This window comes from Corynebacterium sp. ACRQJ, assembly GCF_022346045.1.
GTDB classification, from domain to species: Bacteria; Actinomycetota; Actinomycetes; order Mycobacteriales; family Mycobacteriaceae; genus Corynebacterium; species Corynebacterium evansiae.
The window spans coordinates 1-50,724 of record NZ_JAKRMT010000016.1 but is presented as its reverse complement, the minus strand read 5'-3'; the positions used below and the strand labels follow the sequence as shown (position 1 = coordinate 50,724).

The following is a 50,724-nucleotide window of genomic DNA, read 5'->3' as shown; positions in this document are numbered from 1 at the left end:
CCCAAAGACGAAGCCGACCAGCACACGCTGGCCGGCTCCTAGGCACGCCTAAGAAACTACTCCCAAGACTGTGCTCGTCAACATCGGTCTGGCACTTGACAAAAACATAGGGACACCCCCCCTAGCTCAGGCCCCTAACTCCTGCAAGGAAACCCCTACAGGTTCGCGATGATGTCCTCGACGGTCTTCTTCGCGTCCCCCAGCAGCATGTCCGTGTTCTCGTTGAAGAACAGCGGGTTCTGCACGCCCGCGTAGCCGGAGCCCATGGAGCGCTTGAAGACGATGACCTTCTCCGCCTCCCAGACCTTCAGCACGGGCATGCCCGCGATCGGGGAACCTGGCTCCTCGGCGATCGGGTTGACGGTATCGTTTGCACCGATGACCAGCACCACGTCGATGCCCTCGAAGTCATCGTTGACCTCGTCGAGTTCGAGGACAATCTCATACGGCACCTTGGCCTCAGCCAGCAGCACGTTCATGTGTCCTGGCAGGCGGCCTGCCACAGGGTGGATGCCGAAGGTGACGTCCACGCCTTGTTCCTTCAGACGCTCGACCAGCGTGGCCACCGGGTACTGCGCCTGCGCCACGGCCATGCCGTAGCCCGGGGTGATCATGACCTTCTTCACGCCCTTGAGCAGCTCCGCAGTCTCAGCCGCGGTGACCTCGGTGTGCTCGCCGTATTCTCGGTCGTCGGAAGCTGCAGCCTCGCCGCCGAAACCGCCGAGGATAACGGAGACGAAGCTACGGTTCATTGCCTGGCACATCACATAGGACAGGTAGGCACCGGAGGAGCCGACCAGCGCGCCCACGATAATGAGCAGCGGGTTGGCCAGCATGAAGCCCGCCGCTGCGGCCGCCCAGCCGGAGTAGGAGTTCAGCATGGACACAACCACCGGCATATCGCCACCGCCGATCGCCGCCACCAAGTGGTAGCCCAGGAACAGCGCCAGCGCAAGCATTACGCCCAGCGCAATCCACGCCAGGGTCAGGTTCTCGTGGCCAGCGGAGATGAACAGCACCATGCCCACGAGAGACACCACAATGACAGCCAGGTTCAGCAGATGGCGGCCCGGCAGCATCAGCGGCTTACCGTCCATCTTTCCGGATAGCTTGAGATACGCCACGATTGAGCCCGTGAGCGTCACCGCACCGATGAACACACCCAGGTAAACCTCGCCCAGGTGGAACGCCTCGATGGACTTCGTGCGCTCGTCCGGCTGGATAAAGGAGTTCACGCCGATAAGCACGGCGGCCAAGCCCACGAAGCTGTGCAGCATCGCAATGAGCTCCGGCATTTCGGTCATTTCGACCTTCTTGGCGCGCGGGATGCCAATCGCGGCACCGAGCAGCATCGCCACGGCGATCAACAGCACGGTCACGAGCGGGCCTGTGGAGGCATCTCCCCCGTTGATGGAGTTGACTACGGCCTTGACGATGGTTGCGATGAGCGCGATGGTCATGCCGGCGATGCCGAAGCGGTTGCCGCGCGATGCGGTCTGCTGCTTCGCCAGACCTGCCAGCGCCAGGATGAACAGAAGTGCGGCGACCAGGTAGGCCAGGTTGGTGATCTTGTCCGTCCACTCGAGGACGGTCGGGTTGACGAGGTTCTGCGCGCCCGTCTCGGCAGCGCTGAGAAGTTGTTGTTTCATGGCTTAGTTACCTCCGTCGAACATGGTCAGCATGCGACGGGTCACGAAGAATCCGCCGAAGATATTGATAGAGGCCACGACGATCGCCACAAAGCTCAGGCCCGCGACCACCAGGTTGGAACTACCCACCTGCAGGATCGCGCCGACCAAGATGATGCCGGAGATCGCGTTCGTCTCACTCATCAGCGGCGTGTGCAGCTTGTGCGTCACCGCAGTAATCACGTAGAAGCCCACGACGATGGCCAGCATAAGCAGCATGTATTCGCCGGCGACCTGCATCGGGCTGGCGAGAATCAGCGCGACGCCGAGCAGCGCAGCAAGAATTTTCCACCCCGCACCCTTGCGCTTTGCCTCGCCTTCTTGGTTTGACGCCGACTGCTCCGCAGCAACCGCATCCGTATCGGCCTTAGAACCCGCACCTTGCGCGGCGGGGGCTGCAGAGACCTTGACCGGTGGGGGTGGCCAGAGGATCTCAGCGACCTCCCCGGCGGGCTGGGACGTGGCGTCATTAGAAGGAGCGCCGGAAGAAGCGACGGCAGACGGCGCCGCGAAGGTGGAGTGCGTGACGGTGATGCCGCGAACGATCTCGTCCTCCAGGTCGAAGGTCAGCTGGCCGTCCTTTCCCGGAGTCATGAGCTTGAGCAGGTTGACCACGTTCTGGCCGTAGAGCTGCGAGGCCTGGGCGGGCAGGCGGCCGGCGAGGTCCGTGTAGCCGATGATGCTCACGCCGTTGTCGGTGACGGTAATTTCGCCGGGGACGGTGAGCTCGCAGTTGCCGCCGTTGGCAGCGGCCATGTCGACGATGACGGAGCCGGGCTTCATCGCAGCCACATCGGCGGCGGTGAGCAGCACCGGGGACTTGCGGCCCGGGATGTTCGCGGTGGTGATGACAATGTCGGCGGCGGCGGACTGCTCAGCGTAGAGCTTCGCGGCGGCCTGCGCCTGGTCGGCGGTCATCTCTTTGGCGTAGCCGTCTTCAGACTTCTCGGTCTCCGCCTGGATGGCGACGAACTCGGCGCCCATGGACTCGACCTGCTCGGCGGTCTCGGGGCGCAGGTCCGTGGCCTTGACGATCGCGCCCATGGAGTTCGCGGTGCCGATCGCGGCCAGGCCAGCCACGCCCGCGCCGATGACGTAGACGATGGCAGGCGGAACCTTGCCGGCGGCGGTGACCTGGCCGGTGAACAGGCGACCGAAGGTATTGGCCGCCTCGATGACCGCGCGATAGCCGGCGATATTGGCCTGGGAGCTAAGCACGTCCATGGACTGTGCGCGGGAAATGCGCGGCACGGTGTCCATGGCCACGGAGGTTACGTTCTGGTTCGCAAGCTCTTGGATGAGCTGTTCGTTACGACCCGGTGCCAGGCGAGCGATAAGGGCAGCGCCGGGCTTGAGCTGCGCGCGCTGCTCGTCAGTTGGCGCGTCGAGGGCGGTGATGATGTCCGCGTGCCAAACATCGTCTCCGACGATGCGCGCACCGGCCTCTTCATACAGGTTGTCAGGGTAATTGGACTGGTCGCCTGCGCCGGACTGGACCGCGACCTCGTAGCCAAGCTTGATGAGCTTGCCCACGGTGTCCGGCGTGGCCGAAACCAGGGCTTCTGGCTCTCTTGGGATACCGATAAGCAAGGGAGGCTCCTCACTGGTGTGTCTCTTGCATGTTTACTTCTGCTCGCGTTTCCTAAAGGCCGTTACGCCTGGTGAAGTCCTGGTTTGGACGGGGTTTGCGAGCCCATTAACTACGTTTGGGTAGTTCTAAAACCATAGGTGATTATTTGGGTCCATATCACGATTTGAGAGAAATACCCCCGTGCCTCTCATAATTTGGGAGTTGACGCCCTCAGCCTCGGCGCTGGGGAGGTGGCGACAATTAAAGCCATTCAGAGTTTCCGAGGCAAAGCCATGCGAAGCCTCCAAAACGTGCGTACTCTCACAGCCATGTTTGGACTATTCGGCAAGAAGAAGAACAACGACACCACCCCACAACAATCAGCAGCGCAGGAAGCTGCTGGTCAGCAGCAAACAGCGCAGCAGCCAGCAGCTCAGCACGGCCACTTGAAGTTTCAGCACAGCAGCGACGGTGACGCGACCTTAACCACTCCGAATGGAGAGCTTGTCTACGGCATCATCTCCCCTGCCCCGAAGGATGCCAGCAACTACTCATACGCAAAGGAGATCCTGCCGGGCGTCTACCGCTTCCTCGCCACCGTAGATTCCGGTTTCAAGCCACTCTCCGACGCTGATCTTCCGCAGGGCTTTGACCTTGACCTGCAAGTTCTGGGCGACGCAACCTTCCCGGGCCTGGACATGCCCGGGAGCAACCACACATTTTGGTCAGCGGCTTCTATGGCCACCACGCGTAAGTCTCTCGAAACGTTGAAGGTTGCAAGCGCTGGCGATGTCTTCTTCCAGGTTAAGTCCGACTTCCCATTCGGGGCGACGCTCGCCATCACGTTCGATCTCTTCCTGCAGATCACCAAGATTCCTGACCATGGCCACGGACACGTGGTCTCCATGCCCGGTGGCAGCACGGTTCTGGTTCACCCAGTGGTTCCGGATCAGCCAGCGGACAACATCATGCAGCAGATGGCCCAGACCCGCCACGAGCTGCGGCAGCACCCGGTGAACATCTCTCCCCTGACGTTCTGGGTGCACGATAACCACTGGGATGTTCTCACCGCCAAGGATGGCGTATCCCTCTTCCTGCCAGAAAGCTTCCCCGTGAAGCGCAATGCTGACGGCGCGCCTCTCATGTCCGACGGCAACGCGGGCACCCGCCCTTAGCGCTCGCGCATCTTCTTCCGGCACATATCCAGCGCGAAAGCGAAAACCTCCGGCCCGCTTCTGAAAAGTGAAGCTGACCGGAGGTCACCGTATTCAGTATTTGTACCCCGTACGGGATTTGAACCCGTGTTACCGGCGTGAGAGGCCGGCGTCCTAGGCCGCTAGACGAACGGGGCGCTGGCCTACCAGGACTCGAACCTAGAATGACGGTACCAGAAACCGTAGTGTTGCCAATTACACCATAGGCCATCGTTCGTCGAACAAAACCCGCAAGTGACACTCCCCAGATATCCAGGTCGTTGAACACTGCGAACCTCGCTCGCAACGAGGATTACTATAACCAGAACAGTGAATTACAAGCAAATCAGCTGGTAAACACGCATTTTCCGGCCATAGTGCGCTCACTGCGCCGCCCTTCACTCGCAGTACGGCACGCGCAAGCGCACCTCCCCCCCGCTGCTTCTACCGCCGCGCCCACCGCTGCCTCTACTGCTGCGCGGGTGCGAAAGGCGTCTGCTCGCGGGCGGCCCGCAGGCGCGCCAGCGTGGACTCCTTGCCCAACAGCTCCATGGACTCAAACAGCGGCGGGGACACAGCCGCACCACTGATGGCCACACGCAGAGCGCCGTAGGCCTTGCGCGGCTTCAGCTCCATCTCCTCGATCAGCTTCGACTGCAGCGCCTTCTCAATGACGTCGGTCTTGAACTCCCCGTCCGCGATGACCTCTAGCTGCGCGATGGCAACCTCGAGAACCTCCACCGCGTCCTCCTTCAGGTTCTTCCTCGCAGCCTTCTCGTCCAGGGACAAATCGGCGTCAGAAGTAATCAGGAAGCGCAGCAGACCGTCAGCATCCGAGAGCGTCTTGATGCGCGTCTGCACCAGCTCCGCAGCGAAAGCGAACTTATCCGCGGGGTAGTCCTCCGGGAAGGCCTTGTGCTCCTCCAGGTAGGCGCGCAGGCGCTCGGTGAAGTCGTCCAGCTCCAGCATGCGGATGTGGTCGGCGTTGATGGCCTCCAGCTTCTTCTGGTCGAAGCGTGCCGGGTTGGGCTTCACGTCCGCCACATCGAAGTTGTCGATGAGCTGCTGCATCGTGAAGATGTCCTCATCGGCGGACAGCGACCAGCCAAGCAGCGACAGATAATTCAGCATGCCCTCGGGGATGATGCCGTTGTCGCGGTGGTTGAACAGGTTCGATTCCGGGTCGCGCTTGGAGAGCTTCTTGTTGCCCTCGCCCATCACGAACGGTAGGTGGCCGAATGTAGGTACCTGTTTAGCGACGCCCACCCGTACCAGCGCCTCGTAGAGTGCGATCTGTCGCGGTGTGGACGGCAGCAGGTCTTCGCCTCGCAGGACGTGCGTGATCTCCATCAGAGCATCGTCCACCGGGTTAACGAGGGTGTACAGCGGCTGGCCGTTCGAGCGAGCGACCACGAAGTCCGGCACGGTCTTACCGTCCACGCTCATGTCGCCGCGGACGAGGTCGTGCCACTCGTAGATTCGATCGTCGGGCATGCGCAGGCGCCAGACCGGCTCGCGGCCTTCGGCCTTGAACTGCGCGATCTGCTCTTCAGTGAGGTCGCGGTCGAAGTTGTCGTATCCCAGCTGCGGGTCGCGGCCTGCAGCCTTGTGGCGGGCCTGCACCTCCTCGTTGGTGGAGTAAGCCGGGTACACGTCACCGGATTCCTTCAGCTTCTCCAGGACGTCTGCGTAGATGTCCATGCGCTGGGACTGGCGGTAAGGCTCGTGCGGGCCGCCAACCTCGATGCCCTCGTCCCAGCCGAGGTTCAGCCACTTCAGGGAATCGATGATGGCCTGGTAGGACTCCTCGGAGTCTCGCTTCGCATCGGTGTCCTCGATACGGAAGACGAGCTTGCCGCCAGTGTGGCGGGCATAAGCCCAGTTGAACAGAGCCGTGCGCACCATGCCGACGTGCGGGGTGCCGGTGGGCGACGGGCAGAATCGAACGCGAACTTCGCTTACTTCACTCATGGTATTTAACTGTACCTTCCCGCGTTCTGGCCTTCGCGCTTGCTCGGCGCGGGCTCTGTGCAGGCTCTGTGCGGGCAAAGCAAACCCCCGCGCGACGGCGGGGGTTTGGGGTGCCGTTAGGTCACCGTTTAGGCATGACGGTGGCGCGACAGGAAGTGCCACGCAGCCTTCGGAGCGTCCGGGGCGAAGGCGTGCCAGTTGTGGCCGCCGAAGTCCGCCCGCCACAGGACGGTGGAAGCGCGGCAACCGTTATAGGTGAATCCGCTGGTAAGGGCGTGGGCGCGAACTCCATGCAGGGTACGCATGTCGCAGGAATTACGGCGTGCTGCGTTGTCGAAAGCAGCGCGGGCGCCGTAGTAACGCATGCCGTGGCGCTCGCCGCCACCGTAGTGCATCAGGGTGTCGTGCACACCGTGGATCAGCATGGTCGGTACGTTGCGCCCACGGCAGTTGTTCATGGTGGCGTCATAGTAAGCACCAGAAACAGACACGACAGCGGCGACCAAGTCCGGAGCCTGGCAGGCCAGGTTCATCGCCATGCCGCCACCGTTCGACAGCCCGGCTGCGTACACGCGGCGGGTGTCGACGTTGTAGCGCTTAGACAGGGAGCGGACCATCTCGCGGACGAAAGCTACGTCCTCGCCGCGGCGGGTCTTGGAATACGGGGCGCCTTCCCAGGAGCGGCCGATGCCCTCCGCGTGGACTACGACGGCATCGCGGCCGGCCACCGCATTGAGGCGGGACGTGTTCTTCATGTCCGCCGCAGATTGGCCACGACCGCCGAACACAAAGAGGATCGGCTTCTTGCGGCTACCGGAGTTCACCGGAACATCGACAATCGCCGTGCGGGTCTTCCCCTTGACGTTGAAGGTCTGGTAGTTGTTCCCCGGGCGCGGGCTCAGAGAGCCAGCGAGGCCGGTCAGACTACCGGAGAGGCTGCCCACCAGGTTGCTTGGGGCGGCGCTGGCCTGCGGAGTCGCGGACTCGTTGCCGGCAGCAGTATCCAGAGCCGGGCCAGCCAGGGTACTTGCGCCGATACCGAGGGCTACAGCCAGGGAGAGCGTGAGCTTGCGGAAGCGGCCGCCGCGGCGAGCCGAGCGGGAAGAGCCGGAGGCTGCAGAGACTACGGAACCTGCGGAATCAGTGTGATCAGCCGCGGAAAGAGAGTGAGTGTTCGCGGCCTTCGTGTGAGTAAAACGTGACGAAAACTTTTGCACCGCTTAAACATACACCGGGTGGTGAAATTTAGGAACTTTTTCTTACAAAATCCTAAAAGCCGCCACAGCGGTGGCTCTAGCTAGCTCTGGCCGGTTTTAGCTAGATCTAGCTAACCCTAGCTGGCCGCGCCTGGCAGCGTCTTGTTCTGACGGGCCAGGAAGTTCCAGGCCTCGTTGGCTACGTCGGGCGCAAAGTGCCAGTTGTGACCCTGGTCGTTGATCCGCCAAAAGACAGCCTCGTCGCGGCAGCCAGGGTAGCCGAACTGGGTGACGTTGTTGGGCTTCTGCTCCACCACAGGCTGTGGCGCGCAGCCGTTGCGCAGCGCACGCGAGTGGATCAGGCGGGGCGCCGGAAGATAAGGCGCGTTGTGCAGCGTGCCGCCGTTGTAGTGGGTGAGCTCGTCCTGCTGGCCGTGGATCACGAACGTCGGCACGGACTCCGGCGCGCAGCCCTCGTTGACCGGGTTGTAGAAGGCGCCGGAGACGCTCACCACGCCAGCGATCAGATCAGGAGCCTGGCACGCAAGGTTCATCACAAAGCCGCCACCGTTGGACATGCCTGTGGCGTAGATGCGGTTGCGGTCGACGTTGAACTTCCTGTCCAGCTCATTGACGATCTGTCGCACGAAGTCGACGTCCTGGCCGCGCTTGCTGGTGGCGTACGGTGCGCCCTCCCAGGCGTTATCAATGCCGCGCGGGTAGACCACGATCGCTTCGCTGGCCGCGCCGGTGTTCGAGAAGCGGGAGTAGCTGCGGTAATTCTCGGGCGTATCGTCGCGCCCGCCGAACCCAAACAGCACGGGCGTGGGCTTGTGCGGGTCGTAGTTGGAGGTCACGCTGACGATTGCGCTGCGGGTGCTGCCGTCGGGTCGGGTGAACTCGATGTTCTCCGGTTGTCCGGGGTGCGCCCTATCTATTGTTGACGCCGGCTTCGGCGCCGGTGCCGGTTTCGGTGCAGGCTTGGGCGCGGGAGCCGGTGCAGGCGCGGGCGCAGGGGCAGGCGCCTCCTGCGCGCTGGCCACGCCAGCTCCGCCGACGAGCACGGTGGCAAGCATTGCCAGCGTCATAGCAACGGATACCGCCATGAGCAGGGCAAAGCTCAGAGCACGGTTGCCAAGGTGGCGCCCGGCACCCGCAGCGTTTCCGGCAATTACAGAACTAACGGCTTTAACATTCTTAACAGCAGTCACATGAGTCACAAACGTAACATTAGACACAAGTTTCGCTGCGCATGTGCTGTAACACGCCGGAATGTGCGCAAATTCTTCAGCTTTTACTCAGCTGACCTCACGCACTAGATGTGCTCGAGGACTACTTCCCCCTCATAGCCAGACGCGCGCAGCTGGTTAATCCACTCCTCCAGCGGCGCTTCTCCAGTCCCCGGCGCCCCGCGGCCTGGAAAGTCCGCGATCTGCACGTGCTCCGGCCACAGCTCATTCCCCGGTCCCCGGTCGGCGAGCCAGGTCCAGTCTTCACCGTTAGCGGCGAGGTGGTAGGCGTCAAGAAGAAGGCGACCACCGGCAGCGACCAGGGGCGCAGCCTCCTTAATGCTGGTCACAGGGTAGTTTTCAATGCCGCTCAGTGGCTCGATCAGGGCCACGCCACCGAAGCGTGCCAGGCGCTTGGCTACTGCGGCGAACGCGCGGACCTGGCGACGCTGCAGCGCGCGGCCACCGCGGCCGACCAGCACGTTGAAGCGACGCACGCCCGTCAGCCGGTGCAGGTATTCAACGGCGTTGAGGTGTTCAATTAGCTCCTCGGTGATCGCGGGATCGCCGTCGACAAATACGTCGTCGACCGCACTCCCGGCATCCTCAGTGTTTCCGCCGCTAGCGTTGCCAGCGTTCTTAGTGCCGCCAGCGCCACCCTCCGGGCCGACCAGGTGCAGCACTCCCCGATCGCCCGCCGCCAGATCGCCGCCCCAGAGGTTCAGCGCGACGAGCTGGCGCGGGTTCTCTGGTCGCCCCTTAGCCAGCGCATCAACCAACTGGCGCATCTGCTGCTCAGAGGGGTGGGGCGTATCCCACGGCCACCACAGCTCCACCTTGTCGTAGGGGGAATTCGCAACCGCTTCGAGGGCATCCGCGCCGGTCTGCGCGCCGAGGGAATGGTTCATCGCGGTGGCGAAACTCACCGGATGTGCACCTGATTCTGTATTCATAAGCATCATCATTCCACGTAGAGGCGCTAATCCAGAATTGAAGTCAGTTTCTTGCCGCGTGCACCCCAGGGCTTCTTGCCGCGCACAACCCGCGCGCAACCCAGGGCGAGGCAGCCCGCGGTCTTGCCGGGAAGTAAAATGGCACCCATGACCCACGAGCAGCGACCGGCCACCGCCCCGGATTTCCTGCTTTCCCGCCCAGATCGCAGCATCCGCACCCAGGGGCGCAAGGCGACCTTCCCGGACCCGTTCGAAGCATCCACTGCGCTTCGAAACAAGGAAGCAGACTTGATTGTCGGCGCTTTCCCCTTCGACACATCCCTCCGCGCGGCTCTCATGGAACCGGAGACCGTTGTCCGCGCCGAAGGCCCGCTGGAGCCACCGGCTTTCTTCCGTGGCAAGGATGCCGCCCGCACCCTGACGGTCGAGTCCGTCGAAGCGCAGACCACCGCCGAGGAGCACACCGCGATGGTTGCCGCTGCCGTCGCCACGATCCAGCAGTCCCGTTTGGAAAAGGTGGTACTGGCGCGTGCCGTGGACATCACCTACGCCGAGACCGTGGATCCGCTACTCATCGCTGCTCGCCTAATCGACCTGTCCGCCTACCGCGACGGGTTCGCCGTGGATCTCTCCGCCACGGGTCGCTCCGAGTACCAGGGCGCGATGTTCGTCGGCAGTTCGCCGGAGATGCTGATTCGCCGCGATGGTCGCCGGATCTCGGCCTTCCCCCTGGCCGGTTCCGCGCCGCGCACCGGAAGCCTCTCTATTGATGACGCCACAGCCCGCGAACTCGGAAGCTCCGACAAGGATCTACGCGAGCACCGCTTTGTGGTGGAGCACTACCGCCGTGTGCTGGAGCCGTTGTGCGAGACGCTGGACATTCCGGCTACCCCGGAGATCCACGAGACCAACGAGATGATCCACCTGGGGACCCAGATCGCGGGCACACTAAAGGACGACGAGTATTCCGCGCTGGATCTGGCCTTGATGCTGCACCCCACCCCGGCCATCGGCGGCACCCCGACGGACGATGCGCTGGGGGTTATTGCGCAGGAGAAGTCTCCGCGCGAGTTTTACTCCGGCGCCGTGGGCTGGTGCGACTCCAGCGGCGACGGGGAGTTTATGCTCTCTATCCGCTGCGCCATCGTGGAGGACAACACCGCCCGCGCCTGGGCCGGCGGCGGCATTGTCGTGGACTCGATTCCCGCCATGGAGGCGGAGGAAACGTCCGCGAAGCTGCAAACAGCGCTGCGGGCACTCAACGTGCCTGCAGCGCTGCGGGAAGTGTAGCGCCCGAAGCCACAGCCGTCCGGCGCTGACCACGCGGCTGGTGAGCTCCGCCTACTTGCCGTAGGCCTGCACCGGGTTGGCCAGCTTGCCCAGACCCGGGATCTCCACCTCAATGCGGTCGCCCGGAACCATCTCTGCGGTGCCGGCGGGCGAGCCGGTGCAGATCACGTCGCCCGGCAACAGCGTGAAAGCGGAGGAAACCCACTCCACGATCTCCGGGATGGACTTGATCATCTGGTTGGAGTTGGAATCCTGCTTGGTTTCCGTCTTGCCCTCGTGGGTGAGGTGCGCCAGGATCGGCTGGTTGTCGATGTCGATGCTGTCCACAGCCGTTTCGATCCACGGACCCAGCGGGCAGAAAGAATCCAGACCCTTCGCACGGGACCACTGGCCGTCCTGGAACTGCAGGTCGCGGGAGGAGACGTCGTTGACGATGGTGAACCCCAGCACCACGTCCTTCCAGTTGTTCCGGTTGACGTCCTTGCACGGGCGGCCGATGACGATTGCCATCTCGCCTTCGAACTCCACGCGCGTGGCCCACTCGGGGATGCGGATGGGAGCCTCGGGGCCAACGACTGCTGTTGGGGGCTTCAGGAAGATCGTCGGCGGCAGGTGCTCGGCGCTCTTGTTGAACACCTCCTTGACGTGGTCAGCGTAGTTGCGCCCGACGGCGATAACCTTCGACGGCAGGATCGGCGCCAGCAGTCGAACGTCTTCGATAGGCCAGGATTTTCCGGTGAATTCGGGCTGTCCGAACGGGTGGCCTGCGATCTCGCGAAGAGTAGCGCCGGTGCCGTCCGGCTGGCCGCCCTCCACGATCGCGAAGGCCATGCCCTCGGGGTGTGCAATTCGAGCAATACGCATGTTTTCATACCCTACTCCATTGCCCCATCTACCTCTTGCTATGCCCCTTCTTTGTGGTCTTGTGCCTGCATTTTTTATGACGCCCCTTTATCCCCGCCTATTAACCATGAATTTGTTTTCACGTAATCCGCGGTTTACGCGCTTGCCACGGCTGCGACAGTTTTAGCCGTTAGCTTGGCCGCTATGACGAATCGCAGCGTTAATCCTCAATTCCCCAACTCCTCGACCCCTTCCCACCCCTCAAATCCTTCCGACTCCCGCAACACCACCCGCAACTCCCACAGCACCACCCGCCGCACGTTCCTGGCCGGCGCCAGCGCCACCGGCGCCGCCCTGCTGGGCACGGGCGTGGCGCACGCTCTCAGCTCGCAGGCCGGCAGCGTGGCTGGCTCCGCCGCCGGATCCTCAGTTGGTTCCAGCGGGGCGATCGGCTCGATTGGTTTGCAGCGCGCCCGGCCGGTGATCACTCATGGCGTCGCTACCGGCGATGTGCGACCCGACGGTGGCCTGGTGTGGGCACGCGTCGATCGACCGGCTCGCATGGTCGTAGAAGCGTCGACGGACCCGGCGTTCCCGCGACACAAGACCAAGACCTTCCGCGGCGCCATCCTCACCCCGGATAGCGACGGCACTGGGCGGCTGCGCCTGGTCGGCATGGAGCCCGGCCAGAAGATCCACTACCGCGTGACCATGGAGGATCAGCACACCGCCGCGCGCTCCGTGCCGGTGATCGGCAGCTTCACCACCGCACCCTCCACCAACCAGGCGCCAAAGAACGTCCGCCTGCACTGGTCCGGTGACGTGGCGGGCCAAGGCTACGGCATCAACCCGGACATCGGCGGCATGTACTGCTGGAAGACGATGGCCGACCGCAACCCGGATTTGTTTATCCACTCCGGCGACACGGTCTACGCCGATGGGCCGATCGAGGAAAACCACAAGATGGACGACGGGCGGGTGTTCAAGAACCTCACCAGCCCGTACAAGAACAAGGTCGCCGAGACTCTGGAGGAGTTCCGCGGACAGCACGCCTACAACCTGCTGGACGAAAACTACAAGCGCTTCAACTCTCAGGTCGCGCAGGTGGTGCAGTGGGACGACCACGAGACGACGAACAACTGGTACCCGGGCGAGATCCTGGAGGACGACAAGTACCAGGTCAAGGACGTGAACCTGCTGGCCCAGCGCGGCTTCCAGGCGTTCCACGAGTGGCAGCCGCTAGACCGGAAGATGGCCGTGGATGGCCGCGTGTACCGCAAGATTTCCTACGGCTCCCTGCTAGATATCTTTGTGCTGGATATGCGCAGCTACAAGGATCGCAACCCGGATAGCGGAGCTTCCGCCACCAAGCCGGGGCACATCCTGGGCGCCAAGCAGGAAAAGTGGCTCATCGAGGCCGTGAAGAACTCCACCGCCACGTGGAAGATCATTGCCAACGACCTGCCGCTGGGCATCGTGGTTCCGGATGGGGACGACCAGGAAGGTGTGTCCAACGGAGCGGGCGGCAAGGCCGTCGGTCGCGAGGCGGAGATCGGGCGCGTGCTCAGCGGAATCAAGGATGTGCGCAACGTGGTGTGGCTGACGGCTGACGTGCACTACACCGCCGCCCACCACTACTCGCCGGATCGTGCGGATTTCCAGGACTTCGCGCCGTTCTGGGAGTTTGTCACCGGCCCGCTGAACGCCGGCGGCTTCGGACCTAACGACATGGACGGCACCTTCGGCCCGGAGGTCGTGTACGTGCACGCCCCGGCGAAGAATAAGCAAAACTCCTCGCCGTTGGATGATTTCCAGCACTTCGGAGAGGTGGACATCGACGGCAGGTCGAAGGACCTCACCGTCCGGCTGTTCACCACCCGGGGCAAGGAGTTGTGGTCGAAGACGCTGCGCGCGCAGTAGTCACAAGCTACAGGCGTGGCAGCAGGGCGCACCGCGAGCGGGCGCGGGCTGCCACCAGCTAGTTGTCGGCCTACTTAAGATTTGCGACCACGTGGTCGCCGACCTCCGCGGTCTTCACCGGGCCGCCGTCGCGCGAGCCGGCCTCGGCCAGCACGGCTGCCTCGATGCGCTCTGCGTTGGCATCGTCGCCCAGGTGGCGCAGCATCAGCGCCACCGACAGGATCGCCGCGCACGGGTCGGCAATACCCTGGCCCGCGATGTCCGGCGCGGAGCCGTGCACCGGCTCGAACATGGAGGGGTTCTTCCGCGAAGGATCAATATTGCCGGAAGCCGCCAGGCCAATACCGCCGGTGACGGCGCCCGCCAGGTCGGTCAGGATGTCGCCGAACAGGTTGTCCGTGACGATCACGTCGTAGTCCTGCGGCTTGGTGACCATGTAGATCGTCGCTGCGTCGATGTGGTTGTAATCCACCTGCACCTCGGGGTACTCCTGCCCCACCGTCTCGATAGCGCGCTGCCACAGGGAGCCTGCGTTCACCAGCACGTTCGTCTTGTGCACCCAGGTCAGCTTCTTACGCCTGCTCTGCGCACGCTCGAACGCATCGCGCACCACGCGCTCCACGCCGTAGTAGGTGTTTTGGGATACTTCGGACGCCACCTCGTGGTCAGTGCCCGCGCGCAGTGTGCCGCCGTTGCCGCAGTAGAGGCCCTCGGTCCCCTCTCGCACGACGACGAAGTCAATGTCGCCCGGGTTGGCCAGCGGGCTGGAGGAGCCCGGGTACAGCTTCGACGGGCGGAGGTTCACCGCGTGGTCCAGCTTGAAGCGCAGCGGCAGCAGCAAGCCGCGCTCCAGCACACCGGCGGGCACGGTTCGGGGGTCGCCGATGGCGCCCAGCAGGATTGCGTCGTGCTCGCGCAGGGAGTCCAGATCCTCGTCGGTCAGGAGTTCACCATTGCGCAGGTAGCGGCGGGCGCCGAGGTCGTAATCGGTGGTCTCCACGTCGTCACGCAGGGCGTGCAGAACCTTCAGGGCTTCGGCGGTTACCTCGGTGCCGATGCCATCGCCGGCAATCACTGCGAGTTTCACTGTATGAACTCCTCTGTCTCACTAGTTGGTCACTTAGAACAATAGCATGCCAACCGGACACCACCCACGAACCGACATAAAAGGCACACGATGAAGCCTCGGTTCACAGAGACCGAGTGGGCGTCAGACCCAAAACAGAGGAAGCCACGCGACACCCATTGATAAAGTGGCGCGCATGACCTATGAGCCATTTCCCTCACACTTATCCCCCAACGCGGAGGTCGGCGACGCAGCGCTGGTCATCCGCAACCTAGTGAAGACATTCGCCGACAAAGTCGCGGTGAACAACCTGAACCTGACCGTCCCGAAGGGCAGCTTCTACGGCATCGTCGGCCCCAACGGAGCGGGCAAGACCACCGCCATCCTCGCAGCAACGGGCATCATTCGCCCCGATAGTGGCAACTCCTGGGTCGCCGGCCACCCCCTGTGGGCAAACCCCGCCGAAGGCACCCGGGTGGAAGAGGAAGTTCTGGCAGCCAAGCGCAGCTACGGACTGCTGGTCGACGGCCTCCCCGTCTTCGAACGCCTCAGCGGCAAGGAGTATCTGGAATACCTGGGCTACCTGCGGGACATCCCCGGCGAGGAACTGCAGCAGCGCATCGCAGACCTGCTGCAGGCACTCGACCTGGCGGATGCTGGCAAGAAGTACATCGCCGACTACTCCGCGGGCATGAAGAAGAAGATTCTGCTGGCCGGTGCCCTGCTGCACAGCCCGGAGGTTCTGATCCTGGACGAGCCCTTCGAGGCCGTGGATCCGGTATCCGGCGAAGTGATCCGTACGATCCTGCGACGCTACGTGGAAGCCGGCGGCACCGTAATCCTCAGCTCCCACGTGATGGAGCTGGTCGAGGGGCTGTGCGACCACGTGGCGATCATTAACCAGGGCACCGTCGTCGCCGCTGGAACCACAGAACAGGTGCGCGCGGGCAAGTCGCTTTCCGAGCGCTTCGTCGAGGCCGTAGGCGGCAAGCAGCTGGATACGGGATCCTTCGGCTGGCTCCGCGGCGGCGAGCAGCCGAGCGCGCGACACGAGAGGCAGGCCGGTGTCGAAGACTAAAACCCTCCTCAAACTCCACTGCAAGCTGTGGGCGCACGCCTTCTTGGGCAACCTGCAGATGATCATCGCTTCGGTGGCAGTAACCATCACTGCAGTGATGGGCTGTATCGGGCTAGGCTTCAGCAGCTACGGGGTGCTTGTCAACGATGGGGACCCATCGATGTTCGTGCTGACGATGGGGCTCGGCAGCGTGCTCTACCTGGCACTATCGGCCATCTTCCCCAGCGAGGAACGGATGCTGGACCCGCGCATGTTCAGCTCCCTGCCGCTGACCGACCGCGATATTCTGCCGGGCATGGTCACGGCGATGTTCATCAACTCGCGGGCGGCGATCTCGCTGGTGAACACCATCATCATGGCCGCCCTCGGATACCTCGCGTTCGCGGAGGTAGCCTCCGCGGGCGCGGGTGCCCTGTGGGTGCTGGCGTGCGTACTGCAGCTGGTGATCACCCTGCTGGCGGGTGAGGCGTTAGCCGCCGCGCTCAGCAGCATCGCCACCAAGTTCAGCGAACTGTGGGGCAACGTCGCCGGGATCATCGTCACCTTCGGCTTCCTGGCGCTGTACCTCTTGCCGCAGTTGCTCACCGACGGAACCGACCCCACCGCGGCCATCAAAACCAGCGCCGACATCCTGTCCTGGACACCCTTTGCCGCCGCGGCCGGAGCAGCTGCTGACATGGCCAATATCGGAGGCGGTGGCGTCAATAATGGTGGCGGCGGCACCGACCTCGGTACCGGCCTCGCCAAGGGCGCGATCTGCCTCGCGGCGATCCTCGCAGTGGCTTACATAATGCGCGTGGCCGTCAAGCACGATCTCAACAACCCACTGCCGACTCAGCACGCCGCCCGCGCCGCGAAGGGCGACAGCCTACTGCTGCCGCGCGTTCCCGGCTCCCCCGTCGGCGCGCTCTACTCCCGCGAGATCCGCTACTGGCGCCGCGACAACCGCTTCATGATGAGCCTGATGGTCGTGGTCGTCCTCTGCGGGCTATACCTGCTGATGGGAATGCTCAACGAAGCCAACCGCTGGATGCTGTGGTTCGCCCTGTTCTTCGTATCCCTTGGTCCCCAGCAGGTCGCGGGCAACTCCCTGGGCATGGACGGCCCCTCCAACTGGGTGCACATGGTCGCCGGAGTGCGCGGCAAGCAGATCGTAGCCAGCCGCAGCCTCTCCACAGCGACAGTACTGGTGCCGATCTGGCTGGTCGTCTGCATCGCCGCCGGAGCCATCGACGGCTTCAGCGCTACCTGGCTGCTGGTTAGCCTTTTGACCCTGGGGTGCATCCTCATCGCCTCCGCCATGGCGAATTTCAGCGCCACCCGCTTCCCCGCCCAAACCACCGCGCCGGGCACCAACTCCTTCAAGCAGCGCAACGGCGGCAGCAACGCCATGATTTCCGCGCTGGTGACGATGCTGATCCTCACCGTCTCTTTCCTGCCGGGCGGGCTGCTGGCGCTGATTTCGCTGGCCATGGCCGACGGAACTAGCAACAGCATTGCCGACATTCCCCTGTTCAGCTGGCTGGGCGTGCTGCTGCACTGGGTGATCGTCGTCGGCGCCGCCTGGATCATGAATCGTCGCGCCTCCCGCAGGCTCGACCTCGAGTGGCCGGACATCGCGCAGAAGGTGCAGCAGTACCTGTAGTCGCGCGGCATGGGGCGTCCATAAAAGATCAATCCATAAAAGAACGCAAGAAAAAGGCCGGGCAACAACTGCCCGGCCTCACACGTACTGGGCGGTGAGCCCAGGATCGCGGTTTAGAGGTTCAGAACGAACGCGTTGGAGGCGTTCAGCTCTGCCTTGACCTCTTCGACCAGCTGCTGATCCAGGTCCTCGCTCACGCGCAGAACCAGCGTTGCCGTCTGCTCATCGTCCGTCGGGGACAGTGCGGCGGCGTCGATGTTGATGCCCTTGTTGCCCAGCAGCGTACCGACCTTGCCCAGCGCACCCGGCTGATCCGGGTAAACCAGGAACAGGTTCGTGCCGGTGGCGCGCAGGTCCAGGCCGCGGTGGTTGATGCGGACGATCTTCTCCACGTGCTCCAGGCCAGTCAGCGCGCCAGCGACAGTGGCGGTGGTGCCATCGGCTGCGACAGCCTGAACCTCCAGGATGGAGCGGTGGCTGACGGACTCGTCCTGAGTCTGCACGTCCAGCTCCACGCCGCGCTCTTCAGCGATCTGCGGGGCGTTGACGAAGGTGACCTGCTCGTCGATCACACCGGAGAACACGCCGCGCAGGCCAGCCAGGCCCAGCGCGTCGACAGACTCGGTGGACAGCTCGCCGCGGGCGGTGACGGTCACGGTGTTCGGGGCACTGTTCAGCAGCTCGGAGGCAACGCGGCCCAGGTTGGTTGCCAGGTTCAGCCACAGGGCAACTTCCTCGGAGACCTTGCCGCCGGAGACGTTCACGGCGTCCGGCACGAAGTCGCCGGCCAGGGCCTTCAGGACGGATGCGGCAACGTCGGTGCCCGCGCGGTCCTGTGCTTCCACGGTGGAAGCGCCCAGGTGCGGGGTAACGACGACCTCTTCCAGCTCGAACAGCGGGGAGTCGGTGCACGGCTCGGAGGCGTACACGTCGAATCCGGCGCCGCGGATGTGGCCGGACTTGATGGCCTCCGCCAGGGCGGCCTCGTCCACCAGGCCACCGCGGGCGGCGTTGATGATGATCTGCCCCTTCTTAGCCTTTGCCAGCAGGTCCGCGTCGAACATGCCCGCGGTTTCCTTGGTCTTCGGCAGGTGGATGGTCACGAAGTCGGAGCGGCTCATCAGCTCTTCCAGCTCCACCAGCTCCACGCCCAGCTGTGCGGCACGGGCAGGGTTGGCGTACGGGTCGTAAGCGATGATGTCCGTCTCGAAAGCGGCCAGGCGCTGTGCGAACAGCTGGCCGATGTGGCCGAAGCCGACGATGCCGACGGTCTTGCCCAGGATCTCCACGCCCTTGAAGGAGGAGCGCTTCCACTCGCCGTCGCGCAGGGTCTTGTCGGCGGCGGGGATCTGGCGGGCGGTGGACAGCAGCAGGCTGATTGCGTGCTCGCAGGCGGAGTGGATGTTGGAGGTCGGAGCGTTGGCGACCATCACACCGCGGGAGGTGGCGGTGTCGATGTCAACGTTGTCCAGGCCCACGCCTGCGCGGCCGACGATCTGCAGCTTCGGTGCTGCCTCGAGCACCTCGGCGTCGACTGTGGTTGCAGAGCGGACCAGCAGCGCGTCTGCGTCTGCGACTGCCTTCAGCAGCTCGGGGCGGTTCGGGCCGTCGACCCAGCGAACCTCGACGGAATCGCCGAGGGCATCGACGGTGGACTGGGACAGTTTGTCGGCGATGAGGACTACCGGACGGGTGTTACTCACGAATGTTTCTCCCTAAAGTGCGACATTGCCTCGCCCACGCCGAAACGACCGCGCCGACGCGGGAAGGGACCACGCCATCCAAATGTGACGTGCGACCCTTACAGCATAACTCTTACCTCTGCGTCACTCAGCATTGCCTTAAGGAATTGTTGTACCGCTCTGTCTGCATCGAAATTGACGCCAATCAGTACCACCTCACTGGAGGGGGTTAGCCCCACCTGGCTCCACCCGCCCGCTGGCTGTATCCGCAGGTCGGGGCCCGCTTGGTGCCAGACGTGGGCAAGCTCTGGACGATCGGCGATCCAGCAGTATCCCTTGGAGCGCACCAGCCCGGTTGTGGAGCGCAAAGCCTTGATCAGGCGCTCCCTGTCGAAGGGGCGGTCCCCACGGAAGACAACGGAGCTGATGCCATACTCTTCCGTCTCTGGGGTGTGCGGGTTTTCCAGCTCGTCGAGGTAGCCCTCGTAGGCGCGGGCCGTCGCTTCGTCGTAGAGGTGTGCGCCGAGAATGTCGTCGACCGCGGACCGCCCCGCAGCTGCGCCAAACTGGCGTACGCCGTCTGCCACACTGTCTACCCCACTGCGCGCCACTCCCCTTTCCGCGCTACCCGCCGGGCTGCCCGGCGATTCAGTGGTGACGATGCGGCCGTGGAGGAGCTTCTCGATGCGCGCCCGCGGGTTCATTCGACGCAGCAGCGCTACCGTCGCGCGGTAGCGCTCTTCACTGACGAGGTCCGACTTGGTTACGTAGATGACGTCCGCGAACTCGACCTGATCGACCAAAAGATCCGCGATGGTGCGTTCATCGTCCGCAGTCGCCTGCAGGTCCGCTTCTGTGAGCAGCTTCTTCTGACCTATTTGCGGCAGGAACTGGGCGGCGTCAACAAGAGTGACCATAGTGTCGATCGGCGCAACGTCCGCGAGGCGAGTGCCATCCTCCCAACGCCATTCGAAAGTTGCGGCGACGGGCATGGGTTCGGAGATGCCGGTGGATTCGATGACGATGTGGTCGAAGCTGCCGCTGCGCGCGAGCGTGCCGACGGATTCCACCAGATCCTCGCGCAATGTGCAGCAGATGCAGCCGTTGGTGAGCTCGACGAAGCGGTCTTCGCCGCGCGTGAGGTGGCCTTCCCCGGCGATGAGGGCGGCGTCGATGTTGATTTCCGAGAAGTCGTTGACGATCACCGCGATGCGGCGGCCTCCTCGGTTGGCGAGCAGGTCGTTCAGCAGTGTGGTTTTGCCCGCGCCGAGGAAGCCGGAGAGCACCGTCACGGGCGCGGCGACGGGCGCGGCGCTGGCGACGGACGCGGGCGCGGATGCGGCGCTGGCGGCGACGGGCGCGGGCGCGGTGGCGGGTGCACTCCCCCGCCGTGGAGCATCGGCAGTGGGCGTGGTTTCAGAGGGCGTGCGGCCGGAAGAATGGCTATGTGCGTGTCTCATAGCCCGCAACCCTACACACTATTGCAACCTGTTTTCATTAGTGACTTGCATCCAGGAGGCCGAGAACTACACCCGCAACCCACGGTCGCTCAAAGCTGGCACTGCTTAGTTCTGGAAATGACGAAAGCCGAAACTACGCAAACTGGAACTACCCAAAGCTGGCGCTGTACGTAACGCCGGAACTGTGTAAAGCCGAAATCAGCAGACGTTCTGCGGACCCTCGTGGTCGGCGTGGCTGGCGCGCTCCACCTGAATGGTGGCGTGCGCGATCCCCCGCTCCTGCAGCGCGGCCTGTGCAGCACACAGCACCGCGGCCGGATCGCGCCCTTCCGGAACCACCAAGTGCACGGAAGCCAACGCGCTCGTGCCATCCAGCGACCACAGGTGGAGATCGTGCACGTCCAGCACGCCGTCGACCTGTCGCAGCAAAGCATCAACCTCAGCGGGCCGGTAGCCCGGAGGCGCCTGCTCGAGCAAAATGCGCAAGGCCTGCATCATCAGCTGCCAGGCGCGCGGCAGCACCAGCGCGGCAATCACCAGCGAGGCGATAACGTCCGCATACTGCCAGCCGGTCAGAATGATCACGCCGCCGGCCACGAGCACCGCGACGGAACCCAACATATCCGCCAGCACGTGCAGGAATGCACCCTGGACATTGACGGAATGCTCCCGCTGGCGGTTCAAGATCCACGCGGAAATGATGTTGGCTAGCAGGCCGATCACCGCGACGATCATCATCGGGCCGGCCATAATCTCCACCGGCTCGCTGAGGCGCTGGAACGCCTCGACCACGATCCAAGCGGAGATTCCCAACACGGTGACCGCATTAACAAGCGCGGCGAGCACCTCCACCCGCCGATAGCCGAATGTCGCTTGCGCGGTTGCGGACCTGCGGCCGATGAAAATGGCGACGACCGCAATGATTAGGCCGGCGGCGTCCGAAAGCATGTGCATCGCATCGGCCAGCAATGCGACGGAGCCGGTGATCAGACCGCCGATCACCTCTGCAAAGAAGACTGTGCCAGTGACGCCCAGCACGATGAGCAGCGCGCGCAGCGGAGCATCCGTCGGCGCGTGGGAGTGCGAATGCCCGTGCGAATGCCCGTGGCCAGAGTCGTGGGAATGTGCATGGCCGGAATCGTGCGAATGTGCATAGCCACCCTCAGATACGCCGGCGGGCGCGGGCGCGCCGCCAGCGGTCGACGCGGGCGCGCCGCCAGCCGCGGACGCGCTGGAACGCAAAGAACCGTGGCGGTGCACGTCGGCACCACCACGGTCCTGTGGTTGTTGCTGAGCTGCACTTGCGGGGTCGTTCATACCCTCACTTTAGACAGCCGCATCCCTTATTGACAACCTACTGAAAATAAAGGCGGGGAGCCAGCACAGCTCGCCATTGGCGGCTACTGCATCGGCTCCCCGCTGCGCAGAGTCCAAATTCAGAATCTATAAACTTGGAAATCTGGAGTATTCAGTTATTTAGCCAGTCCACCCCAGCCCGGCCACTTCGGCCAGGCCGTTGTGACCAGGCCGCTTTAGGCGGTCTCGGCGCGAGCGTCGACCTTGACCCAGCTCATCAGGTCGCGCAGCTTGGCGCCGGTCTTCTCGATCTCGTGATCGTTGTAGGAAGCGCGCAGCTCCTCCAGCTCCTTGTTGCCACCCTCAACGTTGGCAACCAGGCGCTTGGTGAAGGTGCCGTCCTGAATGTCGGTCAGAATGTCCTTCATGCGCTTCTTGGTGTCCGCATCGATGACGCGCGGGCCGGACAGGTAGCCACCAAACTCAGCCGTGTCAGACACGGAGTAGTTCATGTTGCCGATGCCGCCCTCGAACATCAGGTCCACGATCAGCTTCAGCTCGTGCAGGCACTCGAAGTACGCCATCTCCGGCTCGTAGCCAGCCTCGACCAGAACCTCGAAGCCGGTCTTCACCAGCTCCTCGGTGCCACCACACAGAACGGCCTGCTCGCCGAACAGGTCGGTAACGGTCTCCGCCTCGAAGGTCGTCGGGATCACGCCGGCACGCGCACCACCGATGGCAGCTGCGTAGGACAGAGCCAGGTCGCGGCCGTTGTTCTTCGGGTCCTGCTCAACGGCGATCAGGCACGGAACGCCCTTGCCGTCGACGAACTGGCGGCGAACCAGGTGGCCCGGACCCTTCGGTGCAACCATGCCGATGATGATGTTGTCGGCCGGCTCGATCAGCTTGAAGTGGATGTTCAGGCCGTGGCCGAAGAACAGTGCGTCGCCGTCGTTCAGGTTCGGCTCGATGTCCTCGGCGAAGATCTTCGCCTGGGAGGTGTCCGGAGCCAGCAGCATGATCACGTCTGCCCACTCCGCAGCCTCCGCGTTGGTCTTCACGGTAAAGCCGGCTTCCTCAGCCTTGGCGCGGGACTTGGAGCCCTCACGCAGGCCGATGACGACCTCCACGCCAGACTCGCGCAGGTTCTGGGCGTGTGCGTGACCCTGGGAGCCGTAGCCGATGATGGCTACCTTGCGACCCTGGATGATGGACAGATCAGCGTCGTCGTCGTAAAAAACATCAATTGCCATGGGGAGCTTCCTTTCGTTGACTGTCTACCTTTATAGCAGATTCTATTTCATTTAGTGAGACTTTTGCGTCCACATAGTGAACTGTTGCGGGCTGTTGCCCTCTTTCGTAGGTAGTGACGCCCACCCGGCTGCAAGCTGAAGGCGTCACCAAAGAACCTAGAGATTCGCCGGGTACATGGCGCGAGGACCGCGACTGATCGCAGTCGGCGACGCCTCGACAAGCTCGCGAATCCCGAACGGCTCCAAAACGTCCAGCAGAGCCTGCAGCTTCGACGGCGTACCGGTGCACTCGATGATCACCGACTCCGGCCCGACGTCCACCACGTGCGCGCGGAACAGCTTCGCGGACTCCACCACCTGGGTGCGGTTCGCGTTGTCAGCGGAGACCTTCACCATCATCAGGCCGCGGGAGACGATGGTCTCCGGGTCGTGGCGCGTGACCTTAATAACGGGGATCAGCTTGTTCAGCTGCTTGGTGATCTGCTCCACCACGTGATCCTCGCCCTCGACGATGATGGTGATGCGGTTGATGCCCTCGACCTCCGTGCGACCAGAGCTGATCGACAGGATATTAAACGCGCGGCGGGTAAACATGCCGGAGATACGCGAGATGATGCCGTCGACGTCCTCACACAGGACGGACAGGGTGTGGACCTGTACCTTGTTCGTGCTCATTAGTCTTCTTCACCTTCCTGGGTGACCTCGTGGATCTCCGCGGGCGATTCTGCCGCCGAGGATTCCTCGTCGAACAGCGGCCGCAGGTTGCGTGCGTACTGGATTTCCTCGTTGGACGTGCCGGCGGCGACCATCGGCCACACCTGCGCGTCCTCGCCGACGATGAAGTCGATGACGACGGGGCGGTCGTTGATCTCTTCAGCCTTGCGGATGGTCGGCTCTACATCCTCTGGCTTTGTGACGCGGAACGCCGCGCAGCCCATAGACTCAGCCAACATCAGGAAGTCCGGCAGGTAGGTCTCCCCCGGCTTCAGGTTGGTGTGGGAGTACCGCTGGTCGTAGAACAGCGTCTGCCACTGGCGAACCATTCCGAGGTTTCCGTTGTTGATGAGGGCGACCTTGATCGGCAGCTTCTCCACCGCGCAGGTGACAAGCTCCTGGTTGGTCATTTGGAAGCAGCCGTCGCCGTCGATGGCCCAGACGGAAGTGTCCGGCTTGCCGGCCTTTGCACCCATGGCGGCGGGCACGGAGTAGCCCATCGTGCCGAGACCACCGGAGTTCAGCCAGGTGCGCGGGTTTTCGTAGTCCACGAACTGCGCCGCCCACATCTGGTGCTGCCCCACGCCGGCGACGTAGATGGCGTCCGGGCCGATGGTCTTGGACAGGGTCTCGATGACGTACTGCGGGGCGAGCTTGCCGTTGGGCTGCTCGTCGTAGCCGCGGGGGAAGTCCTGCTTCAGCTTGTTGAGGTAGTTCAGCCAGCCGGCGGTGGCGGGCTTCTTCAGGTCCAGGTTCCGCATCGCCTGGTGGAGTGCGGCCAGCACTTCGCGGGCGTCGCCGACGATTGGCACGTTGGCTTCGCGGATCTTGCCGATCTCCGCCGGGTCGATGTCGGCGTGGATGACCTTCGCATCCGGGGCGAAACTATCCACGTGGCCGGTGACGCGGTCGTCAAAGCGGGCGCCGATGGTGATCAGCAGGTCGGAGCGCTGCAGGGCTGCGACCGCCGGGACACTTCCGTGCATGCCGGGCATGCCCATGTACAGCGGGTGGGAGGCCGGGAAGCTGCCCAGAGCCATGAGGGTGGTGACAACTGGGATGTCGTTGGCTTCTGCAAACTCCAGCAGTTCTGCGTGCGCTTCTGCCTTGATCGCGCCGCCGCCGACGTACAGCGTCGGGCGCTTCGCCGCGCTGATCATGCGCACGGCTTCCTCTACCTGGCGCGGGTGCGGGCTGGTGACCGGACGGTAGCCGGGCAGCTCGTACTTCGGCGGCCAGTTGAATTCCAGCTCTGCGTTTTGCACGTCCTTCGGGATGTCCACCAGCACCGCGCCGGGGCGGCCGGTGGAGGCCACGTGGAAAGCCTCGGCGATGGCGCCGGGGATGTCCTCCGGGCGGGTCACCATGAAGTTGTGCTTGGTGATCGGCATGGTCACGCCGCGAATGTCCGCCTCCTGGAAGGCGTCAGTACCCAAAAGACCCTTACCGACCTGGCCAGTGATGGCGACCAGAGGCACCGAGTCCATGTTGGCATCGGCGATGGGGGTTACCAGGTTCGTTGCACCCGGGCCGGAAGTTGCGATGCACACGCCGACGCGGCCGGTGGCCTGGGCGTAGCCGGTGGCGGCGTGGCCGGCGCCCTGCTCGTGGCGGACAAGGATGTGGTTCAGCTTTTCGGAGTCGTACAGCGCCTCGTAGAGCGGCAGCACAGCACCTCCGGGCAGGCCGAATACGACATCGGTGCCTAGCTCTTCTAGGGAGCGGACTACGGCTTGCGCGCCGTTAATTCGCTCTGGCCGCTTGCCGCGGGGATTGTTCGCCAAGGTGGCGGGGCTGGGTTGCGAGCGTGATGTGTGTGTCACGTTTTCCTTCGCTCCTTGAGTCCTGGAATCCGTCCTGCCTTCAATTCTCTGTCTCTTTCGCTTCCCGGTTGCCCGCCGTCGCAGCCGCGCCGCGTGGCGCGCGCCACGCGGCACAGCTTTTGCGCCTCAGCGCTGCGCATCAACGCAGCGCCAAGCAAAGCTCTGCAGTGCCCCGCAGTGCCACGCGCATCAGCGCCACGCATTGCCACGCGGCGCACGCCGCAGCGTTCGCACTTCGGCGAGCTGGCGTCACCAGGAAGCGATAGAGCCGAAAATCTTCGGTGTGGAATCGCTTGTTCGGTTAGGTGCATGTCCTCCACACAACAAAAGCCCCCAACTTGCCGACGCTGCTGCGTCAGTTGTCGGGGGCGCCGTGTCGAGCTCGACGAGGTAGCTAGTGGCGCCCCTCGATAATGAGTACTCGTACTAGTTGCGTGAATTCCATGGCTCTAAATTTAGCGGCTTCCGCGAAAGTAGTCAAGCCGTTGACCACTCGTTTCCCAAAGTATGATGCCCCCGTCTCACCTACTGGACAGCCCAAAACGCCCCCGACCTGTACTTCATCCCTCCCGCGCCCCCGGCCTCCCTCCGGTTTCTCTCTCCCCGATCTCCCCGGCTCCCCTGAGCTTCCCCCTCCAGTTCCCATCCGCGGCTTCCCTCCGGTTCCCCTCTGGCACTCAGCCTCAGCGCAACCGAAACTCCAATGTCCTCCCGGTCGCCACGCACCCGGCGGCGCAGTTACCCCGGTTGCTCCGGCGCAGAAGCCACGGTCGCCCCGGCGCGCAGTACGCGCGCCTGAACGCGACCCGTGAATCCGACTGGGAACCCCGTCTGGAAACGAATCAGAATCGGGTCAGAATCTGGTCAAAATCTGGTCAGAGTCAGGTCAGAATCCCGTCCGAATCCTGGCGGAGCACTCTCCCCGATCGTTTCCGGGACTACGGTGGGGAAGCATGTTGAAGTTCTATGCTTTCCAGCTCTGGGAATGGGTGGTCGTCCACGGCCTTCCCTTGACTGCACTGGTCATTATCGCAATTTTGATCCCCCGCGTGGGGCGTTTGGCGATTCGCATTGTCAGCAACCGCTTCGATGAGAGCGAGGAGGCCACCAAATCCCGCCTCGCCCTGGTCGGAGCGTTGGTGTACGTGCTGCAAGCGATTGCGTACTTCGCCATCATCATGCTGGGTCTGACGAACCTGGGCGTCCCCGCTATGGGTGCCGCCCTGCCCGCAACCGTCGTCTCAGCTGCTATTGGTTTCGGCGCACAGAACGTGATCGGCGATTTCCTCGCGGGGTTCTTCATCATCTCGGAGCGTCAGTTCGGCGTGGGCGACTTTGTTGCCTTCGACGGCACGTCCAGTGACATTTCGGGCACGGTTGTGGCGCTGACGTTGCGCGCGACGAAGGTCCGTACGGCCTCCGGCGAGGTGGTGACGATCCCGAACGGTTCCGCGGGTGTGATCACGAACTATTCCCAGGATTGGTCGCGGGCGGTGGTGGACTTGGCTGTTCCTCTGCAGCCGGGCGAGTCCATGTCGCAGCTGACGGATCGCGTGGAGGCCACGGCTGCGAAGGCTCTGGGGGATCCGACTATCGCCGGGGACGTCACCGGCGAGCTGGAGGTTCTGCCAGCTACGGATATCGTCGCCCCCACTGCGGCGGGTCAGTCGTGGCAGGTGAACTTCCGAGTGATGGTCGTGGTGAACCCGGCGCGCCAGTGGGCTGTGGAGCGTGTTTTGCGCTCGGCGCTGGTGAATGTGTTCTGGGATCGTTACGACATGCCGCGGGTCTTTCTCGAGGGTTCTGACGCCCACTCCTCCCCCGTCGCCGATCCCAGGAAGGCTGTGGCGGCGGAGTCCGCGCTGGCGCCTACGGAGGTCCTTCCCGCCCAGCACGCGTCGAGCGACCGGTCGGCCTCAACCACTGCTGCTTTGCAGAGCGGCTCCGCAGGAACCGCCGCTTCAGTGACCGGTGACGGCGACGGAGACAAGGAGCGCAGGGCCGCTTCTGCTAGCAGTTCTGCACCAGTAGGCCGATCCGCACCCGTGGACAAAGCTTTAGCGACACGCGGAACCGCGTCGGCGCACGAAACTGCCACCGTGGATACTGCCGCCATGGATGCGGTGCAGGCGGAAGGAGCTGACCGAGCCAGCCAGCTCGCGCAGCCCGGCCAGACTGCACAGGGTGAAAAAACTGGTCAGCCCACGGAGGCTCCCACGACTGACGGCCCTGGCCAGACTGAACCGGCTGACGGACCCGGCCAGGCGGCACCGGCCGACGGCTCCGGAGTCCGTCCCCTCGACAGCGATGGAACCATCGGCCGGACGCATTCGGTTCCCTCGCAGGACTCCCACTCCGCCGCAAGCCCCAACACCACCTCCAGGTCTGACGGCGATGCCGGCGCGGCAGCCGGCACTGACGGTGCAGGCCGCGCCGGCGATGGAAGCGGCGTGAATGACCGTGAAGAGAATGCCGGTGAAGAGGATGCCGACGAAGAGAAGGAGAAGTTCCAAGGCATCTGGCGAAACGAGGAACACGCCTCCAAGTTCAAGAGGATCATGAGCGTCGGTGGCCGCACCCGCCCCTCCACCACCGGGCTGATCCTGGCGCTGCTGCTAGTCGGCGGCCTGGCGCTGGCCTCCTCGAACCCAGAGGGCGGAGACACCGGCTGGCTCTCCCCCGACTACTGGCGCGACCGCCCCTCCAACAGCGAATCCTCCGAAGGCCCCGAGAACTCCGAAGCAAACGATCAATCCGGCGATAACTCCACCGGCCAGAACAACCCCACCGCTGACCCGAACTCCAGCGGAAACACTGACGGCAACACCGACGGAAACGCCAACTCAAACCCTGGCGGCAACGCTGGCGGCAACACCGACGGAAACGCTGGCTCAAACTCAGGTGCAAACTCCGATCAGAGCGCCAACTCGAACCCCGGCGGAAACGACGGATCACCCAACGGGACAGCAAATGAGCCAAACAGCAACTCCAGTGGCAACAATCCCAACAGCGGAAATGGTGGCGTCCAGAATAATTCCAACAACAGCGGCACCGGCGGCAACAGCATGAACGGCGCTGCGCCCCGCGCTATGGGTGCGATGGGTGCGCCCAATGCGACCGACACCACCCATGGCTGATTAAATGAACACCATGAACTCGAAGGTTTTCCACCCCAGCCGCGAACACATCCTCGGCGGGTTCGTCATGTTCCTGATCTGCCTGCTATTCACGGGCTATAAGGTCGCCTGGTTTTTCTGGGTTCCGCTAGTGCCGCTAGTGTTTATCCTGTGGACTTTGTGGGTACGAACCACCGTGTCCGACAAAGCCATCACCACGCGCTACCTCTTCCGCGCAGGCAAAACCATGCAGTGGGAAGACTTCCGCGCGCTCCGCTTCAACCGAGCCGGACGCGCCTACGCCGTAGACAACCAGGAGAACAGCATCTGGCTGCCGGGCGTGACCTTTAACTCCCTGATCGACCTGCACAAGGTCAGCAGCGGACGAATCCCCGACCCCGTCAGCCCAGCCCGCGCAGCCACGGACGACAAGGTGCAAGTCGTCAACAAGGAGGGCTACGCCGTACTCATGGACAAGGACGAGTACAAGGAATACGAAAAGCAGCGCCGCCGCGAAGCGGGAGTCGATGCGCCGGACGCCGCCGCACCGGACGCCGACGCGCAAAACACAAGCGCCCCAGAAAGGGACAACACCAGCAGCTGACCGCCCGGCTCGTGCTTAAGCTTTGCCGTGCTAACCAGCAAACGGCAAAACAAGAAATCACAGGAAAAGACTTTTCCGGAATAAGAACTCCAGAGTAAGAACGACAAGAAGAGAGCCGTGAACAGTATGAACGCCATCCCATTGAGATCCGCCGTCACCACCCAGGGCCGCAACGCCGCCGGCGCCCGCGCCCTGTGGCGTGCTACAGGCATGACGGACCAGGACTTCGAGAAGCCCATCATCGCCATCGCGAACTCGTACACGCAGTTTGTGCCGGGTCACGTGCACCTGAAGGACGTGGGAGACATCGTCGCTGACGCCATCCGCGAAGCCGGCGGCGTACCCCGCGAGTTCAACACCATCGCCGTCGACGACGGTATCGCTATGGGGCACGCAGGCATGCTCTACTCGCTGCCCAGCCGCGAGGTTATTTCTGACGCCGTCGAATACATGGTCAACGGCCACGCCGCCGATGCGCTGGTGTGCATCTCCAACTGCGACAAGATCACGCCCGGCATGCTGAACGCCGCCATGCGTCTGAACATCCCGGTGGTGTTCGTCTCCGGCGGGCCGATGGAGGCTGGCAAAACGGTGGCAGTTGATGGTGTCGTACAGGCTCCGACGGATCTGATTACCGCCATCTCCGCCTCCGCGTCCGACAAAGTCGACGCGCAGGCGCTGCTGGAGGTTGAGTCCGCCGCCTGCCCGACGTGTGGCTCCTGCTCCGGCATGTTCACCGCCAACTCGATGAACTGTCTGACCGAGGCGCTTGGCCTGTCCCTGCCGGGCAATGGTTCCACCTTGGCGACTCACGCCAAGCGGCGCGACCTGTTCACCAAGGCTGGCACCACCATCGTTGAACTGTGCCACCGCTACTACGGCGAGGGAGACGCCTCCGTCCTGCCGCGGAACATCGCCACCCGCGAGGCCTTCGAGAACGCAATGGCACTGGACATGGCCATGGGCGGATCCTCCAACACCGTGCTGCACATCCTCGCGGCCGCCCAGGAGGGTGAGATCGACTTCGACCTGCACTCCATCGACCAACTGTCCCGCGAAGTGCCGTGCCTGTCGAAGGTGTCCCCGAACTCCGACTACCACATGGAAGACGTTCACCGCGGAGGCGGCATCCCCGCCATCCTCGGCGAGCTCTACCGCGCCGGCAAGCTGAACGAAGGCGTTCACTCCGTTCACTCCGCCACGCTGAAGGAATGGCTGCTGTCCTGGGACATCCGCTCCGGAGCTGCCACCGAGGAAGCCATCGAACTGTTCCACGCCGCCCCCGGCGGAGTCCGCACGACCGAGCCGTTCAGCACTGAGAACCGTTGGTCCAGCCTGGACACCGATGCAGAGGGTGGCGTCATTCGCGATGTAGAGCATGCGTACACCGCCGATGGCGGCCTGGTTGTCCTCCGCGGCAACCTCGCCGAAGACGGCGCCGTAATCAAGGCCGCGGGTGTTGATCCGTCTATCTGGCACTTCGAAGGCAAGGCACTAGTCGTCGAATCCCAAGAAGAAGCCGTGCGAGTGATCCTGGACAAGAAGGTCAAGCCGGGTCACGTCGTGGTCGTGCGCTACGAAGGCCCCGCCGGCGGCCCGGGAATGCAGGAAATGTTGCACCCGACCGCCTTCCTCAAGGGTGCGGGGCTCGGCAAGGAGTGCGCGCTGATCACCGACGGTCGCTTCTCCGGCGGCACGTCCGGGCTGTCCGTCGGACACATCTCCCCCGAAGCCGCGCACGGCGGCCTGATCGGCCTGGTCCGCGACGGCGATCCGATCACCATCGACGTGCACGAGCGCCGATTGGAGCTGAACGTCTCCGACGAGGAGATCGTGCGCCGCCGCTCCGAGATGGAGGCTTCCGACAAGCCGTGGACTCCCACCACTCGCCAGCGCAAGGTCACCAAGGCGCTGCGCGCTTATGCCGCGATGGCAACCTCCGCTGACCGCGGAGCCGTCCGCGAGGTGAAGTAACCCCAGCGGGCGCGTACCCTCCGCATACCCAGCCTCACGCTGCAGCCAGCACGCCCCCTTAACGGTGGCGCTGCCGCCCCGCCCCGGCCACAAGATCTGGCTTCGAGCGCCCGGCCGACTTCTCCGGCAGCGCTGCCGCCCCGCCCCGGCCTACATCTCCGGAACACGGCCTCCCGGACGGCCGTAGGCTGGAGGGCATGCATGATTCACACATCCAGCCCGAGGCAGAACGCGCAGAGACCAATGCAGTCGAGGCTGACAGCGCCCGCGGCGGCCGCGCTTGCGGCAGCGCTGGCGACGACGGGATGATCCGCGTCCGCGACGCACACTTGCGCAACCTCAAACACCAGGACGTCTCGCTGCCCCGTAACGCCCTGGTGGCGGTGACGGGCGTATCCGGCTCGGGGAAATCTTCGCTGGCGTTTGGCACGCTGCATGGGGAGGCTCAGCGGCGGTACCTGGAATCCGTCGCGCCGTTCGCGCGCCGGCTCATCGGCGGGGCCGTCGACCCACGCGTGGGGTCCGTGGAGGGGCTGCCGCCGACTGTCGCGCTGCAGCAGGGGGCGCAGGCGGGCGGGGCGCGCTCGACGGTGGGGACAGTTTCAAATCTGTCGAACACGATCCGCCTGCTGTATTCCCGTTGCGGCGATTACCCTGCGGAAGTGCGCGAACGCCACGGCGGGCGTCTGGACTCGGACAGCTTCTCCCCTAATACGACGGCGGGAATGTGCCCGGAGTGTCAGGGCACGGCAGTGGTGCATGAGCCGACGGAGGAGTCCATGGTTCCGGACCCGTCGCTTTCCATCGACGAGGGCGCTATCGCCGCTTGGCCCGGCGCGTGGTTGGGGAAGAACTTCCACGATATTGTCGCGGAGCTCGGCTTCCCTATGGACATTCCGTGGCGAGACATCCCGCGGGCCGACCGGGATTGGATCCTTTTCACGGACGAGCGGCCGGTGGTGACGATCCACCCCCACCGGGGTGCGGATCAGATTCAGCGGACGTATGAGGGCACTTGGCGTTCGGTGGCCTCTTATCTGCGGAAGACGTTGGCGGAGACGGGTTCCGATTCCACACGACGCCGCGTCCTGTCGTTTATGAAGTCTTCCCGCTGTGGGGTGTGTGATGGTCGTCGCCTTATTGTCGACGCCCTTTCCGTGGAATACCTCGACCTTCCCATCGATCGCCTTGGGGCGCTTCCTTTGGAAGACGTTCTCTCTCGCTTCGCCGAACGCCGTGCGGCCGCGCCAGCCGGCGGAGGTTCCGCCAGCGCGGAGGCCGAGCGGATTCTGCTGGAACAGGCGATCCCTACGCTGGAGTCTGTGGTGGATCTCGGTTTGGGGCACCTGAGCCTGGATCGTGCCACTTCCACCCTGTCGGCGGGTGAGCTGCAGCGGCTGCGGTTGGCGTCCCAGCTGCGGTCGGGACTTTTCGGAGTGGCATACGTTCTGGACGAGCCGTCCGCGGGTCTGCACCCCGAGGAGCGCCGCGCAGTGATGCGGCTAGTCCGAGGTTTCCTGGACGCGGGCAACAGTGTCCTCCTGGTCGAACACGACATGCACCTGGTTGCGGAGGCCGACTGGATCGTCGACGTCGGCCCCGGCGCAGGCGAACTCGGCGGGGAGATCCTCTACTCCGGCCCGGCTAAGTCCCAAAACCCGACCAAACTCCGGGACCCGAACGCCTACCAGGCTGAGAGTTGCTGCCCGGCCCCATCCCAAGGCTCAGCGACCACTGCCGCTGCTGTCGGGGATCCCAGCCAGGGCACATTCCAGATCCCGTCCGACAGCACGGGCCTGGCCGGGCTGGACTGCCCCACCGGACGAGCCCTCGCCGCCGGGCCGCTGAAACTGACCACCGACGCCGAAGCGCGCACCCCCTCCGGCACACTCAGCCTCACGGACATCAACGAGCGCACCCTGAACAGCCTCGACGTGGAATTCGGCCTCGGCACGTTTACCGCGATCACGGGAGTCTCGGGCTCCGGCAAGTCCACGCTCCTGTACACGCTGGCCAACTCACTGCGCGAACGGGTGAAGACATCGGTCGACGACGGAGACGTGGCGTCCAAAAGTAAAGGCCCCGAAGAAAAAACAGACTCCGCAAGAGCAGCAACGGCCAAACTCAGCGCAGACCTTAACTCAGACATTGCCATCAACCGGTTGGTGCAAATCTCACAGAAGCCCATCGGCCGAACCCCCAGATCCTGCCTCGCAACGTACACCGGACTATTCGACCGCGTGCGGAAACTCTTCGCACAGACCGACGAAGCGAAGCGGCGCGGCTGGACCGTTTCCCGGTTCTCGTACAACGTCACCCAAGGACGCTGCCCCACCTGCAGCGGCGAAGGGCAGATTGAAGTCGAGCTAGTGTTCCTGCCCGGCAGCTACACTCCCTGCCCCGACTGTCACGGCGCGCGTTACAACGCTGAAACGCTGGAAGTCACCTGGAACGGCCGGACAATCGCGGACGTGCTGGAGCTCACCATCGCTGAAGCACGGGAGGTCTTCGCCGACGAAGAGGCAATCGCCCGAGCTCTGCGGGCTCTGTCGGCTGTGGGGTTGGATTACCTCCGGCTCGGCCAGCCGGCCACGGAGCTTTCCGGCGGCGAGGCCCAGCGGATCAAGTTGGCTACGGAGCTGCAGCGGGCTCAGCGGGGGCATACCGTGTACCTCATGGATGAGCCGACCACCGGCCTGCACCCGGCGGATGTGGATTTGCTTGTGACGGAACTCCAGCGGTTGGTCGACAACGGGAACACTGTGGTGGTTGTGGAGCATGACATGCGAGTTGCCGCGCAGGCGGACCGGGTGCTCGAAATGGGGCCGGGGGCCGGCGCGCGGGGCGGCCGGGTTGTCGCAGACGGAAGCCCCGCCACGGTGGCTCAGACGGACACCGCGACGGGGCGAGTATTGGCGGAAAGAAGCTAGCTAATTGAACGGGTTTCCTCCGCCGACGCCGAGCCATAGTCCGGCGGTGGCCGCCGCTGCGACTACGAAGAAAATCCAAGCGGACGCCAACGGTCGGGTTGCCCATCCCCTGCTGCGGTCGAGGCTGATCCGGCCGGGGCCGAGGAAGATGAGGCTTATTGACGCCACCGTCAGCGCCGCCCACAGTTGGACGTGAGGGCTCAGGCCGTATGGCCATAGGGTTCCCTGGAAGCTGTCGAGATTGTGGAATGCCATGAAACCGCCGACGACTGTGGCGAGTGCCGCGCCGAAAGGCGTGACGAGGCCGAGGAGCAGTAGCCCGCCGGCAACAACCTCCGCGACCGGGATGCCGATGGCGAGGATATCGGTGAAGTTGTAGTTGCCCAGTTGGCTCTGGAATACGTCGACGCCCGGGTCTCCGCCGAAGGCGAACAGCGTCTGCAGGCCGCGTACCAAGAGGTACGCGCCCAGCACTGCGCGCAGGATGAACAGTCCGAAGCTGGTGGTGCCGCGCTTAACTTCCGCGACTGCACCCGCACCCGCCGCGTCGCGGTCTGCGCTCACCGCGTCGTGATCTACCCCAGTCACGCCAGCATCAACAGCCGTGTCAGCGCTGCCAGCCGCGCCCGCGCCGGTCACACCAGAACCAGCGCCAGCGCCCGCGCCAACCACTCCAGCACTAGCAGCCCCAGCGGCCGTATCAGCGCCGCCAGCCGCGCCTGCACCGCCAATCTCAGAACCATCAGACGTGCCGGCAACACCCGCGCCCGCCGCACCCGCGGCAGCGTTGCCATTTTCAGAGCCATCGGTCGTGCCTGCAGCTCCCGCGCCAGCAGCCGCGCCGGTCACACCAGCGCTCGCGGCAGGGGTCGCGCCGTTCTTCGCCTGTCGGATGAAGGCCTGATCGTTGGTTGAAGTGGTGGGCCGCTCCGCCGGGTTGGCGTCATCAACCTTGCCCCAACGATCGGACGCGCCGTTGGCAGCGCCCACATCAGCACCAGCGTCGGCAGCGGGCTGAGAGGCGTCCAGCTTCGACAGATCCACTTCCGGCTCCGGCGGGCGGCTTTCAATGCGCTGCGGACGCGCCCGGCCCAGAACCGCATAAATATCCCGCTTGGCCGGCTTCTCCTCTACAGGAGTTTCAGCCTCTGGAGCCTCTGTCCCTGGAATTTCAGCCGAAGCCTCGGCCGACGTGTCAGTCGACGCACGCTCCGAACCAGTGTTCTTGTTCGGAGCGCTCTCAGCCGCCACAGCGGCCGCAGCGTCCGACTCGGCCGGCTCTGACGTTTTCGCCGACTTCGCCCCTCCCCCGGAAGCCTTCCCCCTCTCTGGAGCTTCGGGCTTAGCATCCCCTGCTGCTGACGCTTCCGCAGTTTCTTCGCCGGCAGTCTCTTCGCCGGGCTTGTCAATCTTGGTCGCCTTGGCGGGAGGTGTGGCGTCCGTGGGCTTCTGCGCGTCCCGACGGTAGACGGGCACGTCGATGTCGTTGTTCAGGTCATCCGCCAGATCATCCGCGGAGTTGCCGAACAAAGCGTCGTCTGGACTGTTGGGCTTCGCGTTGTTATTCACGCACCCCAGACTATTCTGACCAGCGCGATTTCCGCGGGAGGTCGCTCGGCATGTCTTCGATGGCATACTCCATCGGCTGTGTGCCTGCCGAGTTTCCGCGCACCTTTCGACTCCGACGGTCCGGCATTCCGGCCCCCCGGCTACGGCAGCGCTTCGCCTCCGCCGCCCATTGGGCTCGGGCGCTGCTAGCTGAGCTTCTTAGCGATCAGCTGGTTGACCTGCGCGGGGTCTGCCTTGCCCTTGGTGGCCTTCATGACGGCGCCGACAATCGCACCGGTGACCTTCTTGTTGCCCGCGCGGTACTTTTCGACGATGTCCGGGTTTGCAGCCAGGGCCTCGTCGACTGCCGCTTCGATGGCGCCGTCATCGCGCACAACTTCCAGGCCGCGCGCTGCGACGACCTCGTCGACGTCGCCTTCGCCCGCCAAGACTCCGTCGACTGCTTGACGTGCAAGCTTGGTGGTGAGCTTGCCTTCGTTTACTAGTGACGCCACCCGCGCCACCTGAGTCGGCGTGATGTCGAGACCGGTAAGTTCCACGCCTTGTTCGTTTGCCTTGCCTGCGAGGTAGGAGACCCACCAGGAGCGAGCTTCGTCGGGCTTGGCGCCTGCTTCGACGGTGTCGACCACTAGATCCAGGGCGCCGGCGTTGACGAGGTCGCGCATTTCCTCGTCCTTCAGGCCCCACTCCTCCTGGATGCGGGCGCGGCGGATCCACGGCATTTCCGGCAGGGTGGCGCGGATCTCTTCGACCCACTCGGCGGGGGCGAGTACGGGCGGCAGGTCCGGGTCGTTGAAATAGCGGTAGTCCGCCATGGTTTCCTTCGGGCGTCCCTTGGAGGTGGTGCCGTCGGTTTCCTGGTAGTGGCGGGTTTCCTGAACGATCTCCACGTCGTTGACGAGGCAGGCTGCCTGGCGCTGCATTTCAAAGCGCACGGCTTGCTCGACGGACTTCAGAGAGTTGATGTTCTTCGTTTCGGTGCGCGTGCCGTATTCGGTGGTGCCGACGGGGCGCAGGGACAGGTTGGAGTCCACGCGCATGGAGCCCTGGTCCATGCGTGCGTCGGATACGCCGAGTGCCTTGACGAGGTCGCGCAGTGCGGAGACGTATGCCTTCGCAACTTCTGGTGCGCGTTCGCCGGCGCCCTCGATGGGCTTGGTAACGATCTCGATCAGTGGCACGCCTGCGCGGTTGCAGTCCACCAGGGATGCGGTGGCTCCGTGGATGCGGCCGTCTGCACCGCCGAGGTGGGTCAGCTTGCCGGTGTCTTCTTCCATGTGCGCGCGCTCAATCTCCACGCGCCATTCGGTGCCGTCCTCCAGCACGACGTCCAGGTATCCGTCGTAAGCGATGGGCTCGTCGTACTGGGAGATCTGGTAGTTCTTCGGCTGGTCTGGGTAGAAGTAGTTCTTGCGTGCGAAGCGGGACTTCGGAGCAATCTCGCAGTTCAGCGCCAGGCCGATCTTGATGGCCCACTCCACGCCTAGCTTGTTTACGACTGGCAGCGCGCCTGGCAGGCCGAGGCTGCATGGGTCGACGTTGCTGTTTGGTGCGTCGCCGAATTCCGCGGAAGACGTGGAGAACATTTTCGTCTTCGTGGCGAGTTCGACGTGAACTTCCATGCCCATTACCGGGTCGAAGCGCTCCAGCACTTCGTCGAAGTCCATCACATCATCGGAGTAATCGTAGACAGGCGCAGTCATGCCAGCCATCTTAATACGTCCCCGTATTCGTGTGGCGTTAGGGTCGCTGGGCGTCCACGATCGCCCGCTCATGCCTCGCGCCTGCGGCCGCCCGCTCACGCCGCGCGCCCGCCACGCCCTGCCTTTGGGTGCCCGGCAGCTCCCAACGCGTCTGCACCGCCACCGCGCCAACGCAGCAGCACGTCAACGCAGCAGCGCGCCAACGCAGCCGCACCTCCGCGCACCTCTCTCGCATTTCAGCGCGCCGATTTCCACCTACGGCCCTTCTTTGGCCACTCCAACGTCTCCCAGGGCGGTCGCGCGCCTGAGCGGTTCCCCGCGTCCCGGCGCCCCGGCGGTTCCCCGTGTCCCGGCGCCCCCCGGCGGCAGCCAGGTGACGCGCCCGCCTTCGCGCGCCATCCGCCCGCGGCCGCGTTGCCCGTTCACGCCATTGTGATACGGACACAAAAGCGTCATGTTCTCGGGGTTTGTTTCTCCGCCTTTCGCAAATTCCTGCAGGTGGTGAACTTGGCATTCACTCGCCGGACGCCCACATCCCGGCCAGGCGCACCGCGTCGTTTCGGCTTCCAGCATTCGGCGCTGTTTTGATGACGCCAACCGCTTCACCCTGTACAAATTCACCGGTCCTCGCTCCGGGGCTATCAGCGTGATGCAATCTCCATCATTCAGCATCACGCCTGCCGCCCCGGCCGCCTCCGCAACAACTGCCACACCGACTGAACTCGCAGTAAGCGCCGCTTCCGCCGTAGCGGCCGCACCGGCCGCGCCCTCCGCGCGGGCCGCGTCGGCTGGACTCGCATTAAGCGCCGGCCCCGCCATAGTGGGCACACCGGCCACGCCTGCTACCTCGGCCGCACCAGCTGCCTCCGCCGTAGCGGCCGCACCGGCCGCGCCCTGCGCGCCGGCCGTGCCTGCCGATGTGCTGCCTGCCACCCCGGCCGAGCCTGCCGAGGTGCTATCTGCCCCGGCCGCGTCGGCGATTGAAGCGTCGGCAATTGGCGTGGATAGCTGGCGGGGAAACACAGCGTCTTCTAAACGGCGGGCGACGTATTCCGCCCCGGTGAAGACGGCACCGTTGGTGGCCCGCAGCTCAATCTCATCCCCTTGGCCGCTGAGTACCTGAATGTAGTCATCCAGGCTGACCACGACATTGGTGGTCAGCGTGCTGCGTTGAATGGTTCGATTCTCCGTGAGCCACGCCAGTGGATCCAGGCGTGCGGACTCCCAAATCTCCGACATGCGGTGCGACGGCCCCGTGAACTGGATGGTGGTCTTCGTGCCGTGCATGATCCGGCGTCCTCCGTCGTCGGGCACCCGCGGCCCCTGCATTTCGCGCCGCAGTTGCGTCGCCCGGCGCGAAATGGCCGCATAATCTCCAGCGGTATTGCATAGCGCTTCGGTAAACACGTAACGCTGTTTGATCCCCAGCGTCCGTGCTCGCTCGGCGATCAGTATCAGCACATCCAGCCCATGTCCGTTGCGCTGGGCGGCTCCCAGCGCCCGCTTTTTATAGCGCGAGTACGCCGCCCCGGAGAAGTGTTCCGCGGCCCGCGCCACGCTCCGCGCATACTCGCGTTCCAGCGGCAGCTGCTCGGCGGGCTTGCCCATGGCTTCTGTCAGCAGCTCCACGCCGTGGCGCTGCGCGTCCGCCACTTGACGCTTGAGCTCCGCGAGCTGCTGCAACTTTTCCATGCCCCGAACGCTAAACCATGCGCAAAATCTTTGCCCCACCCCGCGCGACCACCTGTGGATAACTCGCCCTCTTCGCAAGCGTTTTCCACAGGCTTTTCAATTCCCCCTTGACAATTCTCCGCCAGGCATGCTGTACCGCATTTCAGCACCGCCCGGCGCTGGCTTAACGTCAGCCACACAGCGCGCCCTGCCTGTGGCGCTTGGCTCTCTCGCCATTACGCCGCGCCAGGCTGCTCGCGCGCCTCCGCCGCCCTGCACCTTTGCTGCGCCGCCTCACGGCGTCCGCGGCGCCCTCGGCGTCCGCGGCGTCCGCTAGCCGAACAGCGAGCGCGCCGTTTCGTAGCGCCTCTCAGGAACTTCCTTCAGCGTGCCGACGGCCTCTTCAAAGTCGATCAGCTCGATGCTGCCGCCCTTCAGTGCAACGACCTTGCCGAACTCTCCCCGGATGGCGGCCTTGGTGGCATTCACGGCAAAGCGAGTTGCCAGCACGCGGTCAAACGCCGTGGGAGTTCCGCCGCGCTGGATGTGCCCCAGCACGGTGGAACGCACGTCGGTGTCCAGGCGGTTTTCGATCTCCTTGGCGATCAGCGCGGACATGTCTTGGAACTTCTCGTGGCCGAACTGGTCCACTTCGCGTTCGGCAACATCCAGGGTCCCTTCCTTCGGCAGTGCGCCTTCGGCAACGACGATGATGCCGTACTTCTCCCCCAGCTGGAATCGGCGGGCCATCCGGCGGCAGACATCGTCGATGTCGAACGGGAACTCCGGGATCAGGATTTCGTGCGCGCCGCCGGCCATGCCCGCGTGTAGAGCGATCCAACCGACGTGGCGGCCCATGACTTCCACGATCATCACGCGGTCGTGCGATTCGGCGGTGGTGTGCAGGCGATCGATGGCGTCGGTGGCGACGGCGACGGCGGTGTCAAAGCCGAAGGTGTAGTCGGTTCCGTTGACGTCATTGTCAATGGTCTTCGGCACGCCGACAACCGGCACGCCGTTGTCGTGCAGGAAGCGCGCGCCCTTAAGGGTGCCTTCGCCGCCGATTGGGATCAGGGCGTCAATGCCTGCATCCGCGAGATTGGCTTTGACGCGGTCGATGCCGGCCATGAAGTCGTCGGGGTGTAGGCGTCCGGTGCCGAGGATGGTGCCTCCGCGGCGCAGGATCCGGTCGATGAAGTCGTCGTCGTACAGTTGCACGCGGCGGTCTTCCAGCAGTCCCTGCCAGCCGTCTTCAAATCCGACGACGGTATGGCCTTCCCCGGCCGCTGTCCGCACGATGCCTCGGATGACGGCGTTCAATCCTGGGCAGTCTCCACCACTGGTCAAGGTCGCAATACGCATGTTTTAAAGTTTAGCGATACCCCGCGGGATCTGCCGGGCGGGATTGTTTCGCGACGGTTTCGGGGGTTTAGCTGACCTCTACTGGTCTTTTTTCGGTCTTTTTCCCGTCTTTATTGTCTTTATTATTGACGCCTACTCGTTTCCACGGCTACCCTCTGGCCGAGCCATGGCGGAGGCCACTGCGCCTAGCATCAGCATGATCACCGCGGGCAGCAGGGAGTCGCCGAAGGCCTGGGGGCCGACGGCGCTGACGCGCGCTTGGACGACGGCGGCGATAACGGCGGCTCCGGTGACGGCGCCGAGTTGGCGGGTGGCGTTGTACATTCCAGAGCCCGCTCCGGCGAACTGGGGCGGCAGGTCGCGCAGGGTGGTGGTGGAGTTCGGAGCCCAGACGAAGGAGTTTCCGAATCCGAGGATCACGAACGCCCCGATCATCATCCACAATGGCCGCTCTGGCCGCATGGAGAACACCAGCGCGGCCACGCCCACAGCCATCAGGCAGAACCCGAGGACAGCGAAGCGCCTGGGTTCGTAGCGGTCGACCAGCCGGCCGACGAACGGCGCCATAATTCCAGCGATGATGGCCATGGGCGTCACTACGAAGGAGGCTTTCATCGGGCTGAAGAGGTGGACTTCCTGCAGGTACATCATCACTGGCACCATCATGCCGGCGACGGTGAAGCCCATGGTGAAGATGGATGCGTTGCCGAATGCGAAGTGGCGGCGTGCGAACAGCGCAATCGGCACGAGCGCGCTGCCTGCGGGCAGGCGGGATTGCAGCCAGACGAAGGCCACCAGCAGCGCCACGCCTCCGAACAGCAGTCCCCAGATCCACGGCGCCCACCCGGCGGGGTCGCCTTCTTGGATGCCGTAGATCACCATCGTCATCGCCACCATGGAAAGCAGGATCGACGGCACGTTGATGCGTTCCTCGGTCGGCTGGAACCGCGGTACCCAGCGGGCGACCATCACCACGGATAGCACACCGATGGGTACGTTGATGAAGAACACCCACTGCCAGGTTGCGTATTGGGTGATGAGGCCTCCGAGCAGTGGCCCGGCGAGCGTGGAGATTCCCGCCGTGGCACCCCAGATGCCCAGTGCTGCCCCGCGCTTGTCGCGCGGGAAGATGCGGTTGATCACGCTCATGGTCTGGGGCGTCAATAAAGATCCGCCAATACCTTGCACGGCGCGGGCGGCGATCAGCGTTTCGATGCTGCCGGCCAGTCCGCAGGCAAGCGACGAGAGCGTGAAGATCGTCATTCCCGCGATATAGAGGTTCTTCGGGCCGAAGCGGTCGCCGAGCCGGCCCGTGACCATCAGCGGCACCGCGAACGCCAGCAGGTAGGCGCTGGTGACCCACAGCACTTGGCCGTAGTCGGCGTGCAGGTCGGCTTGGAATGCGGGCGTGGCGACGGCGACGATCGTTTGATCCAGCAGGATCATGAAAAAGCCGATGCACAGCGCCACGAGGGCACGCCATGCCTGCGGCAGCGGGAGCGGCAGCGCGGGGTAACGCCCGTCGCTCAGCTGATCCCGACGGCCCTGCTGGCTCTGCCGGCGCATTTGCGCACGGCTCTGGGGCTGAGCTGAATTCATTAGAGGGAGTCTACTGCCGCCCGGATGGCGGGCAAACTGGCCTTAAACTCCGGCATCAGTGGTAGTTCTTCCAGCTGGTCGATGGGCTGCCACAGTAGCTCCAGTGATTCAGCGGTCGGGTGCAGCTCCAGGTGTTCGGAGCAGGTGGCCAGGACGGTGGTGTACGTCCACTCGTTGATTTCTGGGTTCTCGTATTGCCACCAGAATGTGCCGCCGAGTCCGAAGATTCCGTGGGCGTTCAGCGAGGCGTCGAGGCTAGGGTGTCGGACGGGGAAATCCTGCAGGGCCTTGCGGGGGTCTCCGCTGCGTTCGACCATTGTCTCGATGTCGGCGAAGAGGTGCCACTCATCGTCGCGGACGGGCAGGCGGCAGTACGCAACCTTGACGGGCACGGTGGAGGTGACGATTTCTCGGTGTACCTTTACCGATGACGCCCCCACGCCCGTCTCTTCCCACGTTTCGCGGAGGGCGCCGTCGGTGGGTGATTCGCCGACGTCGATGGCACCGCCGGGCAGAGCCCAGGTGCCGCCGCGGTTGGTCCACTTGGCGCGGTGCTGCATCAGGACGTGGCGGTCGTCGGTGACGAGGAACAGTCCTGCCGCGCCGAGGACTCCCCAGCGTCGGGACCCGTCGGGGTCTTCGACGAAACCGTCGCCTGTGTAAAGTTCGGGAATCTTACCCATGTCCCCCACCATACGCGGATCCCCGGCCTCCGCCGCCGGCCGCCCGGGCCTGAACATTTCAGCGCCCCGACCTCGGCAAAACTATGCGGCTGGGTAACCGCAAGGCCAGACCGACCGCCTTGCCCGCCAACTCTGGGGACGCCAGACCGGCTGCGGGTGAGCCGGCCGAGGGGCTCCCCTACCCCGCCAGTTCAGGGTCAGCCAGCTATGTGTGGCCGATTAGTCGCGGCCGGCTTCGAAGGCCGCGCCTACGCGGTACAGGCGGTCGTCGCCGTGCGCCGGCCCCATGATCTGCAGGCCGGTCGGCAGGCCGGAGTCGCTAGCGAAGCCACCCGGCACGGACATGCCGCACACGCCAGCCAGGTTCAGCGGCAGGGTGAACAGGTCGAACATGTACATTGCCAGCGGGTCGTCGACCTTCTCGCCCAGCTTGAAGGCGGTGGACGGCGTCACTGGCGCGACGATCGCGTCGACCTGCTCGTAGGCCTTGGCGAAGTCCTGAGAGATCAGGTTGCGCACGCGCTGAGCCTGCAAGTAGTAGGCGTCGTAGTAGCCGACGGACAGGGCGTAGGTGCCCAGCATGATACGGCGCTTAACCTCCGGGCCGAAGCCTTCGGCGCGGGTCAGGCTCATCACCTGGTCGGCGGAACGGGAGCCGTCGTCTCCGCGGCGCTGGCCGTAGCGCATGCCGTCAAAGCGGGCCAGGTTGGAGCTGACCTCACAGGGCAGAATCAGGTAGTAGGCGTTCAGCGCGTGGTCGAAGTTCGGGCAGTCGACCTCCACCAGCTCAGCGCCCTGGGACTTCAGCTGCTCCAGGTTGGCGTGGTAGGTCTCCAGCACGCCCGGCTGGAAGGCCTCGGCCCGCTCGAACTGCTTAACCACACCCAGCTTCACGCCGCTCAAGTCTCCAGAGGCGCCCTGCTTCGCCGCCTCGACAACCGGCGCGACGGCGTGGGAGGAGGAGGTCGAGTCGTTGGCGTCATGCCCCGCAATAACCTCGTGCAGCAGCGCGGTATCCAGAACCGTGCGCGCCGTCGGGCCACCCTGGTCCAGCGAGGAGGCGCAAGCCACCAGGCCGTAGCGGGAAACGGTGCCGTAGGTCGGCTTCACGCCAACGGTGTTGGTCAGTGCGGCGGGCTGGCGGATGGAGCCACCCGTGTCCGTGCCGATGGCCAGCGGAGCCATGCCGGCGGCCAGCGCTGCAGAGGAGCCACCGCCGGAGCCGCCTGGCGTGCGCTCCAGGTCGTAGGGGTTCTTCGTCGGGCCGTAGGCGGAGTTCTCGGTGGAGGAGCCCATGGCGAACTCGTCCATGTTCGTCTTGCCCAGGATCGGGATGCCAGCGGCGCGCAGACGCATGGTGACGGTCGCGTCGTAGGGGCTCATGTAACCCTCCAGCATCTTGGAGGCACACGTGGTCGGCGCGTCGGTGGTGGTGAAGACGTCCTTCAGCGCCAGCGGCACGCCGGCCAGCTTGCTGGTCGGCTGATCGCCGGCGGCCAGTGCGTCGTCAACGTTGGAGGCCGCCGCCAGCGCCTCGTCGGCGCCAACGTGCAGGAATGCGTGGATGTCGCCGTCGATCTCGCCGATGCGGTCCAGGTGGGCCTGCGTAACTTCCTGGGAGCTGATCTCGCGCGCGTGGATCTTCTCCGCCAGTTCCGCGGCGGTCCAGGTGGTGTAGTCCGAGTCGTCCCGGGAACCGACGATGTACTTGTTCTCAGCCATGAGTGTTCCTACAGTTCCTTGCTTTTCTTTAAAGGTTCTTCTCTAAAGCTTGTGTCTTTAGCGTTCGTTCGTCTAACGGTCTTTTAGCTTTTTTGACGCCACCCGTGGCAGCTGTGCCGCAGCCCCAGTGACGCAAGCGTTCCTCGGAGGCTGTCCTAGTCCGCGAGGATCTGCGGCACTTCAAAGCGCTGTTCGCTCTGCTTCGGCGCCTGATCCAGGGCCTGCTCTGCGGTGAGGCTCGGAACGACCACATCTTCACGCATCACGGCGACATCGCCGTCAACGTTCTGAGTGGGGTGGCTCAGCGGCTCAACGCCTTCGGTGTCTACCTTCCCGATCGCGGCCACGTGATCGACGATCCCGTCGATCTGAGCTGCGTATTCATCCAATTCCTGCTCCCCCAGGTCCAGGCGAGCCAGGAGGGCCAGGTGGGCAACATCTTCGCGCGAAATCTCAGACATGGGTTCTACTCTAGCCAAGGCAAGTAGCCCCCGTGGACTTCAGGTGTCGCTAGTATCGGTGCCATGTCTTTCCTTATGCGTGTGCGTATGCCCGATACCCCCGGCTCCCTTGGTCTGCTCGCCATGGCGCTGGGAACTGTCGGCGGTGACATTCGCGGTGTGGATATCGTCGGACGCCCAGAACAGGATGAGCCCGACTTCGTTATGGACGACATTGTCGTCTCCCTGCCGTCTGGGCATCTGCCCGACAGCCTGATCACGGCCACACAGGAACTCGACGGTTTCTACGTCGACTCGATTCGCCCCTTTACAGGTTCTATCGACCGACGTGGCCAGATTCAGATGCTGTCCGGGGTAGCGGAGAAGCGGCGTCACAAAGAAAAGGCGCTAGAGATCATGATGCAGGACCTGCCGCGCTCCATGACGGCAGGCTGGGCGGTCGTGCTGGATACGTTGCCGCGGACTCACCGGGTGGCGTCTTCCCCTGCCGCGCCGGAGGACAACGGCAAGGAGCTGGATCACCCGCCGTTGGACGAGGCGCGCGTGTTGAACCCAGAGCGCGAGGATTGGATTCCCGAGAACTGGGCGGTCATGGATTCCGCTCTGGCGGGCACCCCGATCGAGGGCACGAGCCTACTGCTGATCATTGGTCGTCCGGGTGGGCCGGACTTTCTGCTCAGTGAGGTTGAGCATTTGCGCCAGCTCGGAGCGATCTTCGGCGCATTCTTCAGCTAACGCTGCACACGTCGGCGTACCACCCGCGTGCCGGTGCGCCGCATACTTAGGCGCCCAGCTACTCGGCGCTGATGAAGAAGTCGTAGGCCGGGCTGTCTGTCACGTCCGTGGCGTGGTAGCCGAGCTGCTGCAGGTGCTCCTGGAATTCTGCGTCGCCGGAGACGTCCTCGAACGCCGCCAGCACGCGGCCGTGGTCCATGCCGAAACTGCGGTAGTGGAAGCCCGTGATGTTCCAGCGGGTTCCCAGGACCTCCAGGAAGTGCAGCAGGGCTCCCGGGTTTTCGGGGAACTCGAAGCTGTAGGCGGTTTCGTCGACGTGCTGGCCGGGGGTGCCACCGATCATGTAGCGGACGTGCTCCTTGGCCACGTCGTCGTCGGACAGGTCGACCACGCCGTAGCCTGCCTCGTGGAGGTCTTCGGCGATGGCCTTGCGCTCGTCTTCGCCGTTTTTGAGCTTGACGCCCACGAAAATGCGGGCGGGCTTCTCCCCGTCGCGCTGGCCGACTCGGTAGCTGAATTCTGTGACGGCGCGGTGGCCGAGGATTTTGCAGAATTCGAGGAAGGCTCCCTCGCGCTCGGGGATGCTCACGCCGAAAATACCTTCGCCGCCCTCGCCGATTTCCGCGCGTTCGGAGACGTAGCGAAGGGAGTGGAAGTTCACGTTCGCGCCGGACAGTACGTGTGCCAGGGTCTCTCCTTCGACTTGGTGGTCGGCGGCGTAGCGCTTCAGGCCTGCCAGGGCGACGGCGCCGGCTGGCTCGGCGATGGCGCGTGTGTCGTCGAAGATGTCCTTGATGGCGGCACTGATCTCGTCGGAGCTGACGGTGATGACGTCGTCGAGGTATTCGCGGCAGACTCGGAAGGTCTCACTGCCGATCTGCTTGACGGCCACGCCTTCGGCGAAGAGGCTGACGTGGTCGAGGGCCACGGGGTGTCCGGCGGCGAGTGCGTGGGTGAGGCAGGCGGATTCTTCGGGCTCCACACCGATGACCTGGATATTGGGGTCTAGTTCTTTGAGAAGCACGGAGATTCCGGCGGCTAGTCCGCCGCCGCCGACCTGCACGAAGACGCGGTCGACGTCGGGGCGGGATTGGAAGATTTCCAGCCCGGCGGTGCCTTGGCCGGCGATGACGGCTTCGTCGTCGAAGGGTGCGACCCAGACCATGCCTTCTACTTCGGATAGTTCCATGGCCTTGGCCTTGGCTTCGTCGAAGTTTGCGCCGTGCAGCAGCACTTCCCCGCCGAAGCTGCGGACGGCGTCGATTTTGATGCTGGGTGTCACTTCCGGCATGACGATGACGGTACGGACGCCGAGTTCCGTGCCGGAGAGCGCTACGCCCTGGGCGTGGTTGCCGGCGGAGGCGGCGACGACTCCGCGGGCGCGCTCGTCGTCCGTGAGCTGGGACATGCGGTTGAACGCGCCGCGGATCTTGAAGCTGTGCACGGGCTGCAGGTCTTCGCGCTTGACCAACACTTCGTTGCCGATGCGCTTGGACAGCGTTTCCATGTTTTCGAGTGGCGTGTTCGTGGCCACGCGGTAGACGGGGGCGGAGACGATCTTCTTCAGATATTCCGCGCCGGAGATGGCCTCCGTGCCTGCGGTGGAATCAGCACCGGCGGTGGCTCCTGCACCAAACGTGGTTCCAGCACCGGCGGTGGTTGCAGCTGCGGTGGTCTCCGTGCCGGCGTTTTCTTCCGTGTTTGGGACTTGCCCTGCCGGGGCGTTCTCCTCGCTTACGGGACGTGAAGCTTCGTGTGACATGCGCTTCAGTATAGTCCTGCCGGTGATCCCCCTTACGCGGCAGTCCCCCGCTGCCGCGCCGCGCCCACTGCGCGCTTGACCGGGCCGCGGTCTCCGCCGCTAGCCAGGCACGGCCAGCGGTCGGACATGCCCAGCGCCTACTGCGCCGTGTCGGAACCGCGCCCGCCGCGCACCCGCACCCGCACCTGGCAGGCTACCGCTCGCCGGGCTATTGCTGACGGTAATCGTCCAGGTTTACCTGCGGGGTGGGCTGCAGGTGTGCCGTGGCGGGGTTCTTCACCGACGGGTATTTGAGGTCGACGTTGTGGTCGTCCCCGGCATCCACGTACGGATCTTCACCGTTCAGCACGCGCTTGACCTGCTCCTTGTCGACGGTGTGTGTCCACTTGCCGACCAGCAGGGTGGCCACGGCGTTGCCGGAGAAGTTGGTCAGCGCGCGAGCTTCGGACATGAAGCGGTCGATGCCGACGATGATGTCCACGCCGCCCAGCAGCTCCGGGCGGTGGGACTGCAGGCCGGCTGCCAGCGTGGCGATGCCCGCGCCGGACACGCCCGCCGCTCCCTTGGAGGCGATGATCATGAATACCAGCAGGCTGATCTGGTCGCCGAGCCCCATGTGGACGTTCATGGCGTCCGAGATGAAGATGGCGGCCATCGTCAGGTAAATCGCGGTTCCGTCCAGGTTGAAGGAGTATCCCGTCGGCACGACGATGCCGACCGTGGACTTGTCCACACCGATGTGCTCCATCTTGCGCATCAGGTTCGGCAGTGCAGACTCCGAGGAGCTGGTGGCGAAGATCAGCAGGTACTCGCGGCCCAAGTACTTCACCAGCTTGAAGATGTTGAACCCCGTGAATACCCGCAGGATCAGACCCAGGATGCCGAACACGAAGATCACACAGGTGATGTAGAAGCCGAGGATCAGCACGCCCAGCTGCAGAACGGCCTTGATGCCCGTGCCGCCGACTACGCCCGCCATGGCGCCGAAGGCGCCGATCGGGGCGAGCCACAGGATCCAGGACAGGATCTTGAATACCAGCTTCTGCAGCGTGGCTACGAAGCTGAGGATCGGCTCGCCGGCCTTACCCATCGATTGCGTGGCGAAGCCCACCAGTAGGGCAATGAAAAGCACCTGCAGAATCTGGCCGCTGGTAAAGGCGCTGAAGAAGGTGTCCGGGACGATGCCCTGGACAAAGCCCACCAGGCCTTCGGCCTTCTGCTCTTCGCCGTTGCCGAAGGTGTTGCTTCCGCCGGTGCTCAGGTTCAGGCCATCGCCCGGCTGGAGAATGTTGCCAACCACCAGGCCCACTGCGAGGGCGAAGGTGGACATCGTAACGAAGTATGTCAGTGCCAGGCCGCCTGCTTTACCTACTGACGCCGCAGACCTCACCGAGCCAATTCCCAGCACGATCGTGCAGAAGATCACCGGTGCGATGATCATCTTGATCAGGCTGACATAGGTGGTGCCCAGCTCTTTAAACCCCTTGGCTGTATCTGGCGCCACGAGGCCAAAGATGATGCCGGCGATCACGGCGATGATCACGCCGATGTATAGCCAGTGGGTGTTGTCTTTCTTCTCCCTTTTAGACTCCGCGATCTGCGGAGCAGAAGCGACGGCGTAACCAGGAGCGGCCTGCTTCTCCTGGGAGCTCTGTCCGGCTGGAGCTTGTCCTGCCGAATGCTGTTCAGAGCCGTGCTGCCCACTTGTGTGTTGTGCAGCTGAGCGCTCGTCAGCTGAGTGTTGCCCAGCTCCGCTGAGTTCAGCGCCATTGTGCCCTGCACCCTGGGGATTGCTTTTATCGTCCATGATCCCTAGTGCCCCATTTCGGTGTATTCAGATGTTTTCTGTATTCAGCTGTCTTCTTCAGGCGTCTGCCTTCTTCAGGGGTCGGCCTTGTTGAAGCATCTACTTTCTGGAAGCGTTGGCTCCCATCCCCTGCTGCGCCAGTGAATTCCCTTCGAGCTCGGCTGGAGACCCAGTGGGCGTCAATAAAAACGTCAGTGAGCAGCAGAGGGGAAGAACCTCTACACCTTTATTCTGCTCCTAGGGGGAGATAAGAAACAAATGGGCGCTGCGATAGGTTTTCTTAAAACTATTCGGCGAGTGGCCACGCGGTGTTGACCTGCACGTTCTTGCCTTTTTTCTGAAACCACTCTTGCAGTCCCTTCTGGGACTCGTAGAACCACGTGGCCTGCGAAAGCATCAGTTCATCTGCTGACATCTGTGTCACCTCGGGATACTTGCGCGCCAGCATCCACGCCACACGGGCGGCAGCCACCGCATCTGCCGTCGCCTCGTGGGCGTTGTCCAAATTCACGCCGTAGTGCTGGCACACGCTTTCCAAGGTGCGCTTGCCCTTGCGGTACTGATCCTTTGCCCTATCAACCACATAGGGATCGAATACGGGGCCGTCGACAGTGAAGCTAGGCTCCAAGGCGCGCAGAACGCTGAGGTCATAGGCGGCGTTGTAGACGATCAGCGTGGCGCCGGAGCGCCATGCCTCCCGGATGCCCTCGATGGTTTTGGCCAGCACTTCTCCATGATCCTGGCCGTGCTCGCGAGCGTACTCAGTAGTGATGCCGTGGACGTCGGAGGCCTGCTGGGGAATCTCCACGCCGGGATCGGCGAGCATCTCGATGTCGTTCCGCTCGCGCCCCTTGATGGTCACGAGTGCGCTGGTGACGATGCGGGCGGTCTTCGGGTCTACTCCAGTGGTTTCCAGGTCGAAGCTCAGCATGTGTGCCGGGTCAAAATGCGGTGCAGTCATGCTGACTACTTTATAGGCGCCCCCGGACACCCCTCGTTATCGTTCAAAACAGTACGTTCTTCATGCGGGTCAGGGCTTTGTTTCCTAGTATTTTCTACACAACAAAATTCTTTTATCGGGAACTTTTTCCGCGCTGGGAACATTACGCGCCCGCGTTGCGTCCCACCCTTGTAAAACAAAACCTCGCAGTACTTA

At 64.0% G+C, this 50,724-nt stretch carries 35 protein-coding genes and 2 tRNA genes; 10 read left to right on the top strand and 27 right to left on the bottom strand.

The annotated features are described in order from the left end of the window. Positions 1-155: 155 nt before the first annotated feature. Together pntB and MHX52_RS08610 are read right to left on the bottom strand one after the other, a co-directional pair. Positions 156-1,649 carry a Re/Si-specific NAD(P)(+) transhydrogenase subunit beta gene (gene pntB / locus MHX52_RS08615; protein WP_035003435.1) on the bottom strand — a complete coding sequence of 498 codons (1,494 nt, stop codon included), beginning with the start codon at positions 1,647-1,649 and terminating at the stop codon, positions 156-158. A gap of 3 nt (positions 1,650-1,652) precedes the next feature. Beyond that, the gene (locus MHX52_RS08610) at positions 1,653-3,278 is read right to left on the bottom strand and encodes a Re/Si-specific NAD(P)(+) transhydrogenase subunit alpha (protein WP_239317716.1); all 1,626 of its coding nucleotides are present in this window, start codon (positions 3,276-3,278) and stop codon (positions 1,653-1,655) included. Positions 3,279-3,569: 291 nt separating this feature from the next. Here MHX52_RS08610 and MHX52_RS08605 point away from each other — a divergent pair, with 291 nt between their 5' ends. Beyond that, positions 3,570-4,433, top strand: coding sequence for a hypothetical protein (locus MHX52_RS08605; protein WP_237746240.1), 864 nt, complete (start codon positions 3,570-3,572; stop codon positions 4,431-4,433). Positions 4,434-4,536: 103 nt separating this feature from the next. On the opposite strand, the gene MHX52_RS08600 is transcribed toward MHX52_RS08605, so the two are convergent. From MHX52_RS08600 to MHX52_RS08575, 6 genes are all read right to left on the bottom strand, one after another. Next, positions 4,537-4,609 (bottom strand) — tRNA-Glu (locus tag MHX52_RS08600). A 1-nt stretch (position 4,610) separates the two neighbouring features. After that, a tRNA-Gln gene (locus MHX52_RS08595) sits at positions 4,611-4,682 on the bottom strand. Positions 4,683-4,919: 237 nt separating this feature from the next. Further along, a complete protein-coding gene (gene gltX, locus MHX52_RS08590) occupies positions 4,920-6,422 on the bottom strand; it encodes a glutamate--tRNA ligase (RefSeq protein ID WP_239317714.1) in 1,503 nt (500 codons plus the stop codon). A 128-nt stretch (positions 6,423-6,550) separates the two neighbouring features. Further along, on the bottom strand, positions 6,551-7,639 hold the full coding sequence (locus MHX52_RS08585) for a PHB depolymerase family esterase (protein ID WP_239317711.1): 1,089 nt from the start codon (positions 7,637-7,639) through the stop codon (positions 6,551-6,553). 116 nt (positions 7,640-7,755) lie between these two features. After that, the gene (locus MHX52_RS08580; RefSeq protein ID WP_237746241.1) at positions 7,756-8,724 is read right to left on the bottom strand and encodes a PHB depolymerase family esterase; all 969 of its coding nucleotides are present in this window, start codon (positions 8,722-8,724) and stop codon (positions 7,756-7,758) included. A gap of 209 nt (positions 8,725-8,933) precedes the next feature. Beyond that, positions 8,934-9,800, bottom strand: a complete 867-nt coding sequence (locus MHX52_RS08575) for a TIM barrel protein (protein WP_239317708.1) — start codon at positions 9,798-9,800, stop codon at positions 8,934-8,936. Positions 9,801-9,947: 147 nt separating this feature from the next. On the opposite strand from MHX52_RS08575, the gene MHX52_RS08570 reads away from it, so the two are divergent. Continuing rightward, complete coding sequence (locus MHX52_RS08570; protein WP_239317705.1) at positions 9,948-11,090, top strand: isochorismate synthase MenF; 1,143 nt, start codon at positions 9,948-9,950, stop codon at positions 11,088-11,090. Positions 11,091-11,141: 51 nt separating this feature from the next. Here MHX52_RS08570 and MHX52_RS08565 read toward each other — a convergent pair whose 3' ends face one another. Next, on the bottom strand, positions 11,142-11,954 hold the full coding sequence (locus tag MHX52_RS08565; RefSeq protein WP_070488253.1) for a fumarylacetoacetate hydrolase family protein: 813 nt from the start codon (positions 11,952-11,954) through the stop codon (positions 11,142-11,144). Between the two features lie 183 nt (positions 11,955-12,137). Between MHX52_RS08565 and MHX52_RS08560 the strand changes: the two genes are divergently transcribed. Next, on the top strand, positions 12,138-13,853 hold the full coding sequence (locus tag MHX52_RS08560) for an alkaline phosphatase (protein WP_239317703.1): 1,716 nt from the start codon (positions 12,138-12,140) through the stop codon (positions 13,851-13,853). Positions 13,854-13,923: 70 nt separating this feature from the next. Here the strand turns inward: MHX52_RS08560 and MHX52_RS08555 are convergent, their stop codons facing one another. Then, positions 13,924-14,940: a 3-isopropylmalate dehydrogenase gene (locus MHX52_RS08555; RefSeq protein ID WP_239317701.1), complete on the bottom strand. Its 1,017-nt coding sequence runs from the start codon at positions 14,938-14,940 to the stop codon at positions 13,924-13,926. A 175-nt stretch (positions 14,941-15,115) separates the two neighbouring features. On the opposite strand from MHX52_RS08555, the gene MHX52_RS08550 reads away from it, so the two are divergent. Beyond that, complete coding sequence (locus MHX52_RS08550; protein ID WP_239317699.1) at positions 15,116-15,997, top strand: ABC transporter ATP-binding protein; 882 nt, start codon at positions 15,116-15,118, stop codon at positions 15,995-15,997. Next, positions 15,984-17,642: an ABC transporter permease gene (locus MHX52_RS08545; protein ID WP_239317697.1), complete on the top strand. Its 1,659-nt coding sequence runs from the start codon at positions 15,984-15,986 to the stop codon at positions 17,640-17,642. The genes MHX52_RS08550 and MHX52_RS08545 overlap by 14 nt, the downstream gene beginning before the upstream one ends. A gap of 113 nt (positions 17,643-17,755) precedes the next feature. Here the strand turns inward: MHX52_RS08545 and serA are convergent, their stop codons facing one another. The 6 genes from serA to MHX52_RS08515 all read right to left on the bottom strand — a co-directional run bounded on the left by serA (position 17,756) and on the right by MHX52_RS08515 (position 25,870). Next, positions 17,756-19,345, bottom strand: a complete 1,590-nt coding sequence (gene serA, locus MHX52_RS08540) for a phosphoglycerate dehydrogenase (RefSeq protein WP_239317695.1) — start codon at positions 19,343-19,345, stop codon at positions 17,756-17,758. A 98-nt stretch (positions 19,346-19,443) separates the two neighbouring features. Next, the gene (locus MHX52_RS08535) at positions 19,444-20,784 is read right to left on the bottom strand and encodes a GTP-binding protein (protein ID WP_239317694.1); all 1,341 of its coding nucleotides are present in this window, start codon (positions 20,782-20,784) and stop codon (positions 19,444-19,446) included. Between the two features lie 198 nt (positions 20,785-20,982). Then, positions 20,983-22,101 (bottom strand): cation diffusion facilitator family transporter, encoded by a 1,119-nt coding sequence (locus MHX52_RS08530; RefSeq protein ID WP_239317693.1) that lies wholly within the window; start codon positions 22,099-22,101, stop codon positions 20,983-20,985. Between the two features lie 215 nt (positions 22,102-22,316). Next, positions 22,317-23,333: a ketol-acid reductoisomerase gene (ilvC, locus tag MHX52_RS08525; RefSeq protein WP_035003471.1), complete on the bottom strand. Its 1,017-nt coding sequence runs from the start codon at positions 23,331-23,333 to the stop codon at positions 22,317-22,319. A 156-nt stretch (positions 23,334-23,489) separates the two neighbouring features. Then, entirely contained in the window at positions 23,490-24,008 is a 519-nt protein-coding gene (ilvN, locus tag MHX52_RS08520) for an acetolactate synthase small subunit (RefSeq protein WP_034973946.1), read from the bottom strand. Next, positions 24,008-25,870 carry an acetolactate synthase large subunit gene (locus MHX52_RS08515; protein WP_034985529.1) on the bottom strand — a complete coding sequence of 621 codons (1,863 nt, stop codon included), beginning with the start codon at positions 25,868-25,870 and terminating at the stop codon, positions 24,008-24,010. The genes ilvN and MHX52_RS08515 overlap by 1 nt, the downstream gene beginning before the upstream one ends. 953 nt (positions 25,871-26,823) lie before the next feature. Here MHX52_RS08515 and MHX52_RS08510 point away from each other — a divergent pair. From MHX52_RS08510 to MHX52_RS08495, 4 genes are all read left to right on the top strand, one after another. Beyond that, complete coding sequence (locus MHX52_RS08510) at positions 26,824-29,007, top strand: mechanosensitive ion channel domain-containing protein (protein ID WP_239317690.1); 2,184 nt, start codon at positions 26,824-26,826, stop codon at positions 29,005-29,007. Between the two features lie 13 nt (positions 29,008-29,020). Next, on the top strand, positions 29,021-29,590 hold the full coding sequence (locus MHX52_RS08505; protein ID WP_239317687.1) for a PH domain-containing protein: 570 nt from the start codon (positions 29,021-29,023) through the stop codon (positions 29,588-29,590). Between the two features lie 126 nt (positions 29,591-29,716). Next, a complete protein-coding gene (ilvD, locus tag MHX52_RS08500) occupies positions 29,717-31,564 on the top strand; it encodes a dihydroxy-acid dehydratase (RefSeq protein WP_035003479.1) in 1,848 nt (615 codons plus the stop codon). Positions 31,565-31,869: 305 nt separating this feature from the next. Continuing rightward, positions 31,870-34,494 (top strand): excinuclease ABC subunit UvrA, encoded by a 2,625-nt coding sequence (locus MHX52_RS08495; RefSeq protein WP_239317720.1) that lies wholly within the window; start codon positions 31,870-31,872, stop codon positions 34,492-34,494. Here the strand turns inward: MHX52_RS08495 and MHX52_RS08490 are convergent, their stop codons facing one another. From MHX52_RS08490 to gatC, 8 genes are all read right to left on the bottom strand, one after another. Then, complete coding sequence (locus MHX52_RS08490) at positions 34,495-36,063, bottom strand: DoxX family protein (RefSeq protein ID WP_239317684.1); 1,569 nt, start codon at positions 36,061-36,063, stop codon at positions 34,495-34,497. A gap of 185 nt (positions 36,064-36,248) precedes the next feature. After that, positions 36,249-37,775: an Asp-tRNA(Asn)/Glu-tRNA(Gln) amidotransferase subunit GatB gene (gatB, locus tag MHX52_RS08485; RefSeq protein ID WP_370642238.1), complete on the bottom strand. Its 1,527-nt coding sequence runs from the start codon at positions 37,773-37,775 to the stop codon at positions 36,249-36,251. 246 nt (positions 37,776-38,021) lie between these two features. Beyond that, a complete protein-coding gene (locus MHX52_RS08480) occupies positions 38,022-39,458 on the bottom strand; it encodes an HNH endonuclease signature motif containing protein (protein WP_239317679.1) in 1,437 nt (478 codons plus the stop codon). A 312-nt stretch (positions 39,459-39,770) separates the two neighbouring features. Continuing rightward, positions 39,771-40,799 carry an ATP-dependent 6-phosphofructokinase gene (locus MHX52_RS08475; protein ID WP_035003488.1) on the bottom strand — a complete coding sequence of 343 codons (1,029 nt, stop codon included), beginning with the start codon at positions 40,797-40,799 and terminating at the stop codon, positions 39,771-39,773. 132 nt (positions 40,800-40,931) lie between these two features. Continuing rightward, positions 40,932-42,365: a DHA2 family efflux MFS transporter permease subunit gene (locus MHX52_RS08470; RefSeq protein ID WP_239317718.1), complete on the bottom strand. Its 1,434-nt coding sequence runs from the start codon at positions 42,363-42,365 to the stop codon at positions 40,932-40,934. 32 nt (positions 42,366-42,397) lie between these two features. Next, positions 42,398-43,081 (bottom strand): NUDIX domain-containing protein, encoded by a 684-nt coding sequence (locus tag MHX52_RS08465; protein WP_239317677.1) that lies wholly within the window; start codon positions 43,079-43,081, stop codon positions 42,398-42,400. A gap of 219 nt (positions 43,082-43,300) precedes the next feature. Then, entirely contained in the window at positions 43,301-44,803 is a 1,503-nt protein-coding gene (gene gatA / locus MHX52_RS08460) for an Asp-tRNA(Asn)/Glu-tRNA(Gln) amidotransferase subunit GatA (RefSeq protein ID WP_239317675.1), read from the bottom strand. 155 nt (positions 44,804-44,958) lie between these two features. Next, positions 44,959-45,264: an Asp-tRNA(Asn)/Glu-tRNA(Gln) amidotransferase subunit GatC gene (gene gatC / locus MHX52_RS08455; RefSeq protein ID WP_239317673.1), complete on the bottom strand. Its 306-nt coding sequence runs from the start codon at positions 45,262-45,264 to the stop codon at positions 44,959-44,961. A gap of 63 nt (positions 45,265-45,327) precedes the next feature. Here gatC and MHX52_RS08450 point away from each other — a divergent pair, with 63 nt between their 5' ends. Further along, entirely contained in the window at positions 45,328-45,999 is a 672-nt protein-coding gene (locus MHX52_RS08450) for an amino acid-binding ACT domain protein (protein ID WP_239317671.1), read from the top strand. 58 nt (positions 46,000-46,057) lie between these two features. Here MHX52_RS08450 and ilvA read toward each other — a convergent pair whose 3' ends face one another. From ilvA to MHX52_RS08435, 3 genes are all read right to left on the bottom strand, one after another. Further along, positions 46,058-47,761, bottom strand: a complete 1,704-nt coding sequence (ilvA, locus tag MHX52_RS08445; RefSeq protein ID WP_239317669.1) for a threonine ammonia-lyase, biosynthetic — start codon at positions 47,759-47,761, stop codon at positions 46,058-46,060. 208 nt (positions 47,762-47,969) lie between these two features. Continuing rightward, entirely contained in the window at positions 47,970-49,568 is a 1,599-nt protein-coding gene (locus tag MHX52_RS08440) for a cation:dicarboxylate symporter family transporter (RefSeq protein WP_239317668.1), read from the bottom strand. A gap of 286 nt (positions 49,569-49,854) precedes the next feature. Next, entirely contained in the window at positions 49,855-50,529 is a 675-nt protein-coding gene (locus MHX52_RS08435) for a 3'-5' exonuclease (protein ID WP_049049745.1), read from the bottom strand. Positions 50,530-50,724: the final 195 nt, after the last annotated feature.

Excerpts from the sequence above, each read along its gene's own strand:
- pntB (WP_035003435.1), bottom strand. The coding sequence starts at position 1,649 with ATGAAACAACAACTTCTCAGCGCTGCCGAGACGGGCGCGCAGAACCTC.
- gltX (WP_239317714.1), bottom strand. The coding sequence starts at position 6,422 with ATGAGTGAAGTAAGCGAAGTTCGCGTTCGATTCTGCCCGTCGCCCACC.
- MHX52_RS08580 (WP_237746241.1), bottom strand. The coding sequence starts at position 8,724 with ATGGCGGTATCCGTTGCTATGACGCTGGCAATGCTTGCCACCGTGCTC.
- MHX52_RS08575 (WP_239317708.1), bottom strand. The coding sequence starts at position 9,800 with ATGAATACAGAATCAGGTGCACATCCGGTGAGTTTCGCCACCGCGATG.
- MHX52_RS08570 (WP_239317705.1), top strand. The coding sequence starts at position 9,948 with ATGACCCACGAGCAGCGACCGGCCACCGCCCCGGATTTCCTGCTTTCC.
- MHX52_RS08565 (WP_070488253.1), bottom strand. The coding sequence starts at position 11,954 with ATGCGTATTGCTCGAATTGCACACCCCGAGGGCATGGCCTTCGCGATC.
- MHX52_RS08560 (WP_239317703.1), top strand. The coding sequence starts at position 12,138 with ATGACGAATCGCAGCGTTAATCCTCAATTCCCCAACTCCTCGACCCCT.
- MHX52_RS08550 (WP_239317699.1), top strand. The coding sequence starts at position 15,116 with ATGACCTATGAGCCATTTCCCTCACACTTATCCCCCAACGCGGAGGTC.
- MHX52_RS08535 (WP_239317694.1), bottom strand. The coding sequence starts at position 20,784 with ATGAGACACGCACATAGCCATTCTTCCGGCCGCACGCCCTCTGAAACC.
- MHX52_RS08530 (WP_239317693.1), bottom strand. The coding sequence starts at position 22,101 with ATGAACGACCCCGCAAGTGCAGCTCAGCAACAACCACAGGACCGTGGT.
- ilvC (WP_035003471.1), bottom strand. The coding sequence starts at position 23,333 with ATGGCAATTGATGTTTTTTACGACGACGACGCTGATCTGTCCATCATC.
- ilvN (WP_034973946.1), bottom strand. The coding sequence starts at position 24,008 with ATGAGCACGAACAAGGTACAGGTCCACACCCTGTCCGTCCTGTGTGAG.
- MHX52_RS08510 (WP_239317690.1), top strand. The coding sequence starts at position 26,824 with ATGTTGAAGTTCTATGCTTTCCAGCTCTGGGAATGGGTGGTCGTCCAC.
- MHX52_RS08505 (WP_239317687.1), top strand. The coding sequence starts at position 29,021 with ATGAACTCGAAGGTTTTCCACCCCAGCCGCGAACACATCCTCGGCGGG.
- ilvD (WP_035003479.1), top strand. The coding sequence starts at position 29,717 with ATGAACGCCATCCCATTGAGATCCGCCGTCACCACCCAGGGCCGCAAC.
- MHX52_RS08495 (WP_239317720.1), top strand. The coding sequence starts at position 31,870 with ATGATCCGCGTCCGCGACGCACACTTGCGCAACCTCAAACACCAGGAC.
- gatB (WP_370642238.1), bottom strand. The coding sequence starts at position 37,775 with ATGGCTGGCATGACTGCGCCTGTCTACGATTACTCCGATGATGTGATG.
- MHX52_RS08480 (WP_239317679.1), bottom strand. The coding sequence starts at position 39,458 with ATGGAAAAGTTGCAGCAGCTCGCGGAGCTCAAGCGTCAAGTGGCGGAC.
- MHX52_RS08475 (WP_035003488.1), bottom strand. The coding sequence starts at position 40,799 with ATGCGTATTGCGACCTTGACCAGTGGTGGAGACTGCCCAGGATTGAAC.
- MHX52_RS08470 (WP_239317718.1), bottom strand. The coding sequence starts at position 42,365 with ATGCGCCGGCAGAGCCAGCAGGGCCGTCGGGATCAGCTGAGCGACGGG.
- MHX52_RS08465 (WP_239317677.1), bottom strand. The coding sequence starts at position 43,081 with ATGGGTAAGATTCCCGAACTTTACACAGGCGACGGTTTCGTCGAAGAC.
- gatA (WP_239317675.1), bottom strand. The coding sequence starts at position 44,803 with ATGGCTGAGAACAAGTACATCGTCGGTTCCCGGGACGACTCGGACTAC.
- gatC (WP_239317673.1), bottom strand. The coding sequence starts at position 45,264 with ATGTCTGAGATTTCGCGCGAAGATGTTGCCCACCTGGCCCTCCTGGCT.
- MHX52_RS08450 (WP_239317671.1), top strand. The coding sequence starts at position 45,328 with ATGTCTTTCCTTATGCGTGTGCGTATGCCCGATACCCCCGGCTCCCTT.
- ilvA (WP_239317669.1), bottom strand. The coding sequence starts at position 47,761 with ATGTCACACGAAGCTTCACGTCCCGTAAGCGAGGAGAACGCCCCGGCA.
- MHX52_RS08440 (WP_239317668.1), bottom strand. The coding sequence starts at position 49,568 with ATGGACGATAAAAGCAATCCCCAGGGTGCAGGGCACAATGGCGCTGAA.
- MHX52_RS08435 (WP_049049745.1), bottom strand. The coding sequence starts at position 50,529 with ATGACTGCACCGCATTTTGACCCGGCACACATGCTGAGCTTCGACCTG.